The 54,988-nt window shown below is 63.3% G+C and carries 57 protein-coding genes (1 of these 57 cut by a window edge); 35 read left to right on the forward strand and 22 right to left on the reverse strand.

Annotated features, from left to right (window positions below):
- The first annotated feature begins 922 nt into the window (after positions 1-922).
- Positions 923-1,090 (forward strand): hypothetical protein, encoded by a 168-nt coding sequence (locus tag ABY454_RS00680; protein WP_372928238.1) that lies wholly within the window; start codon positions 923-925, stop codon positions 1,088-1,090.
- Positions 1,091-1,819: 729 nt separating this feature from the next.
- Here ABY454_RS00680 and ABY454_RS00685 read toward each other — a convergent pair.
- A complete protein-coding gene (locus ABY454_RS00685; protein WP_372928239.1) occupies positions 1,820-2,092 on the reverse strand; it encodes a hypothetical protein in 273 nt (90 codons plus the stop codon).
- Positions 2,093-2,450: 358 nt separating this feature from the next.
- Here ABY454_RS00685 and ABY454_RS00690 point away from each other — a divergent pair, with 358 nt between their 5' ends.
- Complete coding sequence (locus tag ABY454_RS00690; RefSeq protein ID WP_372928240.1) at positions 2,451-3,077, forward strand: hypothetical protein; 627 nt, start codon at positions 2,451-2,453, stop codon at positions 3,075-3,077.
- Positions 3,078-3,200: 123 nt separating this feature from the next.
- On the opposite strand, the gene ABY454_RS00695 is transcribed toward ABY454_RS00690, so the two are convergent.
- From ABY454_RS00695 to ABY454_RS00710, 4 genes are all read right to left on the reverse strand, one after another.
- Positions 3,201-3,752: a hypothetical protein gene (locus tag ABY454_RS00695; RefSeq protein ID WP_372928241.1), complete on the reverse strand. Its 552-nt coding sequence runs from the start codon at positions 3,750-3,752 to the stop codon at positions 3,201-3,203.
- 150 nt (positions 3,753-3,902) lie between these two features.
- On the reverse strand, positions 3,903-4,409 hold the full coding sequence (locus ABY454_RS00700) for a heme-binding protein (protein ID WP_372928242.1): 507 nt from the start codon (positions 4,407-4,409) through the stop codon (positions 3,903-3,905).
- A gap of 134 nt (positions 4,410-4,543) precedes the next feature.
- Positions 4,544-5,131: a rhodanese-like domain-containing protein gene (locus ABY454_RS00705; protein WP_372928243.1), complete on the reverse strand. Its 588-nt coding sequence runs from the start codon at positions 5,129-5,131 to the stop codon at positions 4,544-4,546.
- A 126-nt stretch (positions 5,132-5,257) separates the two neighbouring features.
- On the reverse strand, positions 5,258-5,689 hold the full coding sequence (locus ABY454_RS00710; protein ID WP_372928244.1) for a lysozyme inhibitor LprI family protein: 432 nt from the start codon (positions 5,687-5,689) through the stop codon (positions 5,258-5,260).
- Between the two features lie 152 nt (positions 5,690-5,841).
- On the opposite strand from ABY454_RS00710, the gene ABY454_RS00715 reads away from it, so the two are divergent.
- Positions 5,842-6,132: a hypothetical protein gene (locus tag ABY454_RS00715; protein ID WP_372928245.1), complete on the forward strand. Its 291-nt coding sequence runs from the start codon at positions 5,842-5,844 to the stop codon at positions 6,130-6,132.
- 15 nt (positions 6,133-6,147) lie between these two features.
- Here ABY454_RS00715 and ABY454_RS00720 read toward each other — a convergent pair whose 3' ends face one another.
- The gene (locus ABY454_RS00720; RefSeq protein ID WP_372928246.1) at positions 6,148-6,954 is read right to left on the reverse strand and encodes a quinoprotein dehydrogenase-associated SoxYZ-like carrier; all 807 of its coding nucleotides are present in this window, start codon (positions 6,952-6,954) and stop codon (positions 6,148-6,150) included.
- A gap of 154 nt (positions 6,955-7,108) precedes the next feature.
- Between ABY454_RS00720 and ABY454_RS00725 the strand changes: the two genes are divergently transcribed.
- Entirely contained in the window at positions 7,109-7,294 is a 186-nt protein-coding gene (locus ABY454_RS00725; protein WP_372928247.1) for a hypothetical protein, read from the forward strand.
- A 58-nt stretch (positions 7,295-7,352) separates the two neighbouring features.
- Here the strand turns inward: ABY454_RS00725 and ABY454_RS00730 are convergent, their stop codons facing one another.
- Entirely contained in the window at positions 7,353-7,592 is a 240-nt protein-coding gene (locus ABY454_RS00730; RefSeq protein WP_372928248.1) for a ribbon-helix-helix domain-containing protein, read from the reverse strand.
- Between the two features lie 96 nt (positions 7,593-7,688).
- Positions 7,689-8,540: a D-amino-acid transaminase gene (locus tag ABY454_RS00735; protein WP_372928249.1), complete on the reverse strand. Its 852-nt coding sequence runs from the start codon at positions 8,538-8,540 to the stop codon at positions 7,689-7,691.
- Between the two features lie 170 nt (positions 8,541-8,710).
- On the opposite strand from ABY454_RS00735, the gene ABY454_RS00740 reads away from it, so the two are divergent.
- On the forward strand, positions 8,711-9,094 hold the full coding sequence (locus tag ABY454_RS00740; protein ID WP_372928250.1) for a hypothetical protein: 384 nt from the start codon (positions 8,711-8,713) through the stop codon (positions 9,092-9,094).
- A gap of 10 nt (positions 9,095-9,104) precedes the next feature.
- Here ABY454_RS00740 and bioB read toward each other — a convergent pair whose 3' ends face one another.
- Positions 9,105-10,124: a biotin synthase BioB gene (gene bioB / locus ABY454_RS00745; protein ID WP_372928251.1), complete on the reverse strand. Its 1,020-nt coding sequence runs from the start codon at positions 10,122-10,124 to the stop codon at positions 9,105-9,107.
- Positions 10,125-10,226: 102 nt separating this feature from the next.
- Here bioB and ABY454_RS00750 point away from each other — a divergent pair, with 102 nt between their 5' ends.
- From ABY454_RS00750 to ABY454_RS00760, 3 genes are read left to right on the forward strand one after another with little or no spacing between them, the layout of a single operon-like run.
- On the forward strand, positions 10,227-11,417 hold the full coding sequence (locus ABY454_RS00750) for an aminotransferase class I/II-fold pyridoxal phosphate-dependent enzyme (protein WP_372928252.1): 1,191 nt from the start codon (positions 10,227-10,229) through the stop codon (positions 11,415-11,417).
- Between the two features lies 1 nt (position 11,418).
- Complete coding sequence (locus tag ABY454_RS00755) at positions 11,419-12,051, forward strand: alpha/beta fold hydrolase (RefSeq protein ID WP_372928253.1); 633 nt, start codon at positions 11,419-11,421, stop codon at positions 12,049-12,051.
- Entirely contained in the window at positions 12,017-12,766 is a 750-nt protein-coding gene (locus ABY454_RS00760; RefSeq protein WP_372928254.1) for a methyltransferase, read from the forward strand. The genes ABY454_RS00755 and ABY454_RS00760 overlap by 35 nt, the downstream gene beginning before the upstream one ends.
- Here the strand turns inward: ABY454_RS00760 and bioA are convergent.
- Both bioA and bioD read right to left on the reverse strand, forming a co-directional pair.
- A complete protein-coding gene (gene bioA / locus ABY454_RS00765; RefSeq protein ID WP_372928255.1) occupies positions 12,752-14,095 on the reverse strand; it encodes an adenosylmethionine--8-amino-7-oxononanoate transaminase in 1,344 nt (447 codons plus the stop codon). The two genes, ABY454_RS00760 and bioA, sit on opposite strands and share 15 nt — an antisense overlap.
- On the reverse strand, positions 14,092-14,724 hold the full coding sequence (bioD, locus tag ABY454_RS00770; RefSeq protein WP_372928256.1) for a dethiobiotin synthase: 633 nt from the start codon (positions 14,722-14,724) through the stop codon (positions 14,092-14,094). The genes bioA and bioD overlap by 4 nt, the downstream gene beginning before the upstream one ends.
- Before the next feature lie 121 nt (positions 14,725-14,845).
- Here bioD and ABY454_RS00775 point away from each other — a divergent pair, with 121 nt between their 5' ends.
- The 13 genes from ABY454_RS00775 (at position 14,846) to thiD (ending at position 28,507) form a co-directional block, all read left to right on the forward strand.
- Positions 14,846-16,399: an ABC transporter substrate-binding protein gene (locus ABY454_RS00775; RefSeq protein WP_372928257.1), complete on the forward strand. Its 1,554-nt coding sequence runs from the start codon at positions 14,846-14,848 to the stop codon at positions 16,397-16,399.
- Between the two features lie 51 nt (positions 16,400-16,450).
- A complete protein-coding gene (locus tag ABY454_RS00780; protein WP_372928258.1) occupies positions 16,451-16,909 on the forward strand; it encodes an SRPBCC family protein in 459 nt (152 codons plus the stop codon).
- Positions 16,910-17,109: 200 nt separating this feature from the next.
- On the forward strand, positions 17,110-17,736 hold the full coding sequence (locus ABY454_RS00785; protein ID WP_372928259.1) for a hypothetical protein: 627 nt from the start codon (positions 17,110-17,112) through the stop codon (positions 17,734-17,736).
- 7 nt (positions 17,737-17,743) lie between these two features.
- Complete coding sequence (locus ABY454_RS00790) at positions 17,744-18,736, forward strand: ABC transporter permease (RefSeq protein WP_372928260.1); 993 nt, start codon at positions 17,744-17,746, stop codon at positions 18,734-18,736.
- Positions 18,733-19,653 carry an ABC transporter permease gene (locus ABY454_RS00795; protein ID WP_372928261.1) on the forward strand — a complete coding sequence of 307 codons (921 nt, stop codon included), beginning with the start codon at positions 18,733-18,735 and terminating at the stop codon, positions 19,651-19,653. The genes ABY454_RS00790 and ABY454_RS00795 overlap by 4 nt, the downstream gene beginning before the upstream one ends.
- A 142-nt stretch (positions 19,654-19,795) precedes the next feature.
- Positions 19,796-20,791, forward strand: a complete 996-nt coding sequence (gene glpX, locus ABY454_RS00800; RefSeq protein WP_372928262.1) for a class II fructose-bisphosphatase — start codon at positions 19,796-19,798, stop codon at positions 20,789-20,791.
- A 35-nt stretch (positions 20,792-20,826) separates the two neighbouring features.
- Entirely contained in the window at positions 20,827-21,756 is a 930-nt protein-coding gene (locus tag ABY454_RS00805) for a phosphoribulokinase (RefSeq protein WP_372928263.1), read from the forward strand.
- Between the two features lie 24 nt (positions 21,757-21,780).
- On the forward strand, positions 21,781-23,796 hold the full coding sequence (gene tkt / locus ABY454_RS00810) for a transketolase (RefSeq protein WP_372928264.1): 2,016 nt from the start codon (positions 21,781-21,783) through the stop codon (positions 23,794-23,796).
- Positions 23,797-23,809: 13 nt separating this feature from the next.
- Positions 23,810-24,823: a type I glyceraldehyde-3-phosphate dehydrogenase gene (gap, locus tag ABY454_RS00815; RefSeq protein ID WP_372928265.1), complete on the forward strand. Its 1,014-nt coding sequence runs from the start codon at positions 23,810-23,812 to the stop codon at positions 24,821-24,823.
- Positions 24,820-26,073: a phosphoglycerate kinase gene (gene pgk / locus ABY454_RS00820; RefSeq protein ID WP_372928266.1), complete on the forward strand. Its 1,254-nt coding sequence runs from the start codon at positions 24,820-24,822 to the stop codon at positions 26,071-26,073. The genes gap and pgk overlap by 4 nt, the downstream gene beginning before the upstream one ends.
- A gap of 10 nt (positions 26,074-26,083) precedes the next feature.
- The gene (gene rpe / locus ABY454_RS00825) at positions 26,084-26,758 is read left to right on the forward strand and encodes a ribulose-phosphate 3-epimerase (RefSeq protein ID WP_372928267.1); all 675 of its coding nucleotides are present in this window, start codon (positions 26,084-26,086) and stop codon (positions 26,756-26,758) included.
- Positions 26,759-26,883: 125 nt separating this feature from the next.
- Positions 26,884-27,618, forward strand: a complete 735-nt coding sequence (locus tag ABY454_RS00830) for a cytochrome c biogenesis CcdA family protein (protein WP_372928268.1) — start codon at positions 26,884-26,886, stop codon at positions 27,616-27,618.
- Positions 27,619-27,697: 79 nt separating this feature from the next.
- Positions 27,698-28,507, forward strand: coding sequence for a bifunctional hydroxymethylpyrimidine kinase/phosphomethylpyrimidine kinase (gene thiD / locus ABY454_RS00835; protein ID WP_372928269.1), 810 nt, complete (start codon positions 27,698-27,700; stop codon positions 28,505-28,507).
- Between the two features lie 12 nt (positions 28,508-28,519).
- On the opposite strand, the gene ABY454_RS00840 is transcribed toward thiD, so the two are convergent.
- Positions 28,520-29,365, reverse strand: coding sequence for a fumarylacetoacetate hydrolase family protein (locus ABY454_RS00840; RefSeq protein WP_372928270.1), 846 nt, complete (start codon positions 29,363-29,365; stop codon positions 28,520-28,522).
- A 117-nt stretch (positions 29,366-29,482) separates the two neighbouring features.
- Between ABY454_RS00840 and ABY454_RS00845 the strand changes: the two genes are divergently transcribed.
- Positions 29,483-29,986 (forward strand): hypothetical protein, encoded by a 504-nt coding sequence (locus tag ABY454_RS00845; RefSeq protein ID WP_372928271.1) that lies wholly within the window; start codon positions 29,483-29,485, stop codon positions 29,984-29,986.
- A 513-nt stretch (positions 29,987-30,499) separates the two neighbouring features.
- On the opposite strand, the gene ABY454_RS00850 is transcribed toward ABY454_RS00845, so the two are convergent.
- On the reverse strand, positions 30,500-31,369 hold the full coding sequence (locus ABY454_RS00850) for a fructosamine kinase family protein (protein WP_372928272.1): 870 nt from the start codon (positions 31,367-31,369) through the stop codon (positions 30,500-30,502).
- Between the two features lie 75 nt (positions 31,370-31,444).
- Here ABY454_RS00850 and ABY454_RS00855 point away from each other — a divergent pair, with 75 nt between their 5' ends.
- Together ABY454_RS00855 and ABY454_RS00860 are read left to right on the forward strand one after the other, a co-directional pair.
- Positions 31,445-32,275 (forward strand): UDP-2,3-diacylglucosamine diphosphatase, encoded by an 831-nt coding sequence (locus tag ABY454_RS00855; protein ID WP_372928273.1) that lies wholly within the window; start codon positions 31,445-31,447, stop codon positions 32,273-32,275.
- Positions 32,275-33,450 carry a glycosyltransferase family 4 protein gene (locus tag ABY454_RS00860; RefSeq protein ID WP_372928274.1) on the forward strand — a complete coding sequence of 392 codons (1,176 nt, stop codon included), beginning with the start codon at positions 32,275-32,277 and terminating at the stop codon, positions 33,448-33,450. Before ABY454_RS00855 ends, ABY454_RS00860 begins: the two co-directional genes overlap by 1 nt.
- Positions 33,451-33,537: 87 nt before the next feature.
- Here ABY454_RS00860 and ABY454_RS00865 read toward each other — a convergent pair whose 3' ends face one another.
- Positions 33,538-34,407 carry a hypothetical protein gene (locus tag ABY454_RS00865; protein WP_372928275.1) on the reverse strand — a complete coding sequence of 290 codons (870 nt, stop codon included), beginning with the start codon at positions 34,405-34,407 and terminating at the stop codon, positions 33,538-33,540.
- 117 nt (positions 34,408-34,524) lie between these two features.
- On the opposite strand from ABY454_RS00865, the gene ABY454_RS00870 reads away from it, so the two are divergent.
- The gene (locus ABY454_RS00870; protein WP_372928276.1) at positions 34,525-35,763 is read left to right on the forward strand and encodes an MFS transporter; all 1,239 of its coding nucleotides are present in this window, start codon (positions 34,525-34,527) and stop codon (positions 35,761-35,763) included.
- Here the strand turns inward: ABY454_RS00870 and dgcA are convergent.
- On the reverse strand, positions 35,715-36,728 hold the full coding sequence (gene dgcA, locus ABY454_RS00875) for an N-acetyl-D-Glu racemase DgcA (RefSeq protein ID WP_372928277.1): 1,014 nt from the start codon (positions 36,726-36,728) through the stop codon (positions 35,715-35,717). The genes ABY454_RS00870 and dgcA overlap by 49 nt on opposite strands.
- 93 nt (positions 36,729-36,821) lie before the next feature.
- On the opposite strand from dgcA, the gene ABY454_RS00880 reads away from it, so the two are divergent.
- From ABY454_RS00880 to ABY454_RS00890, 3 genes are read left to right on the forward strand one after another with little or no spacing between them, the layout of a single operon-like run.
- Positions 36,822-38,000, forward strand: a complete 1,179-nt coding sequence (locus ABY454_RS00880; protein ID WP_372928278.1) for an MlaE family ABC transporter permease — start codon at positions 36,822-36,824, stop codon at positions 37,998-38,000.
- Positions 37,997-38,797 carry an ABC transporter ATP-binding protein gene (locus tag ABY454_RS00885; protein WP_372928279.1) on the forward strand — a complete coding sequence of 267 codons (801 nt, stop codon included), beginning with the start codon at positions 37,997-37,999 and terminating at the stop codon, positions 38,795-38,797. Before ABY454_RS00880 ends, ABY454_RS00885 begins: the two co-directional genes overlap by 4 nt.
- 10 nt (positions 38,798-38,807) lie before the next feature.
- A complete protein-coding gene (locus ABY454_RS00890; protein ID WP_372928280.1) occupies positions 38,808-39,665 on the forward strand; it encodes an MlaD family protein in 858 nt (285 codons plus the stop codon).
- Positions 39,666-39,780: 115 nt separating this feature from the next.
- On the opposite strand, the gene ABY454_RS00895 is transcribed toward ABY454_RS00890, so the two are convergent.
- Positions 39,781-43,233, reverse strand: a complete 3,453-nt coding sequence (locus ABY454_RS00895; protein ID WP_372928281.1) for a hypothetical protein — start codon at positions 43,231-43,233, stop codon at positions 39,781-39,783.
- A gap of 392 nt (positions 43,234-43,625) precedes the next feature.
- On the opposite strand from ABY454_RS00895, the gene ABY454_RS00900 reads away from it, so the two are divergent.
- The 3 genes from ABY454_RS00900 to ABY454_RS00910 all read left to right on the forward strand — a co-directional run bounded on the left by ABY454_RS00900 (position 43,626) and on the right by ABY454_RS00910 (position 45,553).
- Positions 43,626-44,021: an Hpt domain-containing protein gene (locus ABY454_RS00900; protein ID WP_372928282.1), complete on the forward strand. Its 396-nt coding sequence runs from the start codon at positions 43,626-43,628 to the stop codon at positions 44,019-44,021.
- 176 nt (positions 44,022-44,197) lie between these two features.
- Positions 44,198-44,518: a 2Fe-2S iron-sulfur cluster-binding protein gene (locus tag ABY454_RS00905; RefSeq protein WP_372928283.1), complete on the forward strand. Its 321-nt coding sequence runs from the start codon at positions 44,198-44,200 to the stop codon at positions 44,516-44,518.
- A 6-nt stretch (positions 44,519-44,524) separates the two neighbouring features.
- Positions 44,525-45,553 (forward strand): NAD(P)/FAD-dependent oxidoreductase, encoded by a 1,029-nt coding sequence (locus ABY454_RS00910; RefSeq protein WP_372928284.1) that lies wholly within the window; start codon positions 44,525-44,527, stop codon positions 45,551-45,553.
- Between the two features lie 23 nt (positions 45,554-45,576).
- Here the strand turns inward: ABY454_RS00910 and ABY454_RS00915 are convergent, their stop codons facing one another.
- Entirely contained in the window at positions 45,577-46,563 is a 987-nt protein-coding gene (locus tag ABY454_RS00915; RefSeq protein WP_372928285.1) for a class I SAM-dependent methyltransferase, read from the reverse strand.
- Positions 46,564-46,735: 172 nt separating this feature from the next.
- Here ABY454_RS00915 and ABY454_RS00920 point away from each other — a divergent pair, with 172 nt between their 5' ends.
- Both ABY454_RS00920 and ABY454_RS00925 read left to right on the forward strand, forming a co-directional pair.
- On the forward strand, positions 46,736-47,290 hold the full coding sequence (locus tag ABY454_RS00920) for a hypothetical protein (RefSeq protein WP_372928286.1): 555 nt from the start codon (positions 46,736-46,738) through the stop codon (positions 47,288-47,290).
- A 2-nt stretch (positions 47,291-47,292) separates the two neighbouring features.
- Entirely contained in the window at positions 47,293-47,604 is a 312-nt protein-coding gene (locus ABY454_RS00925; RefSeq protein ID WP_372928287.1) for an anti-sigma factor, read from the forward strand.
- Positions 47,605-47,696: 92 nt separating this feature from the next.
- Here the strand turns inward: ABY454_RS00925 and ABY454_RS00930 are convergent, their stop codons facing one another.
- Complete coding sequence (locus ABY454_RS00930; protein ID WP_372928288.1) at positions 47,697-48,149, reverse strand: hypothetical protein; 453 nt, start codon at positions 48,147-48,149, stop codon at positions 47,697-47,699.
- Positions 48,150-48,839: 690 nt separating this feature from the next.
- On the opposite strand from ABY454_RS00930, the gene ABY454_RS00935 reads away from it, so the two are divergent.
- Entirely contained in the window at positions 48,840-49,709 is an 870-nt protein-coding gene (locus ABY454_RS00935) for a hypothetical protein (protein ID WP_372928289.1), read from the forward strand.
- Positions 49,710-49,713: 4 nt separating this feature from the next.
- Here ABY454_RS00935 and ABY454_RS00940 read toward each other — a convergent pair whose 3' ends face one another.
- On the reverse strand, positions 49,714-50,694 hold the full coding sequence (locus ABY454_RS00940; protein WP_372928290.1) for a YcjF family protein: 981 nt from the start codon (positions 50,692-50,694) through the stop codon (positions 49,714-49,716).
- Positions 50,691-52,148 (reverse strand): YcjX family protein, encoded by a 1,458-nt coding sequence (locus tag ABY454_RS00945; RefSeq protein WP_372928291.1) that lies wholly within the window; start codon positions 52,146-52,148, stop codon positions 50,691-50,693. Before ABY454_RS00945 ends, ABY454_RS00940 begins: the two co-directional genes overlap by 4 nt.
- A gap of 338 nt (positions 52,149-52,486) precedes the next feature.
- On the opposite strand from ABY454_RS00945, the gene dksA reads away from it, so the two are divergent.
- Positions 52,487-52,921, forward strand: a complete 435-nt coding sequence (gene dksA / locus ABY454_RS00950; protein WP_372928292.1) for an RNA polymerase-binding protein DksA — start codon at positions 52,487-52,489, stop codon at positions 52,919-52,921.
- A gap of 37 nt (positions 52,922-52,958) precedes the next feature.
- Here the strand turns inward: dksA and ABY454_RS00955 are convergent, their stop codons facing one another.
- Entirely contained in the window at positions 52,959-54,401 is a 1,443-nt protein-coding gene (locus ABY454_RS00955; protein WP_372928293.1) for an MFS transporter, read from the reverse strand.
- Positions 54,398-54,988, reverse strand: the 3' portion of a protein-coding gene (locus ABY454_RS00960; RefSeq protein WP_372928294.1) for a M15 family metallopeptidase. It continues 111 nt past the right edge of the window; only the last 591 of its 702 coding nucleotides appear in the window; its start codon lies off the right edge, out of view — the gene reads right to left on this strand; the stop codon is at positions 54,398-54,400. The genes ABY454_RS00955 and ABY454_RS00960 overlap by 4 nt, the downstream gene beginning before the upstream one ends.

Raw genomic sequence — 54,988 nt, forward strand, 5'->3', positions numbered from 1 at the left:
CAGTTTCGATGGTGTCTCCGCTAACGTTCTGCACAGTGCACGCAGAGGAGCGGTACATGACACTTTTCAGCTTGGTAACCGTGTACCTTATTGGAGGCTTTGGCATCTTCTACGTCCTGCACAGCACGTTACAGCCCTGGTGCGTCACCATGCTGGTTGCTATTGCATGGACCGCATTGCTCCTGTGGCTATTCCTTGCCAATCGACCGTCCGAAGACCGGTGACTGGTAGGCTCTAGTCAGCCGACCCCAACAGCCCCGGCAGCTTAGCAACATTCACAGCAATGCGCCGCGCTTCGTCGAAGGTCAGTGCCTTGGCTATCTCTGCCTGCTGCTGTGTCTCCCGTGGATAGACATAGGCGTTCTCTTGGGAAAAACCTGGCGACGGGTGGCAAATCAAAGCGACCCAGTAGGCGGTTTGGCGACACGCTCAAACATTTTTTCCATGGGACATTCCCCATAGAGCGTCACCACTAGCCCGCCAATAGGAGGAAGCAGGGCTAATAGCAAAATCCACCCAGCTAAAATGCGACCAAATGTGCGAACGCCACCTTCTGACCTCTCCGAGGCAAAAAGAACGAAGTAACCGACAATCACAAAAAAAGTTGCTGGGATTAAGCTCGCGAAAAAACACATAACCGACCTCTCAGTTCAGTTTGGCGTCTTTGCTAAACTTAGACTGTCAATCATAGCAGCCTGTGGTCATGCGCCAAAGTTGGTGGTTGCCAGTCCATACGCTAGTAGAAACAGCCTAGTCACGGCCCCACCTCCGCATCATTCTGCACACTCCGAAATCGACGAGAACCGGCAGTTTAGCAACGTTCACAGCGATCCGCAGCGCCCCGTCAAAGGTGAGCCTTGCCCTGACCGGCATAAGCCCACATCCTCTCAGACAGACAAGAACTGGCTGGGAGGATATTTCGATGACGGATGCAAAAGAGTTTGCAAGAGAACTAGCCACGCTAATCAAGCGGTACATCGACGGGGGCTGCGATCCGCAGGAAGTCGCTGACGAATTAGCGCGTGAAGCAAACTATGTCTTTGGGCACTACAACCTCGAAATCTATCTCGAAAAGAGGTCGAAAGATTAGTCTACAACAGGCCGTGCCGGGAACCGGCGTGATGTCATAGGAAGCCTCCCTCAAATGGCTTCCCCCGCAGGCTGAGGATATCAGTTTTGAGGGCCACGTTTGGACCCACCTTGGTGAACGGGAACTCCGTTAACCTTTCGTAAAAAGCTTCAGTGGCATTGCTGTCAGATGCTTATTTCGAGGTTCAAGACCATAAACAGTTTCGACGCCGCCGCGACGGTGGCCGTCGGCATCATCGCCGCGCAACTATTCTTCGGTTAGGCACGCCCCAACTTGCCAAGGTGCTGGGAACCGGCGTGATGTCATGGAAGCCTCCATCGAAAGCCGAGTTAGAACAGGCGATCCAATTCACAAGCCCAGTCTGTTCTTTGGAGGTGGGCCATTCGTGCTTTGTAAATCGAAATCTGTTGCCTAACTCAGCTTCAAATAGTTGGCGATGCATTGATCGATAGCGTTTTGCTGGAAGCAGTATTTGGCTGCTAACCGCTCATAGGTTCGCCACCGCATCCACTTCGGTTTCGGGGGTAAATCCCACTCACGCCTATCGAGATCACCAATCAAGCGATCTTTGACCTTCTCTCTTGCGGTGATTGCGCGGTTAAATTTCGTCTCGAACTGGGTGGCGTACGCGACCTGCTTTCCCCACGCGTGTCGGCTGCAGAAGCGATCCGCACCGGGAGGCCGCCACAGCACATAACAATTGCGGTCCGTGACGGGACATCTCGCATATCATTGGTAACCGCCGAAGTGTCGGGTCTGAGCAATCAATTCAACACGCTGCTCTAATCTTCCCCTGAACAAAATTCGCAGAGTGGCTCGATCCTCTTCATGTTGTTCAATGAGCATTCTCGCGCTTGCGATTGGGTCCCGCCCACCTGAGTACCATTGCGTGCGGAATGCCACCCGACCATTGCTGTTTGGTCCAAAACCGTCGCGAACGATCTTGTTGAGATCGAGCTTTAGCCCATCTTCGAGGCACACGCGCTTTTTGGGTCTTGCCATGCTGGGTTGCTCTCGCCGACGCGATCTAAGAACTTTTGATGTGTCGAGAATGATGCGTCGGTGCGTAACTCGCTTCTAGTGGCGTAAGTGGACTATCGCAGCGCCTGGAAGTCGCTCGCGCACCCCACATGTCCGCTTTAGGGTGTAGAGCGGACCTGCCCAATAAGCCCGCTGATGTCCGCTAATGACCCAAAGCGGACAAAGGACAGTCTTTCCGCTGGCCCATCAAAGAGTTCGGAATTCTGGCATTTTTTTAACTGTCCTTCGGGACCTAAGCGCATTCTCACTCCTATATTAAGCGGGTGTTCATAGTCAGGAGAAAATACTATCTCTTCTCTACTCTCCGAGGCCCAAGCCAATGCCCAACAAGCCAAACGATCCACTGTCGCAATTTTCCGAGTGGCAGAAACAAGCGTTCCAACCCTTTGCCGCGCTAATGGAGTGGCAGAAGGGGCTCCAGTCTGTAACAGAGCAGATGTTGGACTGGCAGCGTGCCTTCCAGTCCTCTGCTTCACCAATTGCGGAGTGGCAGAGGATCTTCCAGCCCTGGACAGCGCAGATGCAAGAGCTGCAGAAGACGCTGCAAGCAGTTCCTCGCCAAGTGGAAAGCATGCAGAGAGCTCTCCAGCCGTCCGCCCAGCAGATTAAGGAGTGGCAGGAGATTCTCCAAGCCCCGACCACGCAAATGCAGGAGTTTCAAAAGACCTTGCAGGTCTTCATGCGTCAAATGGAGAGCATGCAGAAGACCCTCCAACCTACTCCCGCGCAATTGAAAGAGTGGCAGAAAGTTTTCCAACCTCCCACCGCGCAAACGAAGGAATGGGAGAAGGTGCTCGCGCCCCTGAGCGCCCAAATGCAGGAGTTTCAGAAGACCTTGAAAGCCTTTGCTGCTCAGCAAGAGCGCATGGAGAAAGCTTTGCGGAATATTTCCGAGAAAGCCGTCGAGGTTCGAAAACCTTCAAGCCGGCGCTCTTCTCGCTCGTAGGCTACTTTCGTTTTGATCTCGGCTCAGTTCTCGTCCCCAGCCGGATGTCGCCGCACTCATGGCCCACTCCCCTCCCACAGTGCCCCTAAACTAATAGAGAGCAGAGCGAGCTCTTGCGGATTGCTATTCGCCAGCATCGCAGACCACAGATGCCTTGGACGCCAAAGGCGAGGCTTGGTGTTCGCTGTGTGCTTGGTCCGTTCCAAGAACGTCCAAGTTTGTGTGATCGTTTTGGCGATCCCAGTCTGGGTGCCAGTCGGGGAGGGCGCGCACCTGCTGCAGCGCAACTTTGTCTACGCCGTTGTACTCCCGAATGCTCCTTAGCTGGCCTTGATCCGGCGAGCAGCAATGCTCGCGGATGCATCGGAGTAAGTCGCCTTTCGTCCGGCAGAAGGAGCGATCTTTCCAACCGCCGTTCTTCTCCCGCAGGTTGCCCTTCTTTTTCTGCAGCCTCCATTGCAGCGGATCATCTACGACCCTCCATCGCTCGTTGAGCTGAGCTAGGAGGCGATTTGAGGGGTGCGCTGGCCGGGGGAGGGTGCTGCCTGCTGTATCGGCGCTAGGCAGGGGTGAGTTGCGCTCGCGCGCCCGTTTTCCGAGCGTCTCCTGGACGCCGTTCGCGTGCTTTGCGGCGCTCGCCGGGGTGGTTTGGCGGGCATCAATCCGTTCCGACATTGTCCAAATTCCCTTTCGTCTCAATGCGGGAACGAAAGAGGAATTTGTCGGAATGCCCCTTGAGGGGACTAACGAGTCATTGGACTCTTAATCAGCGGGTCCAAGGTTCGAGTCCTTGTGCGGCCACCACTTCCCGCACTAGGCAGACCGTCAGTTCAGGTCTTCGGCGATGGCATCGATGGCGACCTGGGCACACTCCTCGTCTTGATCCCCCGTTGCGCCGCTGATGCCGATGGCCCCGACCAGCGTCTCATCGGCCTTGATGGGCAGGCCACCAGGGAAGGCCATCAGGCCCTCAACGTGAGCAAGCCCGGGCGTCCGCCCGCCCTTGCCGTCCTTCCCGTAAACGATGTCAGCGAGACCGCGCGTGGGGAATGGCAGCCGCGCGGAGCTGCGAGCCTTGTCCAACGCGATGTCGATGCTGCCGAGATAGGCGTTGGGCATGCGGCGGAAAAGAACGAGATCGGCACCGGCATCGACCACCGCGATGTTGAGGTTCCAGCCCTCTTGTTTAGCCTTCGCCTCACAAGCGTCCGCCATGCGCTTCGCCAACTCAAGGGACACGCTCGGGCGCATATCGAGGGCCAGCGCGTGCGTCGCCAGACTTGAACACAGCAGCAGAAACGCAGCGAGGGCGCGCGCGGTTTGATGCAACATGGGCTAACTCCTAAACTCAATCTGCGTTGTACGGAGTTTACCGGGCGGGAAGCATGATGTCCGCTCCCGGTAATTCCGTAGCGCTACGATCAAGCGTGTCTCGAAGGCGCCTGTCTCAAGAGCCGAGTTGTCCTTTACCAAGCAACCCCATGGGCAAGCTTATAGGTCCAGGGAAGATGGGCGTTGCGCCAGCCATTGGATTTGCGCGTCCCGTCTGGCGCTTTGTCGCCTTCGAAGCCTTCGACGAGGTTCCAGACGTTGGTGTAGCCGGCGTCGATCAGCTTTCGCGCGGCGAGCGCCGACCGCGAGCCGGACCGGCAGCTGACAATGATTGGATCGGTTTTCGTTTTGCCTTGCGCTGCGACAAATTCATCGACGTTGGCGACGAAGTCTTGATTGGCGGCCATCCGGTACTGGCCCGTCTCCGGGTCCACCTCACGGGTCGCTATGCCGACAGGAATGATCTTATCGACGCCCTCAGCATGGCCGATAAAGGTGACCTCGATTGGATCTCGAACGTCGATGAATAGGATGTCGGGATTCTCGGTTAGGGCCCGGTGCGCTTCTTGTGGAGTGAGGTAAAGGCCGAGGGGCGTAGCCTTGGCTGGCGTGACTGTTGCGGCGTCGACATCCGACTGAATGTTCGCCGGACCTGCCTTGGTGATGGGAGAGCCAAGCACCAAAACGGCAAAGCCCGCGCCAATCAACGTTCGAAGTAACATGGTTTCACTCCATCGGAACCTGCCGTTCATGAGCCGGCAGACTTGGTCGCCGTAATAGCAAGTACGGCTCGATCCATCTGTGACATGGGTCACACAGAGCGTCCAGTAGGCGGCTGCCTCATCCCCTCAATTGCCGAGGCCTGAGCCCAGATCCTCAAGCTCCTTGGTGCGCGTGCGCGTCACGTCAGCCAGGCAAGAGCCGACCAGCATGGATTCCATGCTCCCGCCCCGGGCCAGGAAGCCGTAAGCCTCGCACGCTTTGTCGCGATAGGTGATCCAGGCGCGCTGCCCTGCGCGCAGCGCCTTCTCCGCACCTTTCAGTTCAGGCGGCAGGTTGGCGTCGGTCGCCTTCATCTCCGCCATCGCTGTCTTGTAAGCGGCGTTGAGGTTCGTGTCCGCGGCTTCGAAGGCGCGGGCTGCGCAGATGTTCATGTCCGTCTGGGTCTGCGGGGCGTTGCAATTGGTCTGGTCCTGCGCCGCCAAGGGGAGGGGAACCAAGAGCAAGGGAGCCAAGAGCAGGAGACCGAGAAACCCGCCGCGCCGCGTGTGCTCAAACATCAAGAACGCCTTTCCCGTCAATTTTCCGCAAAAACCATAATCGATCACCAAGACGTGCACGCGTCCAGGCGGAAAGCTCTTGAATGGCGAGGGGGCTACGCTAGGCTTCAGCGGTTCTCGAAGCGTGGAGCCTTCCAAGCGTGGAGTTCTGGATGCGAAATTTTGCAACACCATGCCTTGTCGCCGCGATGCTCGTTCTTGTCGGCGGGCTTGTGCGCGCAGCTGAGACGCCCGGCGGCGAGTTTGGCGGCGAATGCGTGATGGGCCTTGCGCTCGGCAAGGACATCCAGACCGACTGTTCGGTCAACATCGAATATCGGGGCAAGACCTATTGCTTCGGCAACGAGACGGCGCGGACGCTCTTTCTCAAACGCCCCGACGACTTTTTGCTCCAGGCGCACATCTATTACTCGAGCAAGCAAGAGGCGGAGACGCTGGAGTAGGGCGCCGCGTTCCGGCTACGACCCTTTCGCTTGGGTTTGTCCCTTGAACACCGTGCCATCGGTGTCGACGATCACCACATCGAGATCGTTCGCCTCGCCTTTGCCGAAGGTGAAGCGGAAGTTCGGGTTGGTCGAGATGGAGAACGTTCCGTCCATCTTGAACACCAGCTCACCGTCGCGCATCACGGTCATCTCCTTGACGTAGCGTGCCGGGATGAACTTCGCGGTGTTGATGTCGAGCTGCATGCCGTTGTGGTTCGGGTGCCTGATCATCACCTGTCCCGACCAGATCGGGTTGGAGTCCAGGGCCGGTGTGAAGGTGCGCACGATCGTCTTGCCCATATCCACTGTATCGGCTTCCGGGTCTTTCGCCTGCATGGCGGCGCACCCGCCGGCAGCGGCGAGAAACTTCGTGGCCATATGCAGACTGCCGTCCGCGGTCTCCAGCACGGCGCGCACATGGGAGAAATTATCGATCCGCACGCGGGTCGAGAAGCTGCGTTCGCCGCCCGCGCCCGCCGCCGGTCCGAAGTCCAGCTTTGCCACTTTCGGGTCCGGGTTGTTGTCGATGAACAGCGTCAGCGATTTGAGCTTGCCGGTTACGTGCGGAGGCACGCGCACGGTCAAGGGCACGAGCGCGGCGTCCTCGACCTTCTGCGGCGTCTCGATCACCACCATGCCATCCTGCTGGATGGGGCGGTCGCCGAAGGCCTGCGCCTTGAGGGTGGGCCACAGCTTCTCCTCGGCGAAAGCGTTCGGTGTGGTGAGCACGAACATCGACAGGGCCAGCGCGACCGTCAGGGCTTTTACGGGATGATGCATTGCACCATTTCTCCTCATCTCTCCGGCAAGTATAAGCCGCCTTTCCGAACGTGTCGATCAGAGGCTCCGGCGACTTAATTGAGGCGAACCGTCCCCTTCTTATCACGCGTGTGGTTGAATAGGTTACGCGAGCCCGAACAGGGAGGGAGCCTGCATGCGACTAATCCTCATTCTTATTGTCATCATCGCCATTCTCGCTTTGATTCAGACCAAGCGGCACAACTGCGAATTCGGCAGCGACGATTGGTTCGACTGCGTCGTCACAAACACGCAGAAGGAATTCCTGGCAAGAACAGACGCGCCGGCGTCTCCAGCGGTGGTGGCGAAAATCTCGCAGTGATCTGCTTGCGGTGAACGGCTGGCGGTAAGCCGCTTGCCGTGATGCGCGGTGCGTGCGCTTACGTGCCGTGCCGCTTGGGCGGTGCGTCGTCGTTTGCGGGGAGCCGCCGCGCGCTTTCCCGCAGGGCCTCTTTAAGCGTTGTGGGCCGGTTGTACTTCTGCAGCAGGTCGGCAAACGCCTCTTCGGCCAGCGACTGGATGCTGCGGTGGCTGTCGAGGGCCAACAATTCGAGGGCGAGCAGAACCTCGGACGGGAAGCTGATGAGCTTGCGGCGGTTATGCGGCTGAGAAGCTGACATCGCGACCGAAATCATAACCGATTCGCGCCGCCGAACCTGTAAAGCGCCGCTCTGTCCCCAGTCCTGCTATCGGGAAGCCGGCGACTGAGATGCCGTCTACTGAGAGGCTTTGGCTTCGGCGATGTAGTGCGCGCGGAAGACGCGGGCGACGGGTCCCGGCGTGCCGTCCCCGATCGCGCGCCCGTCGATCTCAACGATCGGCAGGACAAAAGCCGATGCGGCCGTCATGAAGGCTTCGCGCGCCTGATAGGCCTCCTCGACGCTGAAGGGCCGCTCTTCCAGAGCCAAGCCTTCGGAAGTGGCGAGGCGTAGGATCGCGCGGCGCGTCACGCCGGGCAGGATGTGGTGCCCGAGCGGCTGCGTTCGCAGTACGCCTTTCGCGTCCAAGATAAAGGCAGACGACGAGGTTCCTTCGGTGACGAAGCCGTCTTCCACCATCCAGGCCTCGTAAGCGCCTTGCCGCTTGGCGGCTTCCTTGCCCATGGCCTGGGGCAACATCGACGTCGATTTAATATCGCGCCGCCTCCAGCGCATGTCGGGGATGGTGATGACCTTCACGCCGGTGGTGGCCAGCGGGTTGTCGACGATGGGACGGCTTTGGGTGAAGGCCACGATCGTCGGCGCTGGCGGGTCGGGGTAGGCGAAGTCCCGCTCCGCGGACCCGCGGCTGATTTGCAAGTAGACGATGCCCTCGTCGATCTGGTTCTGGGCGATCAGTTCCTCATGCACCTCGCGCAAGCCTTCGTGGGGGATGGGCGGGGCCAAGCCGATCTTGCCAAGCGAGCGGTCGAGCCGAGCCAGATGCGCCTCGAAATCGACGAGGCGCCCATCGAGAACCGCGGTGACCTCGTAAACCGCGTCGCCGAATAGAAAGGCGCGATCGAAGACGGAGACCTTGGCCTCCTCCTGGGGCAGATAGACGCCGTTCACATAGACGATGCGGGGCATGAAGCGGGAGATACTCGAAAGGCTTGTTCGGCTCTGGTTAGCGCCGGGCTTGGCTGGAGGCAAGTCGTCCGCCTTGCAGCGGGCATTTCATGCTATATCGTCGGGCGTTCTGCCGCGAGGGCAGTCGAATCGCGCCATTTTAGAGCGCACCTTTTGGGGAGGGGATGAGGATGACTTCTGCGAGGCTATTGCTGGTTCTTATCGTGGGAACCGTCGTCGGTGCGATCACCGGCCTGGTCGTAGGCGGTGGCTTCAATGCCGACTATCTCGCCATCTTGGCCGGATTTCTCGGCTGTCTTTCCGGCGTGATTGTACGCAATCTAATCGGTCTTGGGCCCGACGACACGAAGACCCCGTGGCTCGTCGCAATCTACGCGATTATTGCCTCGCTCGCCGGCAGCCTAGCTGCCAAGGAAGTGTCCGACTTCAGCGAGATCACGGCACCGGTCGGCATCGGCGCTCTGGCAGGTCTCTTCGCAGCATTGCTCCTTGCGATGCTGCTGATCACCTACCACACTCATCCGGGCCATTCGCCAACCCTCAAGAAGGGCTGATCACGAGGCTTTAGGCCGGCTTGATCCGCAGGCCGGCCTCTTCGATCAGGGCGAGATCGTCGTCCACGTCGTTGTTAGCCGTGGTCAGCAGCTGGTCGCCATAGAAGATGGAATTGGCGCCCGCGAGGAAGCAGAGGATCTGCGCCTCGCGGGTGAGCGCCGCGCGCCCCGCCGACAGCCGCACGAGCGATGCCGGCATGAGAATGCGCGCCGTCGCTACCATGCGCACCAGGTCCAGCGGTTCGACCGGCGGCTGCTCTTCCAGCGGCGTGCCCGGAACCGGCACCAGCGCGTTGATCGGCACGCTTTCGGGGTGAGGATCGAGCGTCGCGAGCTCCTGGAGGAGCCGCGCCCGGTCCTCGATAGTCTCGCCCATGCCGATAATGCCGCCGCAGCACACCTGCATCCCTGCGCCGCGCACATTTGCCAGCGTGTCGAGCCGGTCCTCATAGGTCCGCGTGGTGATGATCTCTTTGTAAAACTCCGGCGACGTATCGAGATTGTGGTTGTAGGCGGTGAGCCCCGCCTCGGCGAGGCGCTGTGCTTGGGCCTCGCTCAACATGCCGAGCGTGACGCAGGCCTCCATGTCGAGCGCACGCACGCCGCGCACCATATCCAGCACGCTATCGAAGGCCGGCCCGTCCTTCACCTCGCGCCAGGCCGCGCCCATGCAAAAGCGGCTGGCGCCGGCGTCCTTGGCGATCTGCGCCTTGGCCAGCACGTCGTCCACGTCCAGCAGTGCCTCGCGCTCAAGGCCGGTCTTCTTGGTGTAGTGGGCGCTTTGAGGGCAGTACTTGCAGTCCTCCGGGCAGGCGCCCGTCTTGATGGACAGGAGGCTCGCCAGCTGGACCTGGCCGTCCGCATGGTGCTGCTGGTGGACAGCACGCGCCTCGTCCAGGAGGTCCAGGAGGGGCGCCTTCAGCAGATACACGATTTCGGCGGTTTGCCAGTCGTTCCGGGTCTCTGGCTGATGGGCTCCGGCCGAATGGGGCCGGGCTGGAGCTTTGGCCTCAAGGCCATCGTCGCCCAAGCGGGCCAGATCGTTGCTAGGATTCAAGCTTTCCAAGGTCTCAGACAAGGGACTTCCAAGCGATTGATTGCTGGGGATAACTCCCTTCGCTAATACAGGATCATGGTTGGGAACGAAACCCGGTACCGGGCCTTTCTGGAGACCCTGGGACAAGACCGCCTCAAGCGGACCTTGACCCCGGTGGCTGCGCGCGATGCGCGGACCCTGACCGTGGGCGGCCGAGCCTATGTGAACTTTGCCAGCAACGACTATCTCGCCTTGCGCTTCCATAAGGTGCTGATTGCCCGGGCCCAAGACTGGGCGGAGGCTCACGGAACCGGCTCCGGCGCCTCGCGCCTTGTCACCGGCCATCTTGACCTGTTCGAGGCGCTCGAGGACAAGGTCGCCCGCCTCAAGGACAAGCCCGCTGCGCTGCTCATGGCCTCCGGCTTCCAAGCGAACGCCGCAGTGTTGCAGGCGCTGTTCGATAGAACCGTGCTCGGCGCCGAGCCGCTCGTCTTTGCGGACCGTTTGAATCACGCCAGCATGCATTTCGGCTGCAAGGCCGGGGGTGTCCGGCAGTTACGATACCGCCATGGCGATGCCAGCCATCTCGCCGAACTTCTGACTCCCTATCAAGGCGATAGCCGTCCGAAATTCATCCTCACCGAGAGCGTGTTCTCCATGGACGGCGACATCGCGCCACTCGCGGAGATTTCGGCGCTGGCCAAGACGCATGACGCCATGCTGATCGTGGACGATGCGCACGCGACCGGAATCTTAGGCGATGGCGGGGCAGGACTCTCCGGCGGGGCCGATCTCATCGTCGGGACGTTCTCCAAGGCGCTTGGCAGTTTCGGCGCCTATGTCGCCTGTTCGGACACAATGCGCGACTATCTCGTCAATCGTTGCAGCGGTTTCATCTATTCGACGGCGCTGCCGCCACCCGTGCTCGGTGCCATCGATGCCGCGCTCGACCTTTTGCCTAACCTCGACGATGCCCGCACGCATGTGGCGGCGCTTGCTGCGGCGTTTCGCAAAGGCGCACACGCACGAGGCTACGACACGGGCGAGTCCGTCACGCAGATCGTGCCGGTGATCGTGGGGTCGGCGGATGCTGCGCTTGGCTTGAGTGCAAGACTGCGCGAAGCGGGGTTCTGGGCGACAGCGATCCGCCCGCCCACGGTGCCGCAAGGATTGGCACGGGTGCGTTTTGCCTTCACGGCCGCGCACACGGAAGAAGACGTGGACGCGTTGCTCGCCGCGCTCGGAGCGCCGGCCAGCCAAGAGCGGACGAAGGCCGAGTTCGCCTGACATGCATTTCGTGCTCGTTCATGGTTGGGGATTCAATGGCCGGCTTTGGGCCGATCTCGCAGCGCATCTGCCGGCGGCGAAGATCTCGTTCGTCGATCTCGGCTTCGTCGCCGGCGGTCCCGAGGCGCAAGCCGGCTGGCCGGAGGACGCAGACGACGCCATCGCCATCGGTCATTCACTCGGCGTGTTGTGGCTGTTGAAGCATGGCGCACCCTTCAAGGCCCTGGTCTCGGTGCAGGGCTTCGACCGCTACTGCCCCCATGTGCCGCCTGTGCGCGTCGCCGCCCTGAAGCGCGGGCTCGCCCGAAACGCACCCGAGACCTTGCTAGCCTTTTGGCGGTCCTGCGGGGCCCCGGATTTCGCCGAAGCCGAGGCGCTGAATGTCGCGCGACTGGACGAAGGCCTCGATTGGCTGATGCATTGGGACGCGGAGGGCGCTAAGAAAAGCGTTAGATGTCCCATACTTACCTTGGCAGCCCGAGACGACGTTATCGTCCCGCCGGACATGTCCGAGGCCGTCTGGGGCGCAGAGACCATCCACTGGTCGCCCGACGGCGGCCATGTCCTACCCTTGAGGCACCCAGAGTGGTGCGCCCGTCATGTCCGTGAATTCGCCCAATCTCTCCCGTCGTAGCGCCGAGATCGCAGCCCGTTTCGGCGCGCGCGCAAGCAGCTACGAGGCGCATGCGGGACTGCAGGCAGACGTGGCTCAAAGACTTGCGGCCCACCTTCCGGACGTCACCGCGCCGTCTGTGCTCGAGCTCGGCTGCGGCACAGGCCTCCTCAGCCGGCATCTCTTAGCGCGCTACCCGGACGGCCGCTTCGTCCTGACGGATGTATCGCCCGCCATGATCGCCGAGTGCCGGCGCAATCTCGCCGACGTTGAAGGGGCCCGCGTACGCTTCGAGATGATGGACGCTGGCATGACCAGCGGACGCGACGGCCTCGATCTCATCGTCACCAGCATGACGCTGCATTGGCTGCCCGACCCTCTCGCCAGTCTGGAGCGTCTGCGGGCGCGATTGTCGCCGCGGGGGCTGCTCGTGTTCGCGGCGCTTGGTCCGGACAGCTTCGTCGAGTGGCGCTCGGTTCTCGCCATGGAAGGGTTGCCGAGCGGTGTCCCGGACCTTCCCGCGATTCCCGGCGTTATCGAAGAAGAGTACCTAACGCCCGATAAGGATTCGCTTTCCTTCCTCAGGCGCATCAAGGCCATTGGCGGCCTCACACCGCAAGAAGGCTATCGGCCGTTGCCGCCTGGCGCGCTGCGCCGCGCGATCCGCGCCACAAATTTGCGCTTTGGCGGCCGCGTCACCTGGCACGTCGTTTATGGGTGGCTAGAGCGCACCTGACGCAAGCTGGTCGAGCCCTTCGATCATGCCTGCATAGGCGCGCGAAAGTTCCTCGTCCGTAATGCAGTAGGGCGGCATCAGATAGACCGTCGAGCCGATGGGCCGGATGTTGAAGCCGTTCGCCAGATACCAGGCCCTGAGCTTGCGGCTCGCCTCAGATTGATACTGCCCCCCGTCCTCGACTTCGAGTGCCAGCACAGGGCCAAGCACACGCGGACGTGTGACGTCCGGGCGCGTATGCAGCGCGTCGAGCATGGCGCGGTGGCGCGCATTGATCTGCGCAATGCGGTCCATGGTCTGTTCTTCCTCGTAGAGATCGAGCGCGGCGAGCGCGACAGCGCAGCCTAGCGGATTGCCGGTGAAGGAATGGCCATGCGACAGCGCGAGGTCGAAGCTGTCGCCGAGAAACATGTCGAACAGGCTGTCCCGTGCCACGGTCGCGGCGAGCGGCATGTAGCCTGCCGTCAGCCCCTTGGAGAGGCAGACGAGGTCCGGCACGACGTCGGCTTGCTCCAGCGCGAACATCGAGCCGGTGCGGCCGAAGCCCGTCGCCACCTCGTCAAAAATAACAATGACTCCAGCGCTTTGTGCCATCTCGACGAGACGTTTTAAGAAGCTCGGGCGGCAGAAGCGTATTCCGGCGGAGCCCTGCATGAGCGGCTCGATGATCAGCGCGGCGATGGATTGCCGGCGCTCCGCGATCAGGGCCTCGAAAGCGGAGAGGGCGCCGGCCTCGCGCTCGTCCGCCGCGTTGTCGCCTTCGAACGTGGCTGGGTAGGGCAGGACGCAGACCTGGCACATCAGGTCTTTGAACGCGCCGAACATCTGCGAGCTGCGGCCCACGGACATCGCGCCAAGCGTATCGCCGTGATAGCCGCCATCGAAGGCAATGAGCGTTTGCCGCCCCGTTTCGCCGCGATTGACCCAGGACTGATAGGCGATCTTGAGCGCCACTTCGACGGAGGTGGACCCGTCGTCGGAGAAGAACACGCGATTGAGATCGCCGGGCAGCAGCGCGGCGAGTTTCTCGGCGACACTGACCGCGGGTGCATGGGTGAAGCCGCCGAACATCACATGTTCCAGCGTCTCCGCCTGGCGCGCGATCGCGGCGTTGATTTTGGGATGGGAATGCCCGTGCGTACAGGTCCACCACGAGGAGATCATGTCGAGGATCTCGCGTCCGTCGGTGTTGAACAGCGACGCACCCTTCGCGCGCGCGATCACGGTCGGCTCAGGCTCCGTGCCGTGCTGCGTGTAGGGATGCCAGACGTAGCGCTTGTCGCGCGCGATCACATCGTCTGCATGTTTTGGGGTCACGTCGTCTTTCATGGGCTGCCCATCGCAAGCTTCATAAGATCGAGTTCTGGCTCGATGTTTCTCAAGGCGCTGCGCGAAACAGTCTCGAGCCAGGGAATCTCAGCAATCACTTCGACCTGCCCGTAGCGTTCGATTGCGGCGCGATTATGCGGCGTCTCCGGCCCGCTGATGACAACGCCGGCAAGAGGTAGCCCGCGCCGCCGGATCGCCTCGATGGACAGAAGCGTGTGATTGATCGTGCCGAGCGTGGAGCGCGCGACCAGAAGGATCGGCAGATCGAGGTCCATCGCCAGATCGATCATGGAGGCGTCGTCAGTGATCGGCACCATGAGGCCGCCGGCGCCCTCGACAATCAACAGACCATCGTGAGGGGGCGGTGTGAGCTTGTTCATATCGAGCGTGACGCCCTCCCGCCGCGCCGCCTCGTGCGGCGCCATCGCATCGCGAAGCACATAGGCTTCCGGCAAGATGCGTGTCTCGGGGAGCTCGGCAAGGTGCTGCACCGTGGCGGCGTCCGTCGTGGGCTCGGTTCCCGCCTGGACGGGCTTCCAATAATGCCCGTCGAGATGCGTGAGTAGCCAGGCTGAGACGAGGGTCTTGCCGACATCGGTATCGGTTCCTGTGACGAAAAAGCCGGGCACGAGCGCTTGGGTTCCTTTTGGCGGGGCGGGCGGAGCGACTTTATCGGCGCAGGGCTCGGTGGCAAGGGGTGGCACGAGGGCTGGACGGGAACGCTAGTTTCAGGCGACAAAGTGCCCATCCATGCCCCGTTTTCTCTCCTTTTTCGTTCTCGCGCTCCTGATCGTTGGCCCCGCCGCCGCGGGTGAGGGCAAGACGCTGCGCATGGCCTACGACGCCGACCCCACCTCGCTCGATCCGCACGAGCAGCTGGCCAGCGCCACGCTTCAGCTGTCGCACCTCGTATTCGACCCTCTGGTGCGCTTTCGCCAGGACCTCAGCCTGGAGCCACGGCTCGCCACGAGCTGGGAACAGATCGATGGGCGCACGACGCGCTTTCACCTGCGCGACGACGTGAAATTTCACTCAGGCCGCACGATGACCGCGGACGACGTGGTGTGGACCTTCAACCGCATGCGCAAGAGCCCCGACTTCAAGGCGTTGTTCGAGCCCTTTGAAGGTGCGAAGGCGATCAACGCGCACACTGTCGACTTTGTGACCAAAGGCCCGTACCCGCTGGTGCTCAATCTCGCCACCTACATCTTCCCCATGGACCGCGAGTTCTATTCGGGCACGGATGCGAAGGGTGCGCCGAAAGACGCCGTGATCAAGCATGGCTCGTCCTTTGCCTCGGCGAACATGAGTGGCACGGGGCCGTTCATCGTCACCGGCCGCGAGCAAGGCATCAAGCTGACTTTGAAGCGCTTCAAGGACTATTGGGACACGGACTCGCCCGGAAACGTGGACGAGATCGTCTTCACGCCGATCAAGGAACCGGCCACACGCGTCGCGGCGCTTCTTGCCGGCGATGTCGACTTCATCGGACCCGTACCGCCCACAGACTTAAAGCGCGTCAAGCGGGTCGGCTGTTGCACGGTGGTGACCATGGCGAGCCCCCGTATCCTGACCTTCCAGTTGAACCAAGCCCGCGTCGACGCCTTCAAGGATCCGCGTGTGCGCAAAGCCATGAGCTACGCCATCAACCGTGAGGGCATCGCCAAGAAGATCATGCGTGGGCAGGCCACCCCCGCCGGCCAGCTCAGTCCGCCGGGTTATGCAGGGCACAACGAGGCCCTCACGCCGCCCTACGACCTCGCCAAAGCCAAGGCACTGATGAAGGACGCGGGTTACGAGGACGGCTTCTCCGTCACCATGATCGCGCCCAATAACCGCTATGTCGGCGATTCGCGCATTGCCGAGGCGGTCGCCGCCATGCTGGCCAAGATCAACATCAAGGTCGATCTCCAGACGCTACCCAAGGCGCAATACTGGCAGCGTTTCGATGCGCGCGACGGCGACATGCTGATGATCGGCTGGCAGTCCGACACGCAAGACTCGGCAAACTTCTACGAGTTCCTGGTGATGACGCCGGACGCTGAGACGGGCTACGGCCAATACAACGCCGGCGACTATTCGAACCCGCAAGTCGATCGCCTGACCTTGCAGACCCAGACCATGACGGACGAGGCGGCGCGCGCTGAGGTTCTCAAGAGTATCGAACGCATGCTTGCCGACGACGCCGCGCTTCTGCCGCTGCAATGGCAGCATCTCGCATGGGCGGCGCGCGAAAATGTGAAGATCGGGCCCGTGGTGAATGTCATCGACATGCCGTATCTCGGTGATCTCGTCGTCGAATAGGTCGACGGCCGAAGAGGCCCATCTAAAAAGGTCAATGGGGAGGGAAGTCGGATGTTCAAGAAGATTCTGCTCGTGCTTGTAGCGCTGCTGGTCGTGTTCCTGGTGGTCGTCGCGCTCCAGCCGTCCGAGTACCGTGTCGAGCGCAGCACGACGGTCGCCGCCGCGCCGTCGCAAGTCTTCGGCCATGTGAACGACTTTCATAAATGGGAGGCCTGGTCGCCCTGGGCCAAGATCGATCCCGACGCCATGATCACCTTCGAAGGTCCCGAGGCGGGCCAAGGCGCGATCATGATCTGGGACGGCGACGACAAGGTCGGCGCCGGCAAGATGACCTTGGTCGAAAGCATTCCGGACAAGGCCGTCAAGACCAAGGTGGAATTTACCCGGCCCTACGAAGGCAGCACCAACTCGGATTTCAGCTTCACTCCGAAGGGCGATCAGACGGAGGTCTCCTGGGCCATGCACGGCACGCACAACTTCATATGGAGAAGGCGTTTTGCCTCGTCATGAACGGCACCGGCATGATGGGCAAAGACCTCGACAAGGGGCTGGCCCAGCTGAAGTCCGTGTCGGAGTAGGGCTAAGCAGGCCCGGCCCCACCCCTTCAATTAGTGCACTAGAGCCCCGTCAGGTATAGTGATCCCGGCGCGCATCCGCGCGGGGATCGGTTAAGGGGGCGGCAGCGTAAGTGGATTTGCCCGCTATCTTGAATGAAGTGGGATTTCCTGAACTCCAATACGGTGCCACGGCCGCCGGCGCGCGGCCGGGCCATCGCCATCATGTTGAGCGTGGGCGTCGCATCCGGGCTCATCGCCAGCATTCCCTCGCCATTGCCCGAAATCCGTCTCGAGGACGAAGGCCTGCTCCTGAACGCGGAAGGTATTCCCCTTCACGCTGGCATCGTCTTCGGGCTCGCCGTCGCCTCTATGATGTGGCTATGGGTGACCCACGACATCGCCAAATGCCTGCTCGCCTTCGCGGTCGTCTTGCTTGGCTGGCTTGCCGCGGTCAACACGGCGAACGACGTGTTTCAAGCCGTGGTCGGCTCGGAGCTGTTCGGCACCGTGCAGGGTGCGAAGTCGCGCCGCGAGGTCATAGGACTTCTGGCAGGCGGGTTGAGCGGGGCGGCGGTTGGCGCAGGTCTGACGGCGTTCGGATCCGGAATCCCTTCGGAGCGCATCAGGAAGCCCGAGAACTGGATTCGCATCGTGATTGTCGGAACGCTTGTGGGCGTGCTGCTTTACCCGGCCACCGAGCTCAATGCACTCGTTCTGCTCTTCGTGCCGTGGCAGGCGCTTGTCGCGGCAGCTATCGCGGTCGGGCTGACTCGGGCGTGAGTCCGTCATGAGCGCGTTCGCTTCTGCCGCCACCTTCATCGCGCGCAGGCTCCTGCAAGCGGCGCTCGTCATGCTGGCGATTCTGGTCATCGCGTTTGCCGTCCGGCAAAGTCTTGGCGATCCCTTGCGCGAGATCATGGGTCAGTCGGTTCCGGAGTCCGAACGTGCGGAGCTGCGCCATGAACTTGGCCTGGACGCCCCATGGCCCGTGCAGTTCGCGCGCTATTTGGGACGCGCCGCGACGGGCGATCTCGGCACGTCCATCATCTACAAGAAGCCGACTGTCGAGGTCGTGCTCGGTAAATTCCCGGCGAGCTTCGAGCTTGTGTTGGGCGCGAGCCTCATCGTGCTTTTGTTGTCACTGCCCGGCGGTGTCTATTGCGCGGTCCGTCCGCAAAGTCTCGGCGCGCGCTTGGTCTTAGGGCTCAGTGTGCTCGGCATCTCGGTGCCCGTGTTTCTCACCGGCATTATCCTCATCACCGTCTTTTCCGTGTGGCTCGGCTGGCTGCCGGCCTTCGGGCGCGGGCAAACGGTCGATCTCGGGTTTTGGCAAACGGGACTCCTGACGCGTGACGGGCTCGCGCACCTCTTGCTTCCGGCGGTGACGCTGTCCTCGATCATGCTGCCACTGTTCATTCGGCTGGTGCGCGGTGCCATGCTCGATGAGCTTGGCCACGACTACGTGCGCACCGCCCGCGCCAAGGGCGCATCGCCGTTGCGCGTATGGATCGTGCATGCGCTGCGCAACGCGCTTCTGCCGCTGGTGGCCGTGGGCGGGCTCCAAGCCGGCACGCTCATCGCTTACACACTTCTGACGGAGACAGTGTTCCAGTGGCCCGGCATGGGCTTTCTGTTTCTGGAAGCGGTGACACGCGCCGACATTCCGGTGATCACCACCTATCTCGTGCTGGTTGGCTTGCTGTTCGTCGTCGTCAACACGCTCGTGGACCTTGTAAGCCTCGCGCTCGATCCGCGTGTGAGTTTGGAGGGCGCGCGATGAGCCTCAGCACAGCGCCAGCCGCGGACCGCGCGTTCGCCACCTTCGCCGCCGAGCGGCCCGGCGCGGTGCTGGCCGGACTTCTCCTTGCGATTGTGGGCGTCGCCGCGCTGTTCGCACCGCTGATTGCGCCGCAAGATCCGTTCGACCTGGCGAGCTTCGATATTCTTGACGCCGAGCTGCCGCCCATCTGGCAGGAAGGCAGCGATCCGCGCTTCGTACTCGGCACCGACGCGCAAGGCCGCGATCTGTTCAGCGCGATTTTGTACGGCACCCGCATCTCGCTGCTAGTCGGCATTCTTGCTGTGGCGATCCAAGCCGCGATCGGCGTCTCGCTGGGGCTCGCAGCAGGCTATTCCGGGGGGAGGGTGGACAGCCTCGTCACGCGCCTGGCCGATATACAGCTCTCGCTCTCCACCCTGATGATGGCGATCATCGTCATGGCGCTGTTCCGGGCCGGGCTGGGCGGCGAGGCCTTGAGCCAATTCGCCGTGCCGTTGCTCGTCCTGGTCATTGGCCTCGCCGAGTGGCCGATTTTCGCCCGCACCGCCCGCGCGGCGACCCTCGTGGAGGTGTCCAAGGACTACGTTCGCGCGGCCCGGGCCGTGGGAAGCGGCGATGCTGCCATTGTGCAGCGCCACATCCTGCCCAACATCCTCTCGCCGCTGGTCGTCATCGCCACGACCCAGGTGGCCGGCGCCATCATGGCGGAGGCGGCTCTCTCATTCCTAGGCCTGGGCATGCCGGTAACCAAACCCTCGCTCGGCACGTTGATCCGCTCCGGCTATGACCTCATTTTCGCCGGCGCCTGGTGGGTTACGGTCCTCCCAGGGCTGGTGCTCATCGGGGTCTTGATCGCGGTCAATGTGCTGGGAGACGCCTTGCGCGATTGGCTCGACCCGAGGGCTCGGGCCGGCTAAATCAAGCCCGCGGAAGCGGCTATTCGGCCCAGGCCCCCTTGATCATTGGGGCCCCAGCGACCCATAAGATATAGTGCAGCAAGGCTTTCCGGCCACGAGAACAGCGGCGTTTCGGATACGAAGCCGCCGCGGAGGAGACGTCATGGAGACCCCGGGCCCGGTCAATCCGGATCTCGTCTATTCTTTGCGCCGTGTCACCGAGCGCGCGGCCTGTGCGGCCTTCAACTGGATCGGCCGCGGCGATGCCGACGACGGTGGCCGGGCTGCCCTGGACGCCATGCGTGCCGCGATTGCCGAGATCGATATCGACGCGCGCGTCGTCATCGGGGAGGCCACGGCCGGCGAGGCGCCGCAGCCGCAACGCGGCGAGCATCTCGGCTCCCCCGGCGCCGCTTTCAAAGCAGATATCGCCGTGGACCCGGTGGAAGGCACGAGCTATCTGGTGCGCGGCCTCACCAACGCCCTTTCCGTTCTCGCCGTGGCGCCGCGCGGCGCCATGATGAACCCAGGCCCCGCCTTCTACATGGAGAAGTTCGTGGCCAGCGCGCCCGCGCGCGGCAAGATCGACCCGGCCTGGTCCACCTCGAAAAAGCTCGAGGAGCTGGCCGGCATTCTCAATAAGGACATTTCCGATCTCACCGTGTTCGTTTTGGAGAAGCCGCGTCACCGCGCTCTCGTGAACGAGATTCTCGCGGCGGGAGCGCGCGTCGCCATGTATCCGGCGGGCGACGTCGCCGGCGCACTCATGGCGGCGGTTCCGGGGTCGAGCATCGATGCTTTGATGGGGACGGGCGGCACGCCGGAAGGCGTGATGTCGGCCTGTGCCGTTAGGGCGATCGGCGGCGAGTTCCTTGCGCGCCTCGACCCGCAGCTTCAGACGGAAACGCAAGCGGTCAAGGACGCCGGCATCGACACGCAGCGCTGGTTCGAGCGCGACGAACTCATCACCTCCGACGACGTTTTCTTTTGTGCGACGGGCATCACCACGGGGCTCATGCTCGAAGGCGTAGAGAAATCGAAGACCCACTATAAATTGCAGACAATGATGATTACCGGGGCGTCCGGCGAACGGCAGATCATGACGAGTTATCTGCCGATTGAACGTCTTGCGAGCGTGGCGGCTCGCGACGTTGCGTAACAAGCCAAACGGATAGGAACGCCTGGGAGCAGAGCATGCCCAAGCGAGTGGATCATCCGATCATCCTCGGCATCGTGGGTGACTCGGCATCGGGAAAGACGACCCTGTCGGCGGGCGTCGCTCAGATTCTGGGCGAGGAGCACTGCTCGATCTTCTGTACCGATGACTATCATTGTTACACGCGGCAAGAGCGTAACGATGCGGGGATGTCCGCGCTCGATCCACGCGCGAATCATATCGACGTGCTGGAGCAGCACCTGCGTCTCTTGCGGCGTGGCGAGCCCGTGCTCAAGCCGGTCTATTGTCATCATGATGGCACGCTGGGGCGACCGCGCTACTACACGCCGACCGAGTTCGTCATCGCCGAAGGCCTGCTGGGCTACACGACGCGCGCCATGCGCGATTGCTACGACGTGAAGATCTATCTCGACCCGGAAGACGATCTCCGGATCAAATGGAAAATCCATCGGGACACCAGCAAGCGCGGCTATGGGCTTGAGGAGGTCGTCGCGTCCCTGGAGCGGCGCAAGCAGGACAGCCCCAACTTCATCCATCCCCAGAGGACGTTCGCGGACATCGTTATCCGCTTCCAGTCGCCAAAAGGGGCCAATGGGTCCGATACCCAACTCGATGTGCGCCATCTCCTGCGGCCTACTCTGCCGCATCCGGACTTCACGCCGCTTTTCGATGGGTCCAGCAACGCCGGGCTCCATCTCGAGCTGGTGCGCGATAAGGATGGAAAACCCGTCGACGTACTTGAGATCAACGGCAATATCTCCGACAAGAGGGCCGAGCGGATCGAGGATCTGCTGTGGAATCTCATTCCGGAGGCGGGCCACCTGCGCGACCAGGTGGGCCGCATCGATGTCGCGAACGGCGCAAACAAGAGCCACCCGCTGGCGCTCACGCAGCTTCTTGTGGGCTATCACGCGGTCAAGGCGGCGATGGGCGTCCGCGCCTACTAGAAAAAGGACTTTGGGGGACAATAGATGAGTGAGGCCCTGGCACAGGATCAGGCATTGTCTGGAGCGAGCCACGACGACATGGCGAACGTCATCCGCGCGCTCGCCATGGACGCGGTGCAGAAAGCGGCCTCGGGCCATCCAGGCATGCCCATGGGCATGGCGGACGTCGCCACGGTCCTGTTCACCCGCTTTCTGAAATACGACGCCGCCCACCCGGAATGGCCCGACCGCGACCGCTTCGTGCTCTCCGCCGGCCACGGCTCGATGCTGCTCTACGCGCTGCTCTATCTCACCGGCTATCCAGACATGGATATCGAGCAGCTCAAGAATTTCCGCCAGTTCGGCGCGCGCACCGCGGGGCATCCCGAATACGGCCATGCGCCGGGGATTGAGACCACGACGGGCCCGCTCGGCCAGGGCATCGGCAATGCGGTCGGCATGGCGCTCGCCGAGCGCCTGCTCAACCAGCGCTACGGCGACGACATCGTCAGCCACTATACCTATTGCATCGCTGGCGACGGCTGCCTGATGGAAGGCCTCAGCCAGGAGGCGATCTCCTTCGCCGGCCACCTCAAGCTCGGGCGGCTGATCGTGTTGTTCGACGACAACGAGATCTCCATCGACGGCGGTACGAACCTCACTCTGTCGGACGATCAGCTGGCGCGCTTCCGGGCGTCCAAATGGCATGTCGCGACGGTGGACGGACACGATCCAGAGGCCGTGGCGCTCGCCATCGAGAACGCGCGCGGCGTCACCGACCAGCCTTCGATGATCGCCTGCCGCACGGTGATCGGCTATGGCGCGCCGAACAAGGCGGGCACGGCCGCCACCCATGGCGCCCCGCTCGGCGAAGACGAGATCGCCGGTGCCCGCCAGGAGCTCGGCTGGCCGCACGCGCCCTTCGAGGTGCCCGATGCGGTCCTCGAGAGCTGGCGCGCGGCAGGCATGTGTGGCCGTGCGGACTACGACAAGTGGATGGAGGCCGCCGGCCGGCTCGATGCCGCATCGCGCGCGCGCCTGACCGATCCCATCGACGCGAAAGTCGGCGAGGACATCATCCGCGCCATGGCCGGCATCAAGACGGACTTCGCGGCCGAAGGCGCCAAGCTCGCCACGCGGCAATCTTCGCAGAAAGTGCTGGAGCGGCTGATGCCGGTCGTGCCGGGGCTCATCGGCGGCTCGGCGGATCTAACCGGTTCGGTGGGCACGCTCACCAAGCAGCACGGCATCGTCAAGCCGGACGACTTCGCCGGCAACTACATCCATTACGGCGTTCGCGAGCATGCCATGGGCGCGAGCATGAACGGCCTCGCCTTGCATGGCGGCATCGTGCCTTACGCGGGCACGTTCTTGGTGTTCTCCGATTACTGCCGGCCGTCGATTAGGCTGTCGGCACTCATGGAGCAGCGCGTCGTCTATGTGATGACCCACGATTCCATCGGTCTTGGCGAGGACGGTCCCACGCATCAGCCGGTCGAGCAGCTCGCAGCGCTGAGGGCCATGCCCCAGCTTCACGTGATGCGCCCGGCGGACTCCGTCGAATGCGCCGAATGCTGGGAGCTGGCCTTGCTGTCCAAGGACCGGCCGACGATCTTGACGCTGACCCGCCAGGGCCTGCCGCTGCTGCGCACCACGCCCACGGACGACAATCTCTCAGCCAAAGGCGCCTATGTCCTCATCGAGCCGGAAGGCGGCCGGGACGTCACCGTGCTGGCCACGGGCTCGGAGGTTTCGTTGGCGGTGAATGCCGCAAAAATGCTCGAAGAGCAGGGCATCAAGGCCGCCGTGGTGTCCATGCCCTGTTGGGAGCTGTTCGAGGCGCAAGACGAAGGCTACCAAGCCGCCGTCCTCGGCACCACACCCCGGGTGGGCGTCGAGGCCGCGGTCGGCTTCGGCTGGGACAAATGGTTGGGCGAGAACGGAAAGTTTATTGGCATGCGCGGATTCGGCGCGTCTGCCCCGGCCCAGGAGCTTTATAAGCATTTCGAGATCACCCCGGAGGCCGTCGTGGCCGCGGCCCGTGATCTGATTTCAAACTAGAGGTAAGGAGCACATGGCTAACACGCGCGTCGCCATCAACGGATTTGGTCGAATTGGCAGGCTCACCTTCAGGGCCTTCCTGGAGGCCGGCCGCAAGGACCTGGATTTCGTGGCGATCAACGATCTCGGCTCTGCCGACATGAATGCGCTGCTGCTCGAGTTCGACAGCGTGCACGGCAGGCTCCCGGCCAATGTTTCCGTCTCCGACGGCCGCCTCAAGGCCGACGGGCAGGACGTCGCCGTGCTCTCCGAAGCGGACCCTGAGAAGCTCCCTTGGGGCGAACTCGGTGTCGACATCGTCATGGAATGCACCGGCCGCTTCACCAAGCGCGAGACCGCTGCGCAGCATCTGGAAGCAGGCGCCAAGCGCGTGCTCGTCTCCGCGCCGTGCTCCGGCGCCGACCTCACCGTGGTCTACGGCGTGAACGACGACAAGCTCACCGAGAAGGACCACGTGGTCTCCAATGCCTCGTGCACGACCAACTGCCTGGCTCCGGTGGCCGAGGTGCTGCACAAGGCGGTCGGCATCGAGCGCGGCTACATGACCACGATCCACGCCTATACCGGCGACCAGCGCACCGTGGACACGCTCCACAAGGACCCGCGCCGGGCCCGCGCGAGCGCCGTGAACCTGATCCCGACCTCGACCGGTGCGGCGAAAGCTGTCGGGCTCGTGCTGCCCGAGCTGCAAGGCAAGCTCGACGGCGCTTCGATCCGCGTGCCGGTGCCCAATGTCAGCCTGATCGATCTGACCTTCCAGTCCTCGCGCCCGACCACGGTGGAGGAAATCAACGACGCCATGACCAAGGCGGCCTCTAAAGCGCCGCTCAAGGGCGTCATGGGCATCAACGAGCAGCCGCTCGTGTCCTCGGATTTCAATCACGACCCGCTGAGCTCGGTGTTCGACGCTACGGGGACGCAAGTCATCGACGGCACGTTCTGCCGCGTGGTGTCCTGGTACGACAACGAGTGGGGCTTCTCGAACCGGATGAACGACACCGCGGTCGCCATGGGACGACTTATATGAGCGATGACGCCGGCATGGGCGGCGTCGACCTGTCGCGCATCAAGACCATCGATGGTCTCGACGTAAAGGGAAAGCGCGTGCTCATGCGTGCGGACCTCAACGTGCCGGTCGAGAACGGCCACGTCGCCGACGCAACGCGCATCGAGCGCGCACTGCCGACCATAGAGGCGCTTCGCTCCGGCGGTGCCAAGCTCGTCATCATGTCTCACTTTGGCCGTCCCAAAGGCGAGCGGTCGCCGGAGACATCACTCAAGCCTGTCGCCGCCAAGCTGCAAGAAATGCTCGGCACGCGCGTTTCGTTCCTGCACGATTGCGTGGGGCCAGACGTCGAGGCGGGCGTCAATGCGCTGAAAGACGGCGACGTGGCGCTGCTGGAGAACCTCCGCTACCACAAGGGCGAGACGGCCAACGATGCCGGCTTCGCCAAGCAGCTTGCGGCGCTAGGCGATATCTATGTGGACGATGCATTTTCCTGCGCCCATCGCGCGCATGCTTCCGTGGAAGCGATTACGCATCTGCTGCCGTCCTATGCCGGCAAATCGATGATGGCGGAGATCGAGGCGCTGGCCAGCGCGCTTCACAACCCGAAGCGGCCGGTCATGGCCATTGTCGGCGGCGCCAAGGTCTCCACAAAGATCGACGTGCTCACCAACCTCGTGCAGCGCATGAACGTGGTGGTCGTCGGCGGCGGCATGGCGAATACCTTCCTCTACGCCCAAGGCGTGGATATCGGCAATTCGCTGTGCGAGCCCGACCTCAAGGACATCGCGCTCGATATTATCGACAAGGCGAAGGTGTCTGGCTGCGAGATCATGTTGCCCGTCGACCAAGTCGTCGCCAAGGAGTTGGCGCCGGGTGCCGAGACCGTAGTGTGTGACACCGGCACCGTTCCGGCCGGCATGATGATCCTCGACGTGGGGCCGAAGAGCATCGCGCGGCTGAAGGAAAAGTTAGGCGAGATGGCGACTCTGTTATGGAACGGGCCGCTCGGCGCTTTCGAAATCACGCCGTTCGGGGAAGGCACGTTCGCGCTGGCGCGCGAGGCAGGCCGTCTCTCTAAAGACGGCAAGCTTATTACGATTGCCGGCGGCGGCGACACGGTGCGCGCCTTGAACACGACGGGCGCGGCGCCCGACTTCACTTATATCTCAACGGCGGGCGGCGCCTTTCTCGAATGGCTGGCCGGCGAGCAGCTGCCGGGCGTGGTCGCGCTGGCCGGTGGCGATACGAAACATTCCGCGGTTGCGTGAGGCACGAAGCATGTCCGACGACATCATCATCGCACCGTCTATCCTCTCGGCTGACTTCGCCAAGCTCGGCGAGGAAGTGAAGGCCATCGACAAGGCCGGTTGCGATTGGATCCATATCGATGTCATGGACGGGCACTTTGTGCCCAACATAACCATCGGTCCCGACGTGGTGAAGGCGCTTCGCCCGCATTGCGACAAGGTGTTCGACACCCATCTCATGATTGCGCCGTGCGATCCGTATCTCGACGCATTCGCCGAGGCCGGTTCCGACATCATCACCGTGCATGCCGAAGCCGGTCCGCATCTGGACCGCTCGCTGCAGCACATCAGGAGCCTCGGCAAGAAGGCAGGCGTCAGCCTCACCCCGTCGACCCCTGAGACGGCGATCGAATACGTGCTCGATAAAGTCGATCTGATTTTGGTGATGACGGTGAACCCGGGTTTTGGCGGTCAGTCCTTCATCCCTGAGCAGCTGAAGAAGATCAGCGCGATCCGTAAGATGATCGGCGATCGTCCGATTCACCTGGAGGTGGATGGCGGCGTGAACCCGGAGACGGCGGGGCTTGTCGCCGAGGCTGGCGCCGATGTTCTCGTGGCCGGCTCTGCCGTGTTCAAGGGCGGTGCTTACGCGAAGAACATCGCGGCGATCCGCGATGCGGCGTTACGTGCCCGCGATGCCGCTTGAGGGCACGGTTAACCGGAATTTTCGTGACCCCGGTCACTGACTGTGGCGCCGACCTGTGATCAATCCTCTTCACGACTTGGTGCCAGGCCTTGCTCTTCCGATGCGGGCGCAATAGCTAGAAACCCATGGATGTCACCTATTTCGGCGCTCTGTTCGCCGGCTTCTTGAGCTTCCTCAGCCCCTGCGTGCTGCCGCTCGTGCCGCCTTATCTGTGCTTCCTCGGCGGCACCACCTTCGATCAGCTGGCGGGCGAGGATGAGACGCCCCCTCACGTCTACACCACGGTGGTGTTGTCCTCGGTCGCCTTCGTGCTCGGTTTCACCACCGTGTTTGTCATCTTGGGTGCCACGGCGACGGTGTTGGGCCAGCTCGTGCTGGAGAACCTGCCGATCCTTGCCAAGGTCGCGGGCGTCATCATCATCATCGCCGGCCTGCACTTCCTCGGCGTCATCCACATTCCGATCCTCCATCGCGAGGCGCGCTATCATGCCGACACGCGGCCGGCGGGGTTGGTCGGCGCCTATATCATCGGCTTGGCGTTCGCCTTCGGCTGGACGCCCTGCATCGGGCCCGTGCTCGGGGCTATTCTGGCGGTCGCCGCCGGCGAGGACTCCGTGCGCCAGGGCGTGAGCCTGCTCTTCGTCTATTCGTTGGGGCTCGGCATTCCGTTCATTCTTGCCGCCGTCGCCGTTCGGCCGTTCATGAATGCCATGGGCCGCTTCAAGGGCCACATGGGCACGATCGAGAAGGTGCTGGGCGCGCTTCTGGTCCTCACCGGCATTCTGTTCCTCACGAACTCGATGACGCTGATCGCGGGCTGGATCCTGCGCACGTTCCCGGCGCTTGCCACGATTGGCTGACGAGGCTCAGTCCGATTGCCTCTGGAGGCTTGCCTCTAGAGGCTTGCTCTTGGGCGCCAGCGGTGAATAGTGGCGCCTCATGACCCCTAGATCGACGTCCATCGCGCTCACCATCGCCGGCTCCGATTCTTCCGGAAGCGCCGGCATCCAAGCCGACCTCAAGACGTTCGGTGCGCTTGGCGTGCATGGCGCTTGCGTCGTCGCCGCGGTCACCGCGCAGAACACGCAAAAGGTCGAGGCCATCTTGCCAGTGCCGCCGGAGTTCGTACTGGCGCAGATGCAGGCCGTGGCAAACGACATCGATGTCGGCGCCATCAAGATTGGCATGCTGGCAACGCGCGACAATATCGAGGCCGTCGCCGAGGGGTTGACGCTGTTCGACGGGACGCCGGTGGTCCTCGATCCCGTGATGGCGTCGCATCGGGGCGACCCGCTACTCGATGAGAGCGCCGTGGACACGCTCAAGACCATGCTGATGCCGTGCGCCACGCTGGTGACGCCCAACCTGTTCGAAGCGGCCTTGCTGACCAGCGAGGAGAAGGCCCGCAGCGTGGACGCCATGGCCGAACAAGCGTGGATGCTGCGCGGCCTCGGCGCCAAAGCCGTGCTCGTCAAAGGCGGGCATCTCGACGGCGAAGCCATCGACGTGCTGTTGAGCAATGACGGCGTAGAACGCCTCGAAGCGCCCCGGCATGAGACCGGGAATACGCACGGCACGGGCTGCACCCTGTCCTCTGCCATCGCCGCGGGGCTCGCGCATGGCAAGCCGCTGGAGAAGGCGGTGAAGGACGCGAAGGTCTATGTCACCGCGGCGATCATCGCCGCCGACGAGATCGCAGTGGGGAAGGGCCGGGGGCCACTTCACCACTTCCATGCACTGTGGCCGTAGCCGTAAAGGGCGCTAGCCGTCGGCGACGACTTTGAGCTTCTGTTCGCCGAGGCCTTGGACGTGGAGCACCATCTCGTCGCCAGGCTTAATAAAGACGCGAGGTTTGCGTGCCATGCCGACGCCGGGCGGCGTGCCGGTGGTGATCACGTCGCCGGGCATCAGCGTCATATAGGTGCTGATATAGCTGACGAGGTCGGCGACGGTGAAAATCATGGTCTCGGTATTGCCCGTCTGCATGCGCTCCCCGTTGAGGTCCATGGTGAGATCGAGCGCTTGCGGATCCGTAACCTCGTCCGTGGTGACGAGCCAAGGGCCTAAGGGTCCGAAGCTGTCATAGCTCTTGGCTTTCATCCATTCGCCGGGTCCGCCTTTTTGCAGACTGCGCTCGGAGACATCGTTGCAGATGCAATAGCCGGCCACGTAGTCAAGCGCGTCGTCTTTCGAGACGCGCTTGGCGGGCGTGCCGATGACCACCGCGAGCTCCACCTCGTAGTCCATGCGCTGGAAGTCCGGCGGCGCCAGCACCGGATCGGTGGGCCCGGAGACGCAGGAGTTCGCCTTGCAAAACACGATGGGGACTTCGGGAATGTCCATGCCGGTCTCTTCGGCGTGGTCGCGATAGTTGAGGCCGATGCCAAGAAATTTCGGCACGACGCCGATGGGCGGACCAAGCCTGGGGTTCCCCTCGACCAGCGGCAGCGTTTCCGGATCGATCGCCTTGAGACGGTCAAGGCTCACGCGGCCAAGCGCATCCCCGGCAAGATCGCCGATCTCCCCGGACAGGTCGCGGATCAGCCCCTTGGCATCTAGAACGCCCGGCTTTTCCGCCCCGGGTGCGCCAAAACGTACAAGCTTCATTGTCTTCCCCCAGCCATGATTTTCTGCATGATGCACGCGTGGCGATGGGGCGGCAACGGCCTGCCCGCTTGTCTCCCGCGCAACGCCAATCCCGAAAGACGAAAGGTGCCGGTTCCGATGAGACTTCGTTTGCGTTCGCCTCGCCTCGGGACCTTGATTGCCGTCTTTCTCGCAAACGCCCTGACTGTCCTATCCGCGCTGCCGGCGTCCGCCAACCCGTATCAGCAGTTGGATGGCGCTTGGACCGGGAGCGGGACAGTGACCCCGTTGAAAGGGGCGCCAGAGAAGGTCAGCTGCAACACCACCTATAAGACTGAAGGGTCCGTGGTACGGCAGACCGTGCGCTGCGCGAGCGCGAGCCACGCTTTCGCCGGGAATCTGGAACTGACCTATGAGGGCGGCCGGATCCGCGGCGCCTGGCGTGAGCAGGTCCATGGCGCCTCCGGCGACGTCAGCGGCACGGCCAACGGCAGCTCCATCCGCGCGCGCCTCAGCGGCCAGACCTTCTCAGGCCGCATGCGCATCGATGTCGATGGGCCCAAACACACGATCGAGATCGTCCAGCGCGACACCGGATCGGGCGCTTATCGTCCCGTCGCCTCGATCTCGTTGCACCGCTAGAGTCACCTGTGGCGGCTGCGCCAAGGCCGTTGCTGAATTGCCACAAAGCCTCACAAAGTTTCCCCCAAACGGGTGCAGCCACGGCCCCCCGCGAGGGTGCAGCGATGCGCGTTGCAGCCCGCCTGGGGCGCCTCGGAAGCAACATAATATGTTGAAATACAATAATAAAACCAGGTGACGCGCCGCGCCGGTCAAGCCGCTTTGCATTTCCGCAACAGTGCGGCGACGATTTGCGTTTCGCCCCTCGCGCATTGTTGAAGCGCGCGCCGGGGCTCGCTAGCTTTTCATCACAACACGGGGGAAGGGGCTGGGGGGCTTTCTTCTCACCGGAACGAAAGCAAGAGCAAGGTTGCCGACGAGCCGAAGCAAGAACCAAGACCAAGAAAGACGGCGCAGAAAAAATGGGGGGGCGAGTCGAAGCCCGCTGTAAAGGTTTAGGCCTTTCGCGTTCGGCTCGTTTCGCAGGGAAGACCGGCCCGGCTTTGTCCGGGCCGGTTCTTTTTTGGCACCAGGTCAAAGTCCGAGCTTCGTCAGCGTCGTCTCAACGCGCCCCAAATAGCTCCCCCCGAACAGCCGCACATGCACGAGCGTGGGATAGAGATTGTAGAGATCCCGCCGCAGCTCGTGGAACCCCGGCTCCAGCGGCGACATCCCCTCATAGGCCTCGAAGAACGCATCGCCGAACGTCCCGAACATCGTCGTGAAGGCGAGCTCGATCTCCGGATGGCCGCAATAGATCGCCGGATCGACGAACCCGGCGATGCGGTTTCCGCACACGAGCACGTTCCCGGTCCATAGATCGCCGTGCAGCAGACTGGGGAAGGGCGGCTCGGTCAGAAAGTCCTCGAGCTTTGATGCGAGCGTTTCGATGCGGCCATAGAGCGCGGCCGGCAGCCGGCCTTCGTCCTTTGCTGCGCGCGCCATATAGAGGAGCCGCTCGTCGCGGAAGAACGGGATCCAGCATTGGCTTTGCGGGTTGGGCTGGTGCAGGGGGCCGATCAGCGTGTCCCGCGCATAGCCGAAGCCGTCCCGCGGCGTGGCATGGAGTGCGGCAATGAGCCTCGCGGCATCGCGCTCTACGTTGGCGGTGATCGTCCCGCCGTCCGTCTCGATGAAGTCCATGACAAGGAGGTCGGGCTCGGCCGCATGAACCTGCGGAACGGGCAAGTCCGACGTCCGCGAAAGCTCGCCGAGCATATAGCCTTCGAGCGCAAGCGACGGCCCGGAGCGCGCGTTGTCCTTCGCCTTCACCGCCACATGCCGGCCGTCTTGGAGCCGCGCGGACAGGCCGGTCAGACCGAATCCCACTGGCAATGGCGCGGTGTCGACGACGCCCGAGCCGAGCGCCCCCTCAAGCCGTATACGCAAATCGCCGTTGGTCATCGCCGTTTACCAAGTCCTTAAGCAGTCGCCAGTGTCACATCCCTGATACTAAATCACCTTAGATCGCGGTTTATCGTGCTGAACACTCGAATAGACGATTACACGCAGCCAGACGCCGAGCAGAGGCGTTATCGCGCGCTGTTTATTTCCGACATTCATCTTGGCACCAAGGCCTGTCAGGCCGAAGCCTTCCTAGACTTCTTGCGCTACCACGACGCGCCCCGGTTCTACCTGGTCGGCGATATCGTCGATTTCTGGCGCATCCGGCGCGGGGTCTACTGGCCGCAAGCCCACAACGATGTCTTGCAGAAGCTGCTCCGCAAGGTCCGCAAAGGGACCGAGCTCGTTTACATCCCCGGGAATCACGACGAGGTCATGCGGGAGTATTGCGGCTCGCAATTCGGCGGCATCGCCATTGAGCGCCAGACGATCCATACGGGCGCGGACGGACGGCGCTATCTGATCATGCATGGCGACGAGTTCGACGTGGTCGTGCGCTACGCCAAGTGGCTCGCCTTCTTGGGCGACTGGAGCTACACGGCGGCGCTTTGGTTCAACACGCACCTCAATGCCGTGCGCCGCTGGTTCGGCATGCCGTATTGGTCGCTCTCGGCCTATCTGAAGCACAAGGTCAAGCGGGCGGTGAATTACATCGGCGAGTTCGAGCAAGCGTTGTCGCAAGAGGCCCGCCGCAATGGCGCCCAAGGCGTGCTCTGCGGGCACATCCATCACGCCGCCATGCGTCAGGTCGGCGACGTCGTCTACATCAATACCGGTGACTGGGTCGAAAGCTGTACGGCGGTGGGCGAGACGGAGGAGGGTGTCTTCGAGATCATCCACTGGAATCCGCACACCGGCGTTCGGACGTCGGGAACGCCGGCCAAGGAGTTTGAGGCCGCAGCTTGATGCGCATCCTCGTTGCCACCGACGCCTGGTTTCCCAAGGTGAATGGAGTTGTCCGCACCTATGAGCGGCTTGCGCAAGAGCTTCCGAAGCTTGGCGCCGATATCAGCTTTCTCACACCCGCCCCGTTCTACACGCTGCCTTGCCCCACCTATCCGGAGATCAGGCTATCGCTGGTCAGCCCAAGCATGGTGGCGCGCCATATCGAAGAGGCGCGGCCGGACTTCATCCATATCGCCACGGAGGGGCCGATAGGGCTGATGGCCAGGGGCTACTGCCGCAAGATTAAGCGCCCCTTCACCACGAGCTACCACACACGCTTTCCTGAATATGTTTCGGCGCGCCTGCCGATCCCCGAGTCTTGGTGCTACGCCTTCCAGCGCCAGTTCCATAACAGCGGCGCGGGGCTGTTCGTGGCGACCCAGTCGGTCGAAGACGATCTCAAGGAAAAGGGTTTCGCGCGCATGATGCGCTGGTCCCGTGGCGTCGACCTGGAACTCTACCGGCCGCGCGACGTGCGGCTCTTCGGCGATGAGCCCGTGTTCCTCTATGTGGGCCGCATTTCGGTGGAGAAGAACATCAAGGCCTTTCTCGATCTGGAGCTTCCGGGGCGGAAGGTCGTGGTCGGCGGCGGCCCCCAGTTGAACGATCTCAAGCGTCAATATCCCGACGTGCTATTCACCGGTCCAAAGGAGGGCGAGGCGCTGGCGGAAGCCTATGCCTCGGCGGATGTGTTCGTGTTCCCAAGCCTGACCGACACGTTCGGTCTGGTGCTGCTGGAGGCCTTGGCGTGCGGTGTACCCGTCGCGGCCTATCCCGTCAGCGGGCCCAAGGACGTGCTGACAGACCCCGCTTGCGGGGTCGTGGGGCCTGACCTCCAGGCGGCGGCGCTTCAGGCGCTGGACCTCGACCGCGAGGCGGCACGCGAGCATGCGCTGCTCTATAGCTGGGAAAACTCGGCGCAGCAGTTCGTGGACAATGTGCTGTCGGCCCACAATCTCGGCCTGCCGGAACGGCGGCGGCTCCTGCCGCGCTTGCGCGGACGGCGAAGCGCGCGGAAGGCAAAAAAGAAAAAAACGGCCCAGGTGGGGGGAACCCGGGCCGCTTCATTCTCATGCGTCAGTTTGGGGGACGCTTTGGGGGATCTTGCGTCTACCCGGAGATGGTTAGGGGCCTGAATCTTTTCAAGGTGAGGGTGCCGACTTTTTGCCCGCCGGACGCTAACCTACTGATTCAATAGCAAAAAAATCGACGAAAAAGTGTGGCTAGCCGAACAGGGCGGCCCGCTTGACCCAGTGAAGCTGGGGCACGACCAGCGGCTCCGGTCGCTCGAAGCGCTCGCCGCCACGAGCTTCGCCAGCAGGGGCTTCGCCGCGAGTGGCTTCGGGCCGCATGTGAGGCTCCGGAGCTGGCTCTGGGGCCTGCGCCGGGGCGGCGTCCGGGCCCTTTTCCGGTTGGCTCAGGGCCCGATCCACGTCGTCCTGCCGCAGCCCGGCCCCCTCGCCTTGAGGACCGTTCAGCAGGCCGGCCTCCACAGGCGGGCTCATCTTGTGGGCAATGTCATGCGCGCCCCAGATATCGATCACGGCGTTGATGCGCTGTTCGATGAGACGCAAAGTGCGCACGACTTTGGCCACGCGCTGTCCCGTGATGTCTTGGAACGAGCAAGCGGTGTAGATGTCGATCGCGTGCTTGTCGAGCCTGTCGCCGAGCTCCGGCGAGACGCCATTCTCGCGCAGCGTCCAGGCGACTTCCTGGATGTCCTCGGCTGCGGACAAAATCTCAGAGGTTGCCTTCTCGGTGGTCTCGACGATCTGATCGAGCTCTTCCGTCGCGTTTGAGAGTTCCGCGTCGACGTCGGCCGGACGGAGCTGCGCGATCTCAGCCCGTGCACGCGAAATCGCGGCGCTGATCTTCACGAGCTCGCCGAGTACGCTTGTCAGCCCTGCCTGATGCTTCGGCTTGAGCATGGCCCTTTCAAGCCGGGCGATGGCGTCGAGCATGAGTTGCGTCTCGGGCATGCGGTGCCGGCGCATGTACTCCGATAAGAACCAGCGTCCGAGCGGCGTTCCGCTCAATGTTGCCTCAAGAGCAGCGTATTGCTCCGCCAGGCCACGTATGGGCCGCGTTGGCATTCGCCGCGATGTATCGGCGCCTTTTGGAGCTCGTTCCGGCATGGTGATGGCGAAGCTATCTGATTCGGAGTAAGGCCCGAACGTAGCAACCGCGCCGCAAGGGAGTCGTTAACGTCTTTGGCGAACCACGCCACATCGTCGCCCTCACTCGCATGGCGGCTCGGCTTTCTCTATGCCGCGCTATTCCTGGTTATCGGCTGCTACCTGCCTTACATGCCGGTGTGGCTAAGCTGGCGGACGCTGAGTGCGGACCAGATCGCCATTCTTTTGGCGACGCCGCTCTATATCCGCATCGTGTTTACCCCCGTCATCAGCTTTGTGGCGGACCTGCTCGGCAACCGGCGCGGAATTGTAATTGCGCTCGCCTGGGGGTCGCTGGGCTCGTTCGCCCTGCTTTGGGTGTCCGACGGATTTTGGCAGATGATGCTCGCCATCGCGCTGCTGGCCGTCAACTGGACGACGATCATGCCGCTCGTCGAGACGATCGCGATCAGCGGTATCCGCAAGAGCGGGCTCGACTATGGGCGCGTGCGGTTGTGGGGCTCGTTGACCTTCATCGGCGCGAGCCTTGCCGCGGGCATCGTCATTCAGTTTCGGGATGCGGGCACCGTGCTGCCGATGCTCATGACCGCGACGGCGCTTCTGATCTTCGCGGCGTATCTGGTTCCGCGGGACGTCGAGCCGAAGCGTCAAGGCAGCCCCGTGCGCCGTTTGCGCCTGAGACATGCCTTCGCGCTCGCGCGCGCGCCGCTCTTTCTGCTGTTTCTACTTGCCGCGGCCATGATCCAAGGCAGCCATGCGCTGCTTTATGCTTTCGGCTCGCTCCATTGGCGCGCGCAAGGCTTCTCCGGCGGCACGATCGGCGCGTTGTGGTCGATCGGCGTCATCGCCGAAGTGGCGCTGTTCGCGGTCTCAGGCAGGCTCGTGTCCTATGTCGGCAGCACGCGGCTCATGGTGCTGGCTGGCGGCGCGGCTGTCGTGCGCTGGGCCGTCTTGGCCCTCGATCCGCCGCTTCTAGCCACGGGGCTGGTCCAGACCCTGCACGCCTTGAGCTTCGGCGCCACCCATCTCGCCGCCATCCATTTCTTGACCCATGCGGTGCCGGAGGATCGTTCCGCCACGGCGCAAGGCCTTTACGCGGCCGTGGTTGCCGGGCTCGTCTTGGGCTCGGTGACGATCGCCTGCGGTCCGCTTTACGAGGCGTATGGCGGCCAGGCCTATGCGGCCATGGTGCTGCTTGCGGGGATCGGGACGGCCGCGGCGGCCTTGCTCGGCTGCCACTGGCAGGGCGGGCTTGTCGTGGGCGATCAGCCCCACAGCGCAGGCAAGGGCGTGAAAACCATGCCGTCGCGGTAGGTGAGGGCGGCATCCCGGTCGCGCTCCAAGAGCAAGGGGCCGTCTAGGTCCACCCAGTCGGCGTCTTGGGCGAGGAGCAGGGCGGGCGCCATGGCCAGCGACGTTGCGACCATGCTGCCCACCATGATCTTGAGACCGAGGTCGCGTGCGCGGGCGGCCGTGGCCAACGCTTCGGTGAGACCGCCGGTCTTGTCGAGTTTGATGTTCACCGCGTCATAGCGGCCGGCCAGCGGCGGAAGCGATGCGCTGTCATGCACGGACTCATCGGCGCAAACCGGGATCGGCCGTTCGATCTCCCCCAGCATCGCGTCGTTGCCGGCCGGCAGCGGCTGCTCGATCAGTTCCACACCCGCATCCGCCGCTATGGCCAGAAGCGACTCCGTTTCATGGGGTTGCCAGGCCTCGTTGGCATCGGCGATGAGACGTGCGGTGGGGACGGCCGCGCGCACGGCCTGAAGACGCGCCGTATCGCCCGCGCCGCCGAACTTCAGTTTGAGCAGCGTATGCGCGGACGCGGCCTTTGCCTCCGCCGCCATGGTGCCGGGATCGCCAAGTGAGATGGTGAAGGCCGTGGGAACGGGCTGAAGGGTCGAAAAACCTGCTGCCGTGGCGGCAGGCGTTCCGGACTGCTTCGCCTCCAAGTCCCATAGGGCGCAGTCGAGGGCATTCCGCGCGGCGCCCGCCGGCAGGCGCTTGGTAAGCGCGGCGCGCGTGAGGCTATGGTTGAGCGCGCAGGCCTCGATGTCGGCCATCACGCCTTCCACGGTCTCGCCATAGCGGGCATATGGCACGCACTCGCCACGTCCGGTGTGGCGGCCATCGCCGATCTTGGCCACGACCACGTGCGCTTCATGCTTGGACCCGCGGGCGATGGTGAAGCCGCCCCGGATCGGCCAGCGTTCTTCCCGGAGCTCCAAGGTCAGGCCCCCATTGGTGCCGTTAAGCTCGTCCGGAGAACCCGTCATATCGCCTTTATTTCTCCTAAGGTTTCGTTCAAAAACAATCGGTATGTCTGACAGCGCGCCACATAAAAGGATGAGCCAGAGTAAGCCCTTACCATGCTCAAACGCGACCACCAGCTTGTTCTGCCGACCGAAGTCCGTACCCCGGGCTTCCGCGTCGAATTGCGTGGTACGACCTTCCGGCTCGTAGCCACGGGCGCTTGGACGGTGGCCGAAGCCGCCGATCTCGACAAGGCGTTGAAGCGTTTGCGGGTCCCGATCCCGCCGACGCCTGATTTCACCGGCGAGATGGATATCGCTGGCATCGCCGAGATCGACACCGCCGGCGCGCTTCTACTCCAGCGCACGGCGAGTGCTTGGGAAAAAGGTGGCTTGCGCACGCGCTATGCCGGCGCGACCGAAGACTTCCGCGTGCTCATCCAAGAGGTCCATCGCCGCGGGCAGGCTGAGCGGCCGGAGGTCTATACCCAAGGCGCGATCCAGGACTTCGTCGACAGCGTTAAGAACGCCCTGACCGGCGCGTGGCGCGACGTGGTCGACCTCACCGCTTTTCTCGGTGAAGTCACCGCCGGCTTCTTGCGCTTGTTCAAGCAACCTTGGCGCTTTCGCACCACGTCCTTCTTCCACCATCTGGACTATGCGGGCTTGCGCGCGTTGCCGATCATCTCGCTGATCTGTTTTCTGATCGGCGCCGTGGTCATGCAGCAAGGCGTGGTGCAGCTCAAGCCGTTCGGCGCCGAACCCTTCGCCGTCAACATGGTCGCCATCCTCGCACTGCGCGAGGTGGGCATCTTGCTGACCGCCATCATGGTCGCCGGCCGGTCCGGGTCCGCCTTCACCGCCGAAATCGGGTCCATGAAGATGCGCGAGGAAATCGACGCCATGCGCACGCTGGGGATCGATCCCATGGACACGCTGGTGCTGCCGCGCGTGTTGGCGCTCGTCGTAGCTTTGCCGCTGCTCACCTTTCTCGGTGACATCATGGCGCTTGCCGGCGGCGGCGTGATGGCCTTTGCTGTACTGGGACTCGACCTCTCGTCCTATATCGACAAGCTCCACGAGGCCGTCGACTTTCAGCACTTCATGGCGGGCATGATCAAGGCGCCCTTTGCTGCCGTGATCATAGGCCTTGTCGGCTGTCTGGAAGGCTTGCGTGTTCAGGGCAGCGCGGAGTCCCTCGGGACGCACGTGACGTCGGCGGTCGTGAAGGCCATCTTCCTGGTGATCATCGTGGATGCTGTCTTTGCCATGTTCTTGTCGGGGATCGGGGTGTGAGCGTCGAAGACGAACGAGAGGTGGTCATTCGGGTGCGCGAGCTCGCCAAGAGCTTCGGCAGTCATCAGATATGGGAAGCGCTCAGCCTCGATGTGTATCGCGGCGAGATCCTCGCCATTGTCGGTGGCTCCGGGCAGGGCAAGTCGGTGTTGATGCGCGTCATCACGGGGTTGGTGGCGCCGGACAAGGGTATCGTCGCGTTGTTCGGCCAGAACGCGGACACGCTAACGCCGCAAGCGCGCCTCGATATCGAGAAGCGCTGGGGCATCCTGTTTCAGGACGGCGCGCTGTTCTCCTCGCTTACGGTGCTGCAAAACATCCAAGTCCCCATGCGCGAGCATCTCGACCTGCCGCAGGCGATGATGGACGATCTTGCCTTCTTGAAGCTGACCATGGTCGGCTTGCCACCCGAGGCCGCGCACAAATTTCCGTCCGAACTTTCGGGCGGCATGCGGAAACGCGCAGGGTTGGCCCGCGCGCTTGCACTCGACCCGGAAATCGTCTTTCTGGACGAGCCGACCGCCGGACTCGACCCGATCGGCGCGACGGACTTCGATCACCTGATTCGCAAGTTACAACAGACACTTGGGCTCACCGTCTATATGGTGACCCACGATCTTGATACCATCTTCACGGTGTGCGACAGGGTAGCCGTATTGGCCGATAAGAAGATCGTTCGGACTGGATCGCCCAGCGAGCTGCAGAGCCAGCCCGACCACCCGTGGATCGAAGAGTATTTCTGCGGTGAGCGGGCCCGCGCTGCGAGCCCCGCCGAACAACGGCGATTGATTGGCTAGCGGGAGTCCGATGGAAACCAAGGCCAACTACTTGATGATCGGCGGCTTCGTGCTGGGCGTGCTCGCCTTTGTGTTCATCTTCGTGTTCTGGATCAGCAACTTTGCCGGTGGCGGCCGGGAATATCACATCGTGTTTCAAAGCTCGGTGGCCGGACTGACCTCCGGTTCGGGCGTCCGCTTCAACGGCGTTAAGGTCGGTGAGGTGCAGTCGTTCTCGCTCGATCCGAACGACGGGCGCAAGGTTCGCGTGCTCATCAGCGTGCAGGAAGGCATACCGATCCGGAAAGACTCTCAAGCCAGCCTGCAATCGCTCGGCCTCACCGGGGGCACGGGCGTTCAGATCACGCCTGGCCGGCCGGACTCACCGCTTCTCGTTCCCACCGATGATGACCCCATCCCCACGATCAAGGCGGCGCGGGGCTCGGGGCCGGGGCTGTTCGATGCCGCGCCCGCGGCTCTCAACAGCGCCAATGCTCTGATCCAACGCCTGGACGATCTCGTCGCCGCCAATGAGAGAGCCGTGTCCGACACGCTGACCAATGTCGATGAGTTCACGACGATGCTGAAGGGCAAGGACGAGGAGATCAGTCAGACGATCACCGATTTGAGCGAGGGGGCCAAGGCCTTCAGCGAATTGGGCAGCAAGATCGACGACAATGTCGACGGGCTATCCCTGGAGGCGAAGAAGGGCTTGCAGGAATTCAGCGCGGCCATGCGTGAAGCCCGCCGCGCGGCGGTCTCGCTCAACCGGATTCTTCAGAAGTTCGAAGCCAGTCCGACCGGCTTCTTGCTTCGCGGCGGGGGGTCGGACTCATCGTCTTCCTCGTCCTCTCCCACGCCGAGGGGATTCGGCGGAGGTCGGCGCTAAGCCAAACGCCGCTCGAACCGCTTGTGGCACGTCGTAGGAACGACTCCCAAAAACGAAAAGGCCCCTCGCTCTCGTTGAGAGGAGGGGCCCAGTCTCTGGGGGAACCTGGCGGCTCTTACCGCAGGCGTCCGCTTGCATGGGCAAGCAGAAGATAGACGCGTCCGGTCTCGGACGTCAGGTAGTTCTGCAGCTTGTGACCTGCCGGATCGGACTGTTCGGCCTCCGCGAGCAGACGCTCGAAGTCGGCGATGTAACGGTCGACCGTGTTGCGGAACTCGCCGTCGCGGTCATAGCGGCCCGAGATCTCCTCGAAGGTCGCCTGACCCTCATAGGTGTAGATATGCCGACCCAGCACGCCGCGCTCGCCGGCGCGCATGCGGTACCAGACATCCGCCGCAGTGCGATTGTCGATCGCCCGCGACAGTTCCTCGATGCGCAACTGTCCGGCGCCCGTCGACGCACCGCGTCCGGCGGCATAACCGCCTTGGCCGCCGAAGCTCTGGTCCTGAGGCGGCCAGCTGCCACCACGGCCCGAAGCGTTCGAAAGCTGCTGCGCCAAGCCACCGGCGCTCTGGTCGAAGTCGGTGGGCTCGTAACCGGCCTGCACCTGTTGGCCGCGCGCATCGAAGCGTGGCAGGGGCGGCTCTTCCGCCACGGGCGGGAAGGGCGCCTGAGACCCCGGTCCCATGCCCGATGGCTGAGCGCTCGCTTGGGGCAGGGAGGGGCTGAGCGCCTCGATCTCGCGGAACTGGTCGTTCAGCGCCTTGCGGATTGCCGCGGTCGCCTGAGCGGTTTGCTCGGGCAAGGTGTCCATGCGTGTCTGCATCTCTTGGCGCAAGCCATCCAGGTCGGACACGGTTTGCCGCGCCGTCTCGCGCATGCCACGCGAGGTGTTGTCGAACTGACCACGCATCTGCTCAAGCTGCTTGCCGATCTGGGTGATGACCGTCTCGAAGCTGCCCTTGAGTTCGTTGACGGCGCGGGCCGTGTGGGCCTGCGCCTCCTCGCGGAGTTTCTCGATCTGCGAAAGCGCCTGCTGGGCCTGTCCGGCCGTGTCGCGGCCGAGAGCAGTCGTGACCTGTTTGGCGCGCGCTTCGGCCTCTGACAGGGCGCCGTCGACGATGCCCGAGTAGTTGTGCATCATGCCATCGAGTTCCTGCGCCTTGGTGTTGACCGTGTTGAGCAGGGCGATGATGGCCTGATGGCGGCCCTCCAAGATGGAGTCGATCTTGGCGTTCGAAGAGTCCAGCGCCTTGGACGCGGTGAGGATCGCCTCGCCTTGGCTTTCGAAGCGCTCGGTGAGCCCGTGGATCTGCTCCAGGAGCCCACGCGACACCTCGCGCAGATTGCCGGTCTGGTTGGTGAGGATGTCCACGGCTTCCTTGGACTGAACGCCCACCTGCTCGGCCGTTTGCTGCATCACCTGCGAGTTGGCGGCGAGGACCTCGTTGAGCTGCGCGGTCTGCTGGCCGAAGGTCTCGCCAACCATGCGCGTGTGCTCGCCGAGCATCTTGTCGGTCTCGGCCGTGCGTTGGCCGAAGGCCGTATCGATGGCATTCAAGCGCTCGGCGAGGGCCGTGATCACCAGTTGCGCACGCTCGCCCATCGTCTTGTCGAGCGAGTCGGTCTGCTGGGTGATGGCTACCTCGAGCCCTTGCGCCTTCTCAAGCAGCGACTTGGTGAAGGCGTCGGCCCGCTCGGCCATGGTCTTGTCGAGTGCAATGGCGCCTTGATTTACGGCCGAGGTGAACTGGGCCGAGCGATCCGCCAGAGTTTTGTCGACGGCGCCTGTCCGCTCCTCAATCGTCGCGGCCAGCGCGTCAGTGCGGGCTGTCAGCGTGTTCTCGAGCGCCACCGCGCCTTCGGCCACCATAGTGGTTAAGGCCGTGGTGCGGTTTTCCAAGGTCTTGTCGAGGGTGACGGCGCTTTCGGCGACGACGTTGGTGAGCGCGTCGGTCTTGTCCGTCATCGTCTTCTCAAGCGCCACCGCGCTTTCGGCCACGACATTGGTCAAGGCCGCCGTGCGGTCTTCCAAGGTCTTGTCGAGGGTGACGGCGCTTTCGGCGACGACGTTGGTGAGCGCGTCGGTCTTGTCCGCCATCGTCTTCTCGATCGCCACCGTGCCCTCGGCCACGAGACCGGTGAACGCGTTGGTGCGGTTCTTCAGCGCGTCGTCGAGCACCTGCGTGCTCTTGCCGATCTCGGCCATGAACGTCTCGGCGCGCTCCTTGAGCGTCTTGTCGAGGACGATGGCGCCCTGTGCGACCGACGTCTCAAGTCCCTTGATGCGCTCCGCAAGCGAGCTCTGCAGGGCTTCCGTCCGCTCCTTCATGGTCTCGTCGAGAGCCGTGGTGCGCTGTGCAACAACGGTCTCCAGAGAGGTCAGGTTCTGGGTCGCGCCTTCGATCACCTTCGTCAGGCGCCCCTGTTCCTTGCTAAGGCGCTCCAGCAGGCCCGGCACTTGCTCGGACACCTTAGCTTGCGCCTTGTGGACTTGATCGGCGGCTTCGTTGGAGCGGGACACGAGGAGCTCGGTGAGCTGTGTGCCGCGCTCGGCCAGCTTCTGGTCGATCGCACCGCTCGCGTTGGAGATATCGCGCGCCACCTGGGCGCCCACGCCCTTCAGGGCCTCGCTTACGCGCTGGCTGTTATTGGTGAGGGCCTCGCGCTCGGTGGCGAGTTCGTTGATCAGGCCCCTGACGCGAAGCTCGTTCTCGCCGTAGGAGCGTTCGAGCGCCGCGACCTCGCTATGCACCATGGCTTCGAGCTCGCTGGCCCGGCCAATGGCGCGCGAAATAGCGTCGTTCATCGCCGCGACTTGGCGGCGGATGGTCTGACCCACAGAGGCCACGGACTGCTCGGCCAGCCGGTCCGGCTCGGCGAGCCTGACGGCGACCTCGGTCATGGCCGAGGCCATGAGGCGCAGCTCCTGGGCCCGCCATACGAGGAGGGCGAGGAACCAGAAGATGATGATGGGAACCAGAATGGCGGCCGTGGCGGCGAGGGCCGGCGCACTCAGGAAGCCGCCGCTGGCGGCTGCGTTGGAGATCACGCCATAGGCGAAAATGCCGCCAATGACGACCCAGACGACCGAGGCGACCAGCGCAAACAGGAACGGCGTGTGGGCCGGCCGCTGTTGAAGGGCGAAGATCAGGCCGCCGATCGACGGCACGTCGTCATTGGCCGGCGTGGCCAAGCGGCGCTGCGGCGGCGGTCCGGCGGGGCGTCGCGACCGAGACAGATGCTTGGGAGAGGGCGCGCCTGCGGCCTCGGGGGCGTCGGCAGGCTTGGCCTCTTCCTGAGGCGCGCTGAGATTGGCCGGTGTGGGCTCTTCGCGCCGCGGCTCCTCGCGGCGGGGCTCTTCGCGCTTGGGCTCCACGCGCTTGCGCTGTTCGGCCTGGAGCCGGTCGGCGAGGGTCGATCGCCGCGGTAGGGTCGACATGCGCTCAAGGTCGTCGGATTTGCCCTTGGTCTTGCCCTGCATCATCGCTTCCAGGGGGCCTTTGACCTCTTCCTTGTCGTCGGAGGTCTCTTTCCCTGGGGCCGATTTCGCTTGTTTCTGCGCCATTACGCGTTCCTCGCACCACTAAATAGAACTGGGAAAACAGTGCGCCCTAGAACTCAAAACCCGCAACAGCGGCGCATCGCATCTCGTGGGACCCCGCATCATCTTCCGAGGAAGTCTAACCGGAAGAGCCCCCAACGCTTTTTCCCCTCGCCCAACATCGTTAACGTTTTTCTAGGCTTAAAAAAAGCTGAATCGCCTGCTTGGGTTAACGCCGGTTAACTCCCTAGGATTGAACCCCAATTTTGCTGCGAGGCAAAGGCGAATCGGCTAAGTGGAGCCTGGGACCGTTGCCAGGTGCGAGGGTTTCGTCACTTTGCGCAGGGCCGGCCGAAAATAGAGCCGTTTCAAGGGTTCTTGAGGCAGCGGGTTTGGGGCGGCATCGAGCGAGGCGCATGGCCAGCAAGACGGCAGCAGAAGTCCAAGCTTCGACCCCTGCCAACGAACAGGGCCCCTCGGGCAATCCCGTGGATTTTGAGCACTTGGCGCGCTACACGCTCGGCGAGCCGGAGCTTGAGCGGGAGGTTCTGGGGCTGTTCTGCAGCCAGTCCGTTCTCCTTCTGGATCAGCTCCGCGCGGCCAAGTCCGATGAGGACTGGAAGCAGGCCGCCCATTCCCTCAAAGGTTCCGCCCGCGCGATTGGCGCCTGGCGCATGGCGCAAGCCGCAGAACAGGCCGAAGCCCTTCAAGGCGATGGTCTGAGCGAGCTCCGCAGCGCGCGGGTCGATGAGGTCGAAGCCTCGCTGCGTGAGGCCGAGGCCTATATCGCCACGGTGCTTGAGAGCCGCTGACCGGCATCTTTCGCCACAAGGGGCCGCAAGGCTCTGGTGTCTCAAATTCAATTGCCTTATAGAGCACGGGCTGCGGGCGGGCATGCCCCAACCGCGCCAACCCTTCGGGCGCGGTCACCCCGCAAGACGCCCGGCTCCCGAGATAAGGATTTTGCGCGTTAGAGCCCGCCAACGTCATGGCCAGGATCACATACATTCAACCCGACGGAACCGAGAACGTTGTCGATGCCGATCCCGGCATGACCGTGATGGAGGCCGCGGTGAAGAACTCGGTCAGAGGCATTGCGGCGGAATGCGGCGGTGCCTGCGCCTGCGCGACGTGCCATGTCTACGTAGAGGACGCGTGGCGCGAGCCGACAGGCCAGCCGGAGCAGATGGAAGAGGACATGCTCGACTTTGCTTTCGATATTCGCCCGGAGAGCCGCCTGTCTTGCCAGATCAAAGTGACCGAGGAGCTCGATGGGCTCAGGGTCCGAATTCCCGAAAAACAGTTCTGAGGCGCTATGTCAGCGGAAGTGATCAAGACCGACGCGGTTATCATTGGGGCAGGCCCGGTGGGCCTCTTTGCCGTGTTCGAGCTCGGCCTTGTCGACGTGAAGGCTCACGTGATCGACATCCTCGACCGGCCGGGCGGCCAGTGCGCCGAGCTTTACCCCGAAAAGCCGATCTACGATGTGCCGGCTCTGCCCGTCGTCACCGGTCAGGAGCTGACCGACAAGCTCATGGAGCAGATCAAGCCCTTCGGCGCTGAGTTCCATTTCAGCGAGCGCGTCGAAACGCTCGAGCGAACGGACGAGGGCTTCCACCTCGTGACCGATGCCGACACCGCGTTCGAGTGCAAGGTCGTGGTGATTGCCGCCGGCGGCGGGTCCTTCACGCCCAAGCGGCCGCCGCTCCCGGGTATCGAGGCGTATGAGGGGACGTCCGTCTACTACTCGGTGCGCAAGATGGATGTGTTCAAGGACAAGGACGTGCTTATCGTCGGCGGTGGCGACTCTGCGCTCGATTGGACGCTGAACCTACAGCCGGTCGCCAAGTCGCTGACGCTGCTGCATCGACGCTCGGAGTTTCGTGCGGCGCCGGCCTCGGTGCAGAAGATGCTGGATCTGGTCGAAAACGGGGATGCCGCCTTCAAGCTCGGTCAGGTGACGGAGCTGCACGGGGACCACGGCCAACTCACCGGCGTCACGGTCAAAGGGCCCGACGGCGCGACGTTCGAGCAATCGGCGGATGTCATGTTGCCCTTTTTCGGCCTGACCATGAAGCTCGGCCCGGTGGCCGATTGGGGTCTCAATCTCGAAGAGAACTTAATCCCGGTCGATACGGAGAAGTTCGAGACGAGCGAGACGGGCATCTTCGCCATCGGCGACATCAACACATACCCGGGCAAGCTGAAGCTGATTCTGTCAGGCTTCCATGAAGCCGCGCTGATGGCGCAGCAGGTGCACAAAATTGTGTACCCCGACAAGAAGCTGATCTTCCAGTACACGACGTCGTCGTCGAATCTTCAAAAGAAGCTGGGCGTGAAATAGGCTGGCCCTTAGGCCTAATTAGCTCAGGCCAACGTGCGGTAGATCGCGACGTCGTAGGGGCTGAACAGCCTGATCTTGAGGCGCTCGTTCGCCGGAATTTCCACACGCGCAAACACGCCGCTCTCATCCACAAGGTCGGTCGCGATCGGGTCGACGAGGACGAGGTAGAGACGCCGCGGCTTGTCGCGGTACGACACGACGATGTTGTTCAAGACCTCGGCGAAGGCTTCGCGCGAAAACGGATTGAAAAAGTAGTGGATCGCTTCGCCCTCGGGCGGGCCGACCTCGGTCGCATCGCCAAGCACGCACTCCACGTTACGGCAGCGCATATGGGAGCGCGGGTATTGCGCGATGTTCATTGCGGCGTCGTCGTGCAGTTCCTCGGCGAACTCGATGCCGCCGACGGCCGCAAACGGGTGCTCGGCTGCGAGTAACAGCACGCGTCCCTTGCCGGCGCCGTGATCGACGAAGGTAAGCTTCGAGAAATCGTAGTCGATGCCTGCAAGGGTCCATTGGAACAATTGACACGGTGTCGGGCGGTAGTCGTGTCCGCGCTCGGGATGACGGCTGCGGATCGTGAGCCCCGACAGCGCTACCGGATCTTTGGTCGAGGAGAAGAACAACTGCTCCTTCGGCGGATCGAAAACCCGTGCGTTCAGCCAGTGCAAAAACGCTTTGTAGTCTTGCTTGATCCGCTCGGGACGCGCGTGCTCCTTAATCTTCGCGCCGGTCCGTTCGATCTCGGGCAGCACGCTCCCTCGTCCATACTCGGCCGCGCGAGCCAAGCCGTCTTTGGTGGCCTGCTTCGTCTGACTGGAGGTCTTGTCGGCGAGTTGGGCAAGGCGCCCGGCAAGGCGGTTGCGCAGTGCGCCGCGGCCCAAGGCGGCGGCATTCGTATTTGAGTCCTTGGTCCTCGACATGGCGCCTACAGCCGCCGTCTTGGTATGGCCGCCCGACGAAGTACCACCTTGCGGCGCAGTCCGGCCTGGACCGCGGGGGGCGACCGTCATGGGAGTTCCCCGTTCATGCGTAAGGATTGTGCACGATGCCTCGTGAAGCAAGCGCTTTTTAGGCAAAGGCCGGCTCCGCAACGCAAACGCGTCTGCCGAATGTGCTATCCTCTTGATTCGCGAGGGGGACCCGCGACGGCCGGCACAAACCCCAAGCGGCGGGGAGCGAGGCGTGCAGGCAGAAGACTTCCATGACTCCGTGAGGCCAGGCCTCATTGCCATGTTGCCGAGGCTCATGCGTTTCGCCGACGTGCTTGTCGGCGCGCGTGACGAAGGCGCAGGGCTGCTGAGCCGCGCGCTCCAGCTCATGCTGGCTGAGCAGCATCGCTACCAGCGCGGCACGTCCCTCGATGTTTGGGCCTTCGCCGAGATCTACCGGTATTGGCTGAGCGAGTTGCGCGATCATGCCGAGCCCGTTGCGCAAGCCAGGATCGACGAGACGCGGTTTGTCGAGTTGTTCTACGCCAAAGGCGACGACTACGTTGACGCGTCGGTCGTTGCCTTCCTGGGGAGCCTGTCGGCGCCACAACGCCTCACAGTGCTCCTCGTCTATGGCGAAGGCTTTGAGTACGAGGACGCTAGCCGCATCCTCGACGTTCCACCCGAGACAATCGCCGCACGGCTCATCCGTATCAGTGCGGTGCTTGCGGACCGCTTGAACGCACGGGCGCCGGCGCAAGCCGCGGCGACCGTCGAGACGCTCTATCCCGAAGGGCTCAGGGGCTGACCATGACTGAACTCAGCGACGAACTCCTCATCGCCTATGTCGATGGACAACTTGCCCGCAAACAGACGCGTGCGGTGGAGGGGGTTCTCGATCAAGACGATGTTCTTGCGGCGCGGGTCGACGCGCTGAAGCACGCGCATGCGCGTCTGGAAGCGGCCTTTGAGGCTATCCTGGCCGGCGAAGAGATGGACATCTCCGAAGTGCCGGTCCCGCAAGACGACGGCATCTTCGTTTCGTGGCGCACCATAAAAATCGCCACGGCTGGTCTCGGCCTGGCCGTGGCCGCTGCGCTTGCCGTCGCCGGGTACGGGTGACCTCTCAAACTTCCGGGCCAAGGTGCGGAAGTGCAGATCGATGTCCCCGCGCAGACCGCGCCCCAGCCGCAAACGTCAACGGGTGCCAACCGCTAACGCGCCATGCGCGCGATCGCCCTGTAATCGCCGGAGAGATGGCGGTTGAGGTCGACCCGGATCGCGTCTAGCCGATCCTTAGTGCAATAGCCCTGATCGTTTTTGATCTGTTGGAACACGGACTCGAGCGTGTAGTCGTAGGCATGTGTGGTCTTCTCCATTCGTGCCTGGCCATGGCCAAAACGCGATTCATAGGCGAGGTAGTTCGAGCGGAGCTGCTGGGGGTTGAAGACGAACCCGCAGCGGGTTGCGCGGGCCGAGGTCCATGCGACCTGGGTTGGCCGCGCGAGCGGGTCGTTGGGCCGCACATTGTATGCCGCGGCCTCGGTGGACGCTCCGGTCTCCGGACCTCTGATGCTGTCCACCGTCGAGCAGGCCGTCAGCGCGACCAACAGCGCGGCTGCGGCAGCCGCTGCAATCGGCGTGGCGGTTGAGAAGGGGTGTTTCATTTCGGCGCGATCTTATCGGTCGCGTCGTCGCAGCTAAAGGGGGCGAAATGAAGTGCAAAAACAAGGAAAGGCGGAGCTTTGCGGCCCCGCCTCCCTGTTGCGATGTCGAGCCGCACGCCCGTTCGGGACGATTGGTCGGCGCCGCGAGACCTTATCGGCCTCTTGGTCACGCGCCTCCCTCATGGTCTCCCACAAGCAGCGCCGCGACCTGACCACGGCCCTTATTTTGCGTCGCGTTGCTACGACGTGGCACCAGCCCCGGCCGGGCTGAAACCAATCAGCGATGGGATGTGTGGCGCAAAGGACCCTGTCGACCTCGACTCACGGTAATGCGACGACGTCGCCAGACCGTGGACCATTTGCGTCTACGCTTCCCGCCGCCTTCAGCCGCCCATGGCAATGGACGACCTCGGGCTTGCCATGCCCTGCGAGCCTTCCGATCATTTCCCGAAGCTTTGGGATTTCTCCGTCAGCCCCTTCTACAACCGGCCAACTCACAGTTTGAAGAATACCGCAATGCATTCGCGTTGCACTGGTGGCGCACCGCTTTTCCCCGCAATCCACCGGATCGCACGCCCCCGGCCACGTTGCGGCCGCCCGCAAGGCTTTGGGAAGAGCGCCGTTTCGTCCCGTTGGACCGCCGTTTTTCTGAGCTGTATGCTAGGCTCCAAGTCGGGGGAGTTCAGTTTCATGCGGCGTGTCGCAGTAAGAGCAGTATCGGTCTTGCCGGGCCTTGTCGGTACCCGCGCGCGGCGGCTCCTACTGGCGGCTGGCGCGGCGGTGCTCGGGGGGCTTCTGGCGCTCGGCGCCGATGTCTCCGGGCCAGGCGGCGCCTCGCTGGACATGAGAAATCTCGTCGGCGGGGAGACCGTCGTTTCCAAGCACGCAAAGACCAAAGGGCCGGCTGCGGCATCGGCCGCAGACGGCTTCGAGCCAACGAGTGTCAGCCGGTTGTTGACCATGGCGCTGGCGCCGCCGCTTCCCAGCCCTGCACAAGACGCCGAGCCGAACCTCTTGGGGCTAAGCGAAATTCCCAGAGAGCTGATCTGGAACCGGCCGCCAAAAAAGGACGACGGGAAGAAGCGCAGAGCCTTCGCCGCTTTCTCCAAGGCCAGCGCAAATCTTCCCTGGGACGCTGTGGAGCCGGTCCCGTTCAGCCCGCTCGGCCCCACCGGAAAGTCGGCGCAGAAAAAGACGTCACCGAACGGCGCTGCACCGGTGGCGCAAGCCGCCGTCGTGCTGCCGGCAGGCGGTGAGGTGAAGCAGTGGATCAAGTCCAAGGTCACCGAGATCAAGGGCTCGGCGCGCTCGCGGCCGCTTTATCACTTCGAGCTTTGGTTGGAGCCTCCCGCCGAGATGAAGCAGCGCCTGGTTGGCGTCTCTTACGCATTCAACTCGCCGGCCATCCGCCCGCAGTTGCAAGCCTCGAGCGACAAGACGAACGGCTTCCGCATCAGCGCGGGCGGACTTGCTTGCGCCGACGAGGTCAAGCTGACGCTCAGATTCAACGACGGCGGCTCCCAAACCGTCGCGCTCGATGGCTGCAATCTCCTGAGTTGATGCATCACTTGATGCCGGCGACCTCGGCGACCAGTTCGCGGAAGCGCGGGCGCGGCTGCTCGATATAGGGCAGGGGGCGGCAAACATCGATCGCCGCGATGCCGATGCGCGTGGTCAGCGCTCCATTGAACACGCCTTCGCCGAGCCGTGCCGAAAGGCGCGCAGTCAGTCCGTGTCCGATCACCTGCTGGATCACGTCGTCGCCGAGCGCAATGCCGCCGGTGAGCACGATATGCGTGACCACCATGCGCGCGAGCTTCAACAGCGACAACGTCCCGGGGCGTGCGCCATAGAGCGTGGCGAGCTTGCGGAGCATGCGCAGGTTCTGCGCGCCGACGAACATCATGTCGATAAGCGCGTTGGGGCTAACCGCCGTGACCACCGACACGCGCTTTGCCGATGTGGCGACGATGCCGCGTGCGACGGGATCGAGCGGCGCGATGAGTGTGCGCTCGTCGAGACGCAGCAGCTCCTCCGCGTTCATGATGTCATGCTCGTGCTCGGCTAGACGCTGCAAGCTCCAAGCAAGGTCGTCGCGTCCCGCATAGAAACGCTTCAGCCGTCGCGTCACGTCGACGGCGAGCGCCTTGTCGTTCTGGCGCGCCGCGCTGTCCGCCTCGTGGCGGATTTTGTCGAGGCGTCCAAGCCGCAACAGCCCGGCCACCTCGCGGATGATGATCATGAGAAGTGCCAGCACGACGACGGCTAGCAGCCCGACAGCGACCCAGCCGATCCAGTCGTCCCGCGCCAGGAGCGAAAGCACCCAATCGTAGAGCCATAGCGAGGCGATGAGGCTGATCAGCCCGCCGAGTGCGGCGAGAAAGATGCTGCCCCAGCGTAAGCCGCGATCCAGATTGGGCAGCATGCGCGTTTGCGCGTCCATAGGAGTAGGGAGCGTTTCGGCGGCCGGCGGCTCCGGCGGCACGAACACGTCCACGTCTTCGACGCGGAACGCCGCGGGCTTCCGGCGCTTGGGTGCGGTCATGCGAGGCGGTCTCCGATCAGGGTCTGGATGGCGCGGTCGAGCCGGATATTTGGGAACGGCGCGACGCCTCCTGAAGGCAGCTGCACCGGATCGGGCGGCCGAAAGCGAACGAAGCGCATATCGCCGTGCTCGGTCTGCCAGCCGGACAGCGCTTTCTTCGGATCCTCGGGAAGATCGCCTGGGAAGATGGCGAAGGGCTCGTTGCCGTCGAAGATACGCCGGCCGATCTTCTCGCCCTTTAGCGGATAGCCGACGATGCACGGCAACGTCTGGGTGCCCCGCTTCGCTTCGCCTTCTTGCGTGGCGCGGATGGCGGCCAGCGCCAGAACGTTGACGTCGGCGCCGCGATAGCGGGCGCGGGCCAGCGCCTTGTCCGTGAGCAGCGACAGGATCGCCTCCAACCGGTCATGACTCTCGTGGTGCAGATGGTCGGCCTTCGTCGCGGCAAGGGCAATGCGGTCGATCCGCGGTGCGAACAGGTTCGACCAGAGATTGTTTGCGCCCGTGCGGAAGCATTCGAGGATCTCGGTCATGGCGCGTTCCAGATCGGCAACTGCCGCCGGCCCGCCGTTCAACGCGGCAAGCACGTCGATCAACACGACCTGCCGGTCCAGCCGCGCAAAATGGTCGCGGAAGAAGGGGCGCACGACGTAGGTCTTATAGGCTTCGTAGCGCCGCTCCATGAGCGACCACAGCGAGCCGCGCGGGAAACTGTCGGCACCCTTGGCATCGAGCGGCGCGAAGGTCAGCGCAGGCGAGCCCGCGAGATCGCCTGGCATAAGAAAGCGTCCCGGCGGCAAGGTGGACAGCGCATATTGGTCGGAGCGCGCCTCGCGCAAATAAGTCTTGAACAGATCTGCGAGCTTCGCGGCGAGCGCTTCGTCGGCAGGCTCAGCCGGATCGATCTCGCCGAGCGCGGTGTTCCAATCCTTGGCCGCCGCTTCCCGGTCCGCTTCGCGCGCCTGCGCAACCGCGTCCCTAGCCCAACTGGCATAGTCGCGTTGCAGGAGCGGCAGATCGAGAAGCCATTCGCCTGGATAGTCGACGATGTCGATATGCAGCCGCTCGCGCCCCAATTGCCGTTTCCAGAACCGCGTCGAGGCGTATTCGAGCGTCAGGCGCAGCTGGCTGATCTGGCGTGTGCTCTCCGGCCAGGTCGGCGGCTCGGCGGTGAGGTCGGCGAGATGTCTTTCGTATTCGAAGCGCGGCACGATCTCGTCGGGTTGGGGCTCGAGATAGACGCGTATCAAGCGTCCCTCCGCGCCCGCATCGAAGAATGGCAGCCGCCCACTGGCGATGAGATTATGGACCAGCGCCGTGATGAACACCGTCTTGCCGGAGCGGGCGAGGCCGGTCACGCCGAGGCGCAATCGCGGCGTTGCGAGGCCGGAGGCAACGTCTCCCACGTTGCGTACGGCGTCGCCCGCGGCCTGGGTATAGGTGGAAAGTGGCACGCTTCAGATCAGTCCTTTTTTCTCGGCCCCCCGTGCCATGCGCCTCATAGCGTGCTCGGGGCAACGAAGGAAGACCAGCGGGAACTCTTGGTACCTTTTTGACTGTGCACCTGCACAACAAATGTGCGCCGCAAGTCCCAGCGCTGCCTATGAGATATGACGATTCCGCGATGTTCTCGGGAGCGGCGCTTGGCGCATTTGTCAACCCCGCGTGTTGTCTTGACTTGTCAACTCGCTTCCGTAAATACGGGGCTGCCTGGTGGGGGAACGCTGAGGCGTGCCGGGTGAAGTTAAGTAGGCGACGAGCCGATGAAGTGGATGGCCTGGACGTGACTCTCATGGCGACTGCAAGAAAGAAGAAGAAAGTCCTCCCCGAGGATTATCGGCCGTCGGATGATGAGCCGTTCATGAACGAGCAGCAGCGGGCCTATTTCCGCCGCAAGCTTCTCAACTGGCGTGACGAGATTCTGCGCTCCACCAAGGAGACGCTGCAGCATCTGCAGGACGACTCCGAGCAATATGCCGACATTGCCGACCGCGCGACCTCCGAGACGGATCGCTCGCTGGAACTGCGCGCCCGTGATCGCCAGCGCAAGCTCATCGCCAAGATCGATGACGCGCTGGAGCGAATCGAGGGCGGTACGTACGGCTATTGCGAGGAAACTGGCGAGCCCATCAGCCTCAAACGGCTCGATGCGCGTCCCATCGCGACCTTAAGCGTCGAGGCGCAAGAGCGTCACGAGCGCCGCGAGCGCGTCTACCGCGACGTGTAGCGCGCGACGGTCTTTCGAGACCGGTAGCCCAACATCGCTAATGCGCCGCCGACAGCGGCTTCGCCACATCTTCGAGCGATTTGCCTTCGGCGGCGACACCGTAGCGTGCCGCGATAACGCTTGCGGCCAGCATCAAGCCCGCGCCCAGCAGGTACCCGGCGAACAGGCTCATGCGCGAACCCGTATCGATCAGCGCCCCGAACAGCCACGGCGCGCCGATGCCCCCGACACCCGTCCCGACGGCATAGAAGAAGGCGATTGCGAGCGCGCGGATTTCGAGCGGGAAGGTCTCGCTCACCGTGAGATAGGCCGAGCTCGCCGCGGCCGAGGCGAAGAAGAAGATCACCGTCCAGCAGACCGTCTGCATCGTCGCCGACAGAACGCCCGCGGCGAATAGCGCGCCGGTGAGCGCCAGCAACAGACCGGAGAGCGCGTAGGTGATCGCGATCATGGGGCGGCGTCCCACCGTGTCGAACAAGCGTCCGAGGAGAAGCGGTCCGAGGAAATTGCCGGCCGCGAAGGGCAGCAAATACCAGCCGACCTTGCTGGCGGCGATGCCGTAGAAGTCGGTCAGCACCAGCGCATAGGTGAAGAAGATCGCGTTGTAGAAGAACGCTTGCGCCGCCATCAGCGCAAGCCCCACCAGCGTGCGCTGGCGATGCAGGTCAAACAGCGTGTGCCAGACTTCCGCTAAGGGCGTGTGGCTGCGCGTGTTGAGCTTGAACAGTGCCGGGTCGTCGTCGGGTACGTGGTGGCCGCGCGCGCGATGGTGATCTTCGATCTGCTCCAGGATCTCGTGCGCTTCGTCCGGGCGCCCATGGGTCATGAGCCAGCGTGGCGATTCCGGAATCCACCGGCGCATGATAAGGATGCCCAGCCCCAGCACCGAGCCGATGAAGAAGGCGGCGCGCCAGCCATAGTCCGGCGGCAGCACGGCCGGGTCGAGCAGCACGATGGACCCGGCGGCGCCTCCCGCCGCGCCAATCCAAAAGCTGCCGTTGATGACGAGATCGGTATGGCCGCGATAGCGGGCCGGGATGAACTCCTGAATGGTGGAGGCGATCGCCGTGTATTCGCCGCCGATGCCGGCGCCGGTCAAAAAACGGAACAGGGCGAAGCTCACGAAGTTCCAGGAGAAGGCCGTCGCCGCCGTGGCGACCAGATAGACGGCCAGCGTGATGAAGAACAGCTTCTTACGGCCGAGGCGGTCGGTGAGCCATCCAAACAGCAGTGCCCCCAGCACCGCGCCGGCCAGATAGAAGCTGGAGGCAAGTCCGACCTCCGCATTCGTCAGCTTCAGGACGGGGCTCTCTTTCAGCGCGCCCGCCACCGCGCCGGCGAGCGTCACTTCGAGCCCGTCCAGCACCCAGGTGATGCCGAGTGCCAAGACGATGAGCGTGTGGAAGCGTCCCCAGCGCAGGCGATCGAGCCGCGCCGGCACGGACGTCTCGATCACCTTCGCGTCGTGGGCCCCGCTCACGATTTGCCGGATGCTGGCCGCGGCACGATGGGAAAGTCGAAATAGGTGTCGGGGTAGGGCTCCGGCTCGAACGTGTAATGCCAGATCTCCTTGGGATAGTTCTTAAAGCCGTGGCGGCTCATCACGTCCACAAGGAGCGTCCGGTTGCGCTGCTGCTCCGGCGTGAGACCGGGCGCATCCGTGTTGGCCTTCGGATCGAAGCAGTCGAAGCCGGTTCCCATGTCGACGCTGTTGTCGGACGGCTGCGCCTCAGTGCAGGCGATGCCGTCCTCGTCGTCCGTGTCGGCAGGTGACGATCCGAGGGGCACGATGGTGACATCCAGCGTCGACCCGCGGGAGTGCCCGGACCGCGTGGCGATATATTCGGGAAACAGGGCGCTCTTGTGCAGGTCGGGATAATGCTCGAGCTTGGCGTTCGGATTGTCCGGCTCTTTCGACCAATCGACGAAGGCGGCCACGGCCTGTTTGGGGCGGTAGCAGTCATAGACCTTCAGCGACAACCCCATTGGCTTGAGGTCCGTTTGCGCGGCTTTCAAGGCTTCGGCCGCTTCCCTGACAAGCACGCATTCGGCGGCGTCGTAGCCGGG

This window comes from Methyloceanibacter sp. (assembly GCF_041573655.1).
In the GTDB taxonomy this organism is placed as follows: Bacteria; Pseudomonadota; Alphaproteobacteria; order Rhizobiales; family Methyloligellaceae; genus Methyloceanibacter.

What these genes read in the sequence shown, in the direction of transcription:
- ABY454_RS00680 (WP_372928238.1), top strand. Translation starts at nt 923, where the DNA reads ATGACGGATGCAAAAGAGTTTGCAAGAGAACTAGCCACGCTAATCAAG.
- ABY454_RS00685 (WP_372928239.1), bottom strand. Translation starts at nt 2,092, where the DNA reads ATGGCAAGACCCAAAAAGCGCGTGTGCCTCGAAGATGGGCTAAAGCTC.
- ABY454_RS00690 (WP_372928240.1), top strand. Translation starts at nt 2,451, where the DNA reads ATGCCCAACAAGCCAAACGATCCACTGTCGCAATTTTCCGAGTGGCAG.
- ABY454_RS00695 (WP_372928241.1), bottom strand. Translation starts at nt 3,752, where the DNA reads ATGTCGGAACGGATTGATGCCCGCCAAACCACCCCGGCGAGCGCCGCA.
- ABY454_RS00700 (WP_372928242.1), bottom strand. Translation starts at nt 4,409, where the DNA reads ATGTTGCATCAAACCGCGCGCGCCCTCGCTGCGTTTCTGCTGCTGTGT.
- ABY454_RS00705 (WP_372928243.1), bottom strand. Translation starts at nt 5,131, where the DNA reads ATGTTACTTCGAACGTTGATTGGCGCGGGCTTTGCCGTTTTGGTGCTT.
- ABY454_RS00710 (WP_372928244.1), bottom strand. Translation starts at nt 5,689, where the DNA reads ATGTTTGAGCACACGCGGCGCGGCGGGTTTCTCGGTCTCCTGCTCTTG.
- ABY454_RS00715 (WP_372928245.1), top strand. Translation starts at nt 5,842, where the DNA reads ATGCGAAATTTTGCAACACCATGCCTTGTCGCCGCGATGCTCGTTCTT.
- ABY454_RS00720 (WP_372928246.1), bottom strand. Translation starts at nt 6,954, where the DNA reads ATGCATCATCCCGTAAAAGCCCTGACGGTCGCGCTGGCCCTGTCGATG.
- ABY454_RS00725 (WP_372928247.1), top strand. Translation starts at nt 7,109, where the DNA reads ATGCGACTAATCCTCATTCTTATTGTCATCATCGCCATTCTCGCTTTG.
- ABY454_RS00730 (WP_372928248.1), bottom strand. Translation starts at nt 7,592, where the DNA reads ATGTCAGCTTCTCAGCCGCATAACCGCCGCAAGCTCATCAGCTTCCCG.
- ABY454_RS00735 (WP_372928249.1), bottom strand. Translation starts at nt 8,540, where the DNA reads ATGCCCCGCATCGTCTATGTGAACGGCGTCTATCTGCCCCAGGAGGAG.
- ABY454_RS00740 (WP_372928250.1), top strand. Translation starts at nt 8,711, where the DNA reads ATGACTTCTGCGAGGCTATTGCTGGTTCTTATCGTGGGAACCGTCGTC.
- ABY454_RS00750 (WP_372928252.1), top strand. Translation starts at nt 10,227, where the DNA reads ATGGTTGGGAACGAAACCCGGTACCGGGCCTTTCTGGAGACCCTGGGA.
- ABY454_RS00755 (WP_372928253.1), top strand. Translation starts at nt 11,419, where the DNA reads ATGCATTTCGTGCTCGTTCATGGTTGGGGATTCAATGGCCGGCTTTGG.
- ABY454_RS00760 (WP_372928254.1), top strand. Translation starts at nt 12,017, where the DNA reads ATGTCCGTGAATTCGCCCAATCTCTCCCGTCGTAGCGCCGAGATCGCA.
- bioA (WP_372928255.1), bottom strand. Translation starts at nt 14,095, where the DNA reads ATGAAAGACGACGTGACCCCAAAACATGCAGACGATGTGATCGCGCGC.
- ABY454_RS00775 (WP_372928257.1), top strand. Translation starts at nt 14,846, where the DNA reads ATGCCCCGTTTTCTCTCCTTTTTCGTTCTCGCGCTCCTGATCGTTGGC.
- ABY454_RS00780 (WP_372928258.1), top strand. Translation starts at nt 16,451, where the DNA reads ATGTTCAAGAAGATTCTGCTCGTGCTTGTAGCGCTGCTGGTCGTGTTC.
- ABY454_RS00785 (WP_372928259.1), top strand. Translation starts at nt 17,110, where the DNA reads ATGAAGTGGGATTTCCTGAACTCCAATACGGTGCCACGGCCGCCGGCG.
- ABY454_RS00790 (WP_372928260.1), top strand. Translation starts at nt 17,744, where the DNA reads ATGAGCGCGTTCGCTTCTGCCGCCACCTTCATCGCGCGCAGGCTCCTG.
- ABY454_RS00795 (WP_372928261.1), top strand. Translation starts at nt 18,733, where the DNA reads ATGAGCCTCAGCACAGCGCCAGCCGCGGACCGCGCGTTCGCCACCTTC.
- glpX (WP_372928262.1), top strand. Translation starts at nt 19,796, where the DNA reads ATGGAGACCCCGGGCCCGGTCAATCCGGATCTCGTCTATTCTTTGCGC.
- ABY454_RS00805 (WP_372928263.1), top strand. Translation starts at nt 20,827, where the DNA reads ATGCCCAAGCGAGTGGATCATCCGATCATCCTCGGCATCGTGGGTGAC.
- tkt (WP_372928264.1), top strand. Translation starts at nt 21,781, where the DNA reads ATGAGTGAGGCCCTGGCACAGGATCAGGCATTGTCTGGAGCGAGCCAC.
- gap (WP_372928265.1), top strand. Translation starts at nt 23,810, where the DNA reads ATGGCTAACACGCGCGTCGCCATCAACGGATTTGGTCGAATTGGCAGG.
- pgk (WP_372928266.1), top strand. Translation starts at nt 24,820, where the DNA reads ATGAGCGATGACGCCGGCATGGGCGGCGTCGACCTGTCGCGCATCAAG.
- rpe (WP_372928267.1), top strand. Translation starts at nt 26,084, where the DNA reads ATGTCCGACGACATCATCATCGCACCGTCTATCCTCTCGGCTGACTTC.
- ABY454_RS00830 (WP_372928268.1), top strand. Translation starts at nt 26,884, where the DNA reads ATGGATGTCACCTATTTCGGCGCTCTGTTCGCCGGCTTCTTGAGCTTC.
- thiD (WP_372928269.1), top strand. Translation starts at nt 27,698, where the DNA reads ATGACCCCTAGATCGACGTCCATCGCGCTCACCATCGCCGGCTCCGAT.
- ABY454_RS00840 (WP_372928270.1), bottom strand. Translation starts at nt 29,365, where the DNA reads ATGAAGCTTGTACGTTTTGGCGCACCCGGGGCGGAAAAGCCGGGCGTT.
- ABY454_RS00845 (WP_372928271.1), top strand. Translation starts at nt 29,483, where the DNA reads ATGAGACTTCGTTTGCGTTCGCCTCGCCTCGGGACCTTGATTGCCGTC.
- ABY454_RS00850 (WP_372928272.1), bottom strand. Translation starts at nt 31,369, where the DNA reads ATGACCAACGGCGATTTGCGTATACGGCTTGAGGGGGCGCTCGGCTCG.
- ABY454_RS00860 (WP_372928274.1), top strand. Translation starts at nt 32,275, where the DNA reads ATGCGCATCCTCGTTGCCACCGACGCCTGGTTTCCCAAGGTGAATGGA.
- ABY454_RS00865 (WP_372928275.1), bottom strand. Translation starts at nt 34,407, where the DNA reads ATGCCAACGCGGCCCATACGTGGCCTGGCGGAGCAATACGCTGCTCTT.
- dgcA (WP_372928277.1), bottom strand. Translation starts at nt 36,728, where the DNA reads ATGACGGGTTCTCCGGACGAGCTTAACGGCACCAATGGGGGCCTGACC.
- ABY454_RS00880 (WP_372928278.1), top strand. Translation starts at nt 36,822, where the DNA reads ATGCTCAAACGCGACCACCAGCTTGTTCTGCCGACCGAAGTCCGTACC.
- ABY454_RS00890 (WP_372928280.1), top strand. Translation starts at nt 38,808, where the DNA reads ATGGAAACCAAGGCCAACTACTTGATGATCGGCGGCTTCGTGCTGGGC.
- ABY454_RS00895 (WP_372928281.1), bottom strand. Translation starts at nt 43,233, where the DNA reads ATGGCGCAGAAACAAGCGAAATCGGCCCCAGGGAAAGAGACCTCCGAC.
- ABY454_RS00900 (WP_372928282.1), top strand. Translation starts at nt 43,626, where the DNA reads ATGGCCAGCAAGACGGCAGCAGAAGTCCAAGCTTCGACCCCTGCCAAC.
- ABY454_RS00905 (WP_372928283.1), top strand. Translation starts at nt 44,198, where the DNA reads ATGGCCAGGATCACATACATTCAACCCGACGGAACCGAGAACGTTGTC.
- ABY454_RS00910 (WP_372928284.1), top strand. Translation starts at nt 44,525, where the DNA reads ATGTCAGCGGAAGTGATCAAGACCGACGCGGTTATCATTGGGGCAGGC.
- ABY454_RS00915 (WP_372928285.1), bottom strand. Translation starts at nt 46,563, where the DNA reads ATGACGGTCGCCCCCCGCGGTCCAGGCCGGACTGCGCCGCAAGGTGGT.
- ABY454_RS00925 (WP_372928287.1), top strand. Translation starts at nt 47,293, where the DNA reads ATGACTGAACTCAGCGACGAACTCCTCATCGCCTATGTCGATGGACAA.
- ABY454_RS00930 (WP_372928288.1), bottom strand. Translation starts at nt 48,149, where the DNA reads ATGAAACACCCCTTCTCAACCGCCACGCCGATTGCAGCGGCTGCCGCA.
- ABY454_RS00935 (WP_372928289.1), top strand. Translation starts at nt 48,840, where the DNA reads ATGCGGCGTGTCGCAGTAAGAGCAGTATCGGTCTTGCCGGGCCTTGTC.
- ABY454_RS00940 (WP_372928290.1), bottom strand. Translation starts at nt 50,694, where the DNA reads ATGACCGCACCCAAGCGCCGGAAGCCCGCGGCGTTCCGCGTCGAAGAC.
- dksA (WP_372928292.1), top strand. Translation starts at nt 52,487, where the DNA reads ATGGCGACTGCAAGAAAGAAGAAGAAAGTCCTCCCCGAGGATTATCGG.